The 57671-nt window shown below is 34.5% G+C and carries 43 protein-coding genes and 3 pseudogenes (1 of these 46 running past the window's edge); 11 read left to right on the top strand and 35 right to left on the bottom strand.

Annotated elements, in window-relative coordinates; genetic code table 11:
* The 3 genes from J3U57_RS10975 to J3U57_RS10965 form a co-directional block, all read right to left on the bottom strand.
* Nucleotides 1-118 carry the 5' end (the start) of an NCS1 family transporter gene (locus tag J3U57_RS10975; RefSeq protein ID WP_267334067.1) on the bottom strand. 1271 nt of this gene lie to the left of the window's left edge, so the window shows 118 of its 1389 coding nt (coding positions 1-118); the start codon lies at nucleotides 116-118; the stop codon falls past the left edge of the window.
* Between the two features lie 46 nt (nucleotides 119-164).
* Complete coding sequence (allB, locus tag J3U57_RS10970; RefSeq protein WP_267344725.1) at nucleotides 165-1532, bottom strand: allantoinase AllB; 1368 nt, start codon at nucleotides 1530-1532, stop codon at nucleotides 165-167.
* A 627-nt stretch (nucleotides 1533-2159) separates the two neighbouring features.
* On the bottom strand, nucleotides 2160-3071 hold the full coding sequence (locus J3U57_RS10965) for a ribokinase (protein WP_267344727.1): 912 nt from the start codon (nucleotides 3069-3071) through the stop codon (nucleotides 2160-2162).
* A gap of 277 nt (nucleotides 3072-3348) precedes the next feature.
* On the opposite strand from J3U57_RS10965, the gene J3U57_RS10960 reads away from it, so the two are divergent.
* Both J3U57_RS10960 and J3U57_RS10955 read left to right on the top strand, forming a co-directional pair.
* On the top strand, nucleotides 3349-4314 hold the full coding sequence (locus tag J3U57_RS10960) for a sugar phosphate isomerase/epimerase family protein (RefSeq protein ID WP_267344729.1): 966 nt from the start codon (nucleotides 3349-3351) through the stop codon (nucleotides 4312-4314).
* Nucleotides 4315-4565: 251 nt separating this feature from the next.
* A complete protein-coding gene (locus tag J3U57_RS10955; protein ID WP_267344730.1) occupies nucleotides 4566-5792 on the top strand; it encodes an MFS transporter in 1227 nt (408 codons plus the stop codon).
* Between the two features lie 121 nt (nucleotides 5793-5913).
* Here the strand turns inward: J3U57_RS10955 and J3U57_RS10950 are convergent, their stop codons facing one another.
* From J3U57_RS10950 to J3U57_RS10935, 4 genes are all read right to left on the bottom strand, one after another.
* Nucleotides 5914-6768: an SIS domain-containing protein gene (locus J3U57_RS10950; protein WP_267344731.1), complete on the bottom strand. Its 855-nt coding sequence runs from the start codon at nucleotides 6766-6768 to the stop codon at nucleotides 5914-5916.
* A gap of 591 nt (nucleotides 6769-7359) precedes the next feature.
* Nucleotides 7360-8532 carry a MalY/PatB family protein gene (locus J3U57_RS10945; RefSeq protein ID WP_267344762.1) on the bottom strand — a complete coding sequence of 391 codons (1173 nt, stop codon included), beginning with the start codon at nucleotides 8530-8532 and terminating at the stop codon, nucleotides 7360-7362.
* A gap of 77 nt (nucleotides 8533-8609) precedes the next feature.
* Complete coding sequence (gene malX, locus J3U57_RS10940) at nucleotides 8610-10202, bottom strand: maltose/glucose-specific PTS transporter subunit IIBC (protein ID WP_267334065.1); 1593 nt, start codon at nucleotides 10200-10202, stop codon at nucleotides 8610-8612.
* 614 nt (nucleotides 10203-10816) lie between these two features.
* On the bottom strand, nucleotides 10817-11452 hold the full coding sequence (locus tag J3U57_RS10935) for an NAD(P)-dependent oxidoreductase (protein ID WP_267344732.1): 636 nt from the start codon (nucleotides 11450-11452) through the stop codon (nucleotides 10817-10819).
* A 186-nt stretch (nucleotides 11453-11638) separates the two neighbouring features.
* On the opposite strand from J3U57_RS10935, the gene J3U57_RS10930 reads away from it, so the two are divergent.
* On the top strand, nucleotides 11639-11971 hold the full coding sequence (locus J3U57_RS10930; protein WP_267334063.1) for a winged helix-turn-helix transcriptional regulator: 333 nt from the start codon (nucleotides 11639-11641) through the stop codon (nucleotides 11969-11971).
* A 93-nt stretch (nucleotides 11972-12064) separates the two neighbouring features.
* Here J3U57_RS10930 and J3U57_RS10925 read toward each other — a convergent pair whose 3' ends face one another.
* Nucleotides 12065-12598 (bottom strand): hypothetical protein, encoded by a 534-nt coding sequence (locus J3U57_RS10925; RefSeq protein ID WP_267344733.1) that lies wholly within the window; start codon nucleotides 12596-12598, stop codon nucleotides 12065-12067.
* 265 nt (nucleotides 12599-12863) lie between these two features.
* Here J3U57_RS10925 and treR point away from each other — a divergent pair, with 265 nt between their 5' ends.
* The 3 genes from treR (at nucleotide 12864) to treC (ending at nucleotide 17173) form a co-directional block, all read left to right on the top strand.
* Nucleotides 12864-13829 (top strand): trehalose operon repressor TreR, encoded by a 966-nt coding sequence (treR, locus tag J3U57_RS10920; RefSeq protein WP_267334061.1) that lies wholly within the window; start codon nucleotides 12864-12866, stop codon nucleotides 13827-13829.
* Nucleotides 13830-13995: 166 nt separating this feature from the next.
* Complete coding sequence (gene treB, locus J3U57_RS10915; protein WP_267344734.1) at nucleotides 13996-15423, top strand: PTS trehalose transporter subunit IIBC; 1428 nt, start codon at nucleotides 13996-13998, stop codon at nucleotides 15421-15423.
* Nucleotides 15424-15499: 76 nt separating this feature from the next.
* Nucleotides 15500-17173 (top strand): alpha,alpha-phosphotrehalase, encoded by a 1674-nt coding sequence (gene treC / locus J3U57_RS10910; protein WP_267344735.1) that lies wholly within the window; start codon nucleotides 15500-15502, stop codon nucleotides 17171-17173.
* Nucleotides 17174-17231: 58 nt separating this feature from the next.
* Here the strand turns inward: treC and J3U57_RS10905 are convergent, their stop codons facing one another.
* The 3 genes from J3U57_RS10905 to J3U57_RS10895 all read right to left on the bottom strand — a co-directional run bounded on the left by J3U57_RS10905 (nucleotide 17232) and on the right by J3U57_RS10895 (nucleotide 20841).
* Nucleotides 17232-18041, bottom strand: coding sequence for an AraC family transcriptional regulator (locus J3U57_RS10905; RefSeq protein WP_267344736.1), 810 nt, complete (start codon nucleotides 18039-18041; stop codon nucleotides 17232-17234).
* 101 nt (nucleotides 18042-18142) lie between these two features.
* The gene (locus J3U57_RS10900) at nucleotides 18143-19672 is read right to left on the bottom strand and encodes a DHA2 family efflux MFS transporter permease subunit (protein WP_267334056.1); all 1530 of its coding nucleotides are present in this window, start codon (nucleotides 19670-19672) and stop codon (nucleotides 18143-18145) included.
* Nucleotides 19669-20841 (bottom strand): HlyD family efflux transporter periplasmic adaptor subunit, encoded by a 1173-nt coding sequence (locus J3U57_RS10895; RefSeq protein WP_267344737.1) that lies wholly within the window; start codon nucleotides 20839-20841, stop codon nucleotides 19669-19671. The genes J3U57_RS10900 and J3U57_RS10895 overlap by 4 nt, the downstream gene beginning before the upstream one ends.
* A gap of 148 nt (nucleotides 20842-20989) precedes the next feature.
* Here J3U57_RS10895 and J3U57_RS10890 point away from each other — a divergent pair, with 148 nt between their 5' ends.
* From J3U57_RS10890 to J3U57_RS10875, 4 genes are all read left to right on the top strand, one after another.
* Nucleotides 20990-21415, top strand: a complete 426-nt coding sequence (locus J3U57_RS10890) for a hypothetical protein (protein WP_267344738.1) — start codon at nucleotides 20990-20992, stop codon at nucleotides 21413-21415.
* A 323-nt stretch (nucleotides 21416-21738) separates the two neighbouring features.
* Nucleotides 21739-22431 (top strand): JAB domain-containing protein, encoded by a 693-nt coding sequence (locus J3U57_RS10885; RefSeq protein WP_267344739.1) that lies wholly within the window; start codon nucleotides 21739-21741, stop codon nucleotides 22429-22431.
* Nucleotides 22432-22448: 17 nt separating this feature from the next.
* Entirely contained in the window at nucleotides 22449-24293 is a 1845-nt protein-coding gene (locus J3U57_RS10880) for an AAA family ATPase (RefSeq protein WP_267344740.1), read from the top strand.
* Nucleotides 24294-24956 (top strand): hypothetical protein, encoded by a 663-nt coding sequence (locus J3U57_RS10875; protein WP_267344741.1) that lies wholly within the window; start codon nucleotides 24294-24296, stop codon nucleotides 24954-24956. It abuts the gene before it with no gap.
* A gap of 368 nt (nucleotides 24957-25324) precedes the next feature.
* On the opposite strand, the pseudogene J3U57_RS10870 reads toward J3U57_RS10875, so the two are convergent.
* From J3U57_RS10870 to J3U57_RS10860, 3 genes and pseudogenes are all read right to left on the bottom strand, one after another.
* Nucleotides 25325-25598 (bottom strand): annotated as a pseudogene (locus J3U57_RS10870) (RtcB family protein); the annotation flags it as partial.
* Between the two features lie 113 nt (nucleotides 25599-25711).
* Nucleotides 25712-26533, bottom strand: coding sequence for a hypothetical protein (locus tag J3U57_RS10865; protein WP_267344743.1), 822 nt, complete (start codon nucleotides 26531-26533; stop codon nucleotides 25712-25714).
* A 69-nt stretch (nucleotides 26534-26602) separates the two neighbouring features.
* Complete coding sequence (locus J3U57_RS10860) at nucleotides 26603-26755, bottom strand: hypothetical protein (RefSeq protein ID WP_267344744.1); 153 nt, start codon at nucleotides 26753-26755, stop codon at nucleotides 26603-26605.
* A gap of 335 nt (nucleotides 26756-27090) precedes the next feature.
* Between J3U57_RS10860 and J3U57_RS10855 the strand changes: the two genes are divergently transcribed.
* Nucleotides 27091-28488 (top strand): RtcB family protein, encoded by a 1398-nt coding sequence (locus J3U57_RS10855; RefSeq protein WP_267344745.1) that lies wholly within the window; start codon nucleotides 27091-27093, stop codon nucleotides 28486-28488.
* Nucleotides 28489-28626: 138 nt separating this feature from the next.
* Here the strand turns inward: J3U57_RS10855 and J3U57_RS10850 are convergent, their stop codons facing one another.
* From J3U57_RS10850 to J3U57_RS10750, 21 genes and pseudogenes are all read right to left on the bottom strand, one after another.
* Nucleotides 28627-30372: a hypothetical protein gene (locus tag J3U57_RS10850; protein ID WP_267344746.1), complete on the bottom strand. Its 1746-nt coding sequence runs from the start codon at nucleotides 30370-30372 to the stop codon at nucleotides 28627-28629.
* Nucleotides 30373-30375: 3 nt separating this feature from the next.
* A complete protein-coding gene (locus tag J3U57_RS10845) occupies nucleotides 30376-31665 on the bottom strand; it encodes a restriction endonuclease subunit S (protein ID WP_267344748.1) in 1290 nt (429 codons plus the stop codon).
* Entirely contained in the window at nucleotides 31665-33266 is a 1602-nt protein-coding gene (locus J3U57_RS10840) for an N-6 DNA methylase (RefSeq protein ID WP_267344750.1), read from the bottom strand. The genes J3U57_RS10845 and J3U57_RS10840 overlap by 1 nt, the downstream gene beginning before the upstream one ends.
* 111 nt (nucleotides 33267-33377) lie before the next feature.
* On the bottom strand, nucleotides 33378-36899 hold the full coding sequence (hsdR, locus tag J3U57_RS10835; RefSeq protein WP_267344751.1) for a type I restriction-modification system endonuclease: 3522 nt from the start codon (nucleotides 36897-36899) through the stop codon (nucleotides 33378-33380).
* 113 nt (nucleotides 36900-37012) lie between these two features.
* A complete protein-coding gene (locus J3U57_RS10830; RefSeq protein ID WP_267344752.1) occupies nucleotides 37013-37387 on the bottom strand; it encodes a gamma-glutamyltransferase in 375 nt (124 codons plus the stop codon).
* Between the two features lie 127 nt (nucleotides 37388-37514).
* The gene (pdxY, locus tag J3U57_RS10825; protein WP_267344753.1) at nucleotides 37515-38381 is read right to left on the bottom strand and encodes a pyridoxal kinase PdxY; all 867 of its coding nucleotides are present in this window, start codon (nucleotides 38379-38381) and stop codon (nucleotides 37515-37517) included.
* A 12-nt stretch (nucleotides 38382-38393) separates the two neighbouring features.
* Nucleotides 38394-39671: an MFS transporter gene (locus J3U57_RS10820; protein WP_267344755.1), complete on the bottom strand. Its 1278-nt coding sequence runs from the start codon at nucleotides 39669-39671 to the stop codon at nucleotides 38394-38396.
* A 274-nt stretch (nucleotides 39672-39945) separates the two neighbouring features.
* The gene (locus tag J3U57_RS10815; protein WP_267344756.1) at nucleotides 39946-40932 is read right to left on the bottom strand and encodes a peptide ABC transporter ATP-binding protein; all 987 of its coding nucleotides are present in this window, start codon (nucleotides 40930-40932) and stop codon (nucleotides 39946-39948) included.
* Complete coding sequence (gene dppD / locus J3U57_RS10810) at nucleotides 40922-41899, bottom strand: dipeptide ABC transporter ATP-binding protein (protein WP_267344757.1); 978 nt, start codon at nucleotides 41897-41899, stop codon at nucleotides 40922-40924. The genes J3U57_RS10815 and dppD overlap by 11 nt, the downstream gene beginning before the upstream one ends.
* A 13-nt stretch (nucleotides 41900-41912) precedes the next feature.
* On the bottom strand, nucleotides 41913-42836 hold the full coding sequence (gene dppC, locus J3U57_RS10805) for a dipeptide ABC transporter permease DppC (RefSeq protein ID WP_141671486.1): 924 nt from the start codon (nucleotides 42834-42836) through the stop codon (nucleotides 41913-41915).
* Between the two features lie 14 nt (nucleotides 42837-42850).
* Nucleotides 42851-43867: a dipeptide ABC transporter permease DppB gene (gene dppB / locus J3U57_RS10800; RefSeq protein WP_267344759.1), complete on the bottom strand. Its 1017-nt coding sequence runs from the start codon at nucleotides 43865-43867 to the stop codon at nucleotides 42851-42853.
* Between the two features lie 150 nt (nucleotides 43868-44017).
* Nucleotides 44018-45631: an ABC transporter substrate-binding protein gene (locus J3U57_RS10795; protein ID WP_323849468.1), complete on the bottom strand. Its 1614-nt coding sequence runs from the start codon at nucleotides 45629-45631 to the stop codon at nucleotides 44018-44020.
* A 1103-nt stretch (nucleotides 45632-46734) separates the two neighbouring features.
* Nucleotides 46735-48201: a hypothetical protein gene (locus J3U57_RS10790; RefSeq protein ID WP_267344760.1), complete on the bottom strand. Its 1467-nt coding sequence runs from the start codon at nucleotides 48199-48201 to the stop codon at nucleotides 46735-46737.
* Between the two features lie 794 nt (nucleotides 48202-48995).
* Nucleotides 48996-49466 carry a GNAT family N-acetyltransferase gene (locus J3U57_RS10785; RefSeq protein ID WP_370545641.1) on the bottom strand — a complete coding sequence of 157 codons (471 nt, stop codon included), beginning with the start codon at nucleotides 49464-49466 and terminating at the stop codon, nucleotides 48996-48998.
* Complete coding sequence (locus J3U57_RS10780) at nucleotides 49463-49738, bottom strand: DUF1778 domain-containing protein (protein WP_065561594.1); 276 nt, start codon at nucleotides 49736-49738, stop codon at nucleotides 49463-49465. Before J3U57_RS10780 ends, J3U57_RS10785 begins: the two co-directional genes overlap by 4 nt.
* A 111-nt stretch (nucleotides 49739-49849) precedes the next feature.
* Nucleotides 49850-50932 (bottom strand): annotated as a pseudogene (locus J3U57_RS10775) (IS3 family transposase).
* A gap of 302 nt (nucleotides 50933-51234) precedes the next feature.
* A complete protein-coding gene (locus J3U57_RS10770) occupies nucleotides 51235-53088 on the bottom strand; it encodes an HsdM family class I SAM-dependent methyltransferase (RefSeq protein ID WP_065613611.1) in 1854 nt (617 codons plus the stop codon).
* Nucleotides 53089-53099: 11 nt separating this feature from the next.
* Nucleotides 53100-53663, bottom strand: coding sequence for a hypothetical protein (locus J3U57_RS10765; protein WP_065613613.1), 564 nt, complete (start codon nucleotides 53661-53663; stop codon nucleotides 53100-53102).
* Nucleotides 53660-54319, bottom strand: coding sequence for a hypothetical protein (locus J3U57_RS10760; protein WP_065613796.1), 660 nt, complete (start codon nucleotides 54317-54319; stop codon nucleotides 53660-53662). Before J3U57_RS10760 ends, J3U57_RS10765 begins: the two co-directional genes overlap by 4 nt.
* Before the next feature lie 4 nt (nucleotides 54320-54323).
* The gene (locus tag J3U57_RS10755; protein WP_065613615.1) at nucleotides 54324-56960 is read right to left on the bottom strand and encodes an ATP-binding protein; all 2637 of its coding nucleotides are present in this window, start codon (nucleotides 56958-56960) and stop codon (nucleotides 54324-54326) included.
* A gap of 359 nt (nucleotides 56961-57319) precedes the next feature.
* Nucleotides 57320-57557, bottom strand: a pseudogene (locus J3U57_RS10750) (IS3 family transposase); the annotation flags it as partial.
* Nucleotides 57558-57671: the final 114 nt, after the last annotated feature.

Below are 57671 nucleotides of genomic sequence, written 5' to 3'. Positions count from 1 at the left end.
CAATCCACATAAAAGCATATGCCAAAGGATTAACCGTACGCTGTTGTGGTGTTTTGGGTAATAGTGATTTATCAATATTTAATTGGTTATTAGATAATTGAGGGCGATTATTATTCATTACCTATTCCTTTCGTACTTAACTTTTTAACGCCGCTATATTCAAACTAACGACGAATAAATGATCCTTTTGGTGTCGATTCAATACCCGTAGTCAAATTGTAAACTGTTTCGCCACGTAATAACGTACGTACCACTTGTGCGTTAATTTGTCGTCCAACATAAGGACTAAATTTATTACGATATTCAAGATCTTCTGCCCTTACCACATAACTTGATTGGGGTTTGATAAAGATAATATCCGCATCTTTGCCAATCTGAATTGAACCTTTAGTTGGTAAGTTATAACGCTCAGCAGGATTTTTAGCGATGATATCGGCAAACTGTTTTAATGACATACCGCGTTTTTGCACCGCTTCATCAAAGAAAATATCGACATTATTTTGTACACCCGAAATTCCACCCCATGCATCAAATGCATTAGTTTTATTTTTCATTTCATAAGTACAAGGAGAATGGTCAGATACGGCGGTAATAATGTGACCAGAAAATAGATATTTCCATAATCCATCTTGTGCTTGTTTATCACGAATAGGGGGTGAACATTTTGCTAAAGGTCCGATAGCATCAAGTTCATCGGTGGTAAAATAGAGATAATGAATACAGGTTTCGCAAGTGACATCAACCCCTTCTTGACGCGCTTTTATCACCTCTTCAACGCCTTCTGGGCACGCCACATGACAAATATGAATACGGCACCCCGTTTGTTTAGCAAAAAAGATTGCCCGGCGAATTGCTTCTACTTCTGTAAAAATAGGACGGGTTGCCACATACTGTGAAACGCGCGTTTCACCTCGATCTTTGGCTTGTTTACCTAACATGTCGGTAATGGCGGCATTCTCAGCATGAATAGCCAGTAACTTACCGGTTTTAGCAATTTGACGCATGCCCTCCCAAAGCGCATAGTCATTAACGTTTGCAAAATCGCCCTCTAAAGTAGGATCGCCACACGTTGCCATAAAACATTTAAATGCGGTAACACCTTCTTTAACTTGTGCTTCAATGCCACCATTAGTGAGGTTATAAGGAACTAAACCGCCAAATGAAGCAACATCAACATAGAGTTTGCCCTCACCGGCAGCGTATTTTTGTCGAAGTGTATCACCACAAGTGGTTGCTGGCAGTTGATTAAGTGGCATTTCAACAAAGGTTGTCACGCCACCTTTAGCGCAAGCTTTGGTACCAGTGACATAACCTTCCCACTCACAACGAATACCGCCAGGTTCGCTTATATGTACATGTACATCAACCATACCTGGGCTAACAATTAAACCTTGAGCATCAATAACTTCATGTGCACCATTTAGATCTGGAGCAATGGCTGCAATTTTGCCATTTTTAATGGCAACATCAGTACGGACTTCACCTGATTCTAAAATGACAATACCATTTTTTATAATTCGATCATACTGCATAATAATTTTCCAAAAATGATTAGTAAAAAATATACTTGTAATAACGCTTATTGTTCATCTTATTCATTATTACTGTTCATTACTACATTTTTGTGCAAAAAACATACCAAGGCAAAAACCACGTATCATTGCTACTTATTTGATCTTTACGCACCAAAATGATCCACTTTATAATTATTGCAGACTGTTTTTAAACATTATGGTGCATTAGGTTAAGCAACACCAAAACGTATGACATAACATTTATCAAATAATTCTGCTGTTGAAAGATTATTTGCTCGAATCTAGGTGGTTTGCGCTATGCTATCAAAGCTAATAATACTTAGCAGCGCATCAATTGTAGTGCTTAACAGCATTATTAATACCATTAATCACCAATGCTGTAGCTGTAGTGGCAGATAAGGCTTGGATATAGATTCAATCGTGATGGTAATAACTCAAAAATATATGATTTTCAATAAGCAATAACCTAACTAAAATAAACATTTTACCTAATAGACAAAAATTAACTTTATCTTATTAATTAAAGAAATTGATAAAACCACATAATTTTATCTTAATAATTAAATTGTAAACATATGCTATTTTCGATGATCTTTTCCAATAAAACCCCACAGTATTAACTTACTATTTCAATACATGTTGAACTTCAGACAACATCGGGAACGAACTTTGCCCACCATATTTTTGAATAGAATAAGTACTAATTGCAGCTGCAAACGGAATAGCTTCATTCATTGGCATATTTTGGATTATGCTCCAAGCAATTCCGCCAATAAAAGAGTCACCAGCACCAGTAGTATCAATCACTTGTGGGCAAAATACTGCTGGGTGATGAGTAACATTATTTGCATCAGCAAATACCGCTCCGTTTTCACCTAAAGTAATAATAACAGTACCTGATGGGTTATTTTTAAACAACTGTTCAGCGCAAATTTGAGCATCATTGATATCTTCAACATGTTTATTGGCCATAAATGTAGCCTCGGTTTCATTAATAATTAGATAATCAATTTGCGTTAATATTGCGGCTGGAATTGATCTAGCTGGAGCATTATTAACAATAATTTTACACCTATAAAATTTAGCTCGACTAATTGCATATTCAACAACTTCTGTAGGTATTTCTGATTGAAAAATTACTAATGGAGAATTTTCGAAAAATGTATCTTTAATATCTTCTTTGGTTAATAAATAATTGGCACCTTTAATGATGGTACTACAATAATCCCCGGATTGTAAAATTTGCACAATACCTATGCCGGAATTAGAACCTCTACGATATATATTATCGGTAGATATATTATTATTTTTAAGTGATTTTAACAGTTCATCACCATATATATCATTACCAATACAACCAATAAATTTTACTTTAAGCCCTAACTTTGCACACTGGACGGCCTGATTAGCGCCTTTGCCACCTGGCATCATTAATAATTCATTACCAATGAAAGTCTCACCAATATAAGGTAACCTATCTTGTTGAATTAAAATATCATAATTTAAACTTCCGATGACAACTACATCATATTTCATGGTAACTCCTTATTTAAACCGCTGTTACTTTAACGGTACTTTTAAAGCAACTTAATTTTTACCGCTTGTCCAGAAAAACCGAATTAGCATCATAATAAATAAAGTGTAAACCAATCTCAAAATGTAAAAGATTTTAATTAATTATTTTACTAAAAATAAAATATTTACATCATATTAGCTCAGTTAATTTTATTTTCAGTAACACCTAATTGCTTACATTTACCTCCATAAAAATATTCGTTATAACAAGAAAAAAACAAACAAGGATAAAATAATTATGAAATTTTCTTCACGTATAAATTCTTTTCGATCTCGTCCTGAACTTTATAAAGCTGGAATAAATATGACAACTTGTGATCTCATCGCTCGCATGGGTCAAGTACAAGGACTAACTCATATTGAACTTAACTATCCTGAACATTTTATAAACCAAGACAAACACGAGATTAAACAAGCCATTAAAAATAACAATCTAAATATGGGTGGTATTGCTCTTCGTTATAATAAAGAGTTTATTGATGGTGAATTTACCAATCCTAATGAATCGATCCGCGAAAAAGCAATTAAGACTACATTAGAAGCAGTAGAAATGTGCCGCTTTCTTGGTGGAAATACGGTGACATTGTGGTTTGGTTATGATGGCTATGATTATTGTTTCCAACAAGATTACTTTCGTGCTTATGAGTTACTAGTAGATGCATTACGTCGTGTAATTTTACCTAACCCAGATATTCAATTTAGCTTTGAATATAAACCATATGAGCCTAGAACTTTCTCATTTATTGGTGATTGTGCCTCAACGCTTTTATTAATCGAAAAAGTGGGAGCCCCTAATTTAGGTGTCACTCTAGATTTTTGCCATATGATAATGAAAAAAGAAAACCCTGCCTTTTCTCTATTCTTAACCTCAATGCAAAAACGTTTGGTTGGTTTTCATTTGAATGATGGTTACGGTCATACCGATGATGGTCTAATGCTTGGTTCCGTACATTTAATGCAAACGTTAGAGTATATCTACTACGCTAAACGAGTTAATTTTTCAGGTCTCATTTATTTCGATACATTCCCAACACGTGAAGATCCAGTGGCGGAATGTGCACAAAACATAAGAATGTATAAAAAGTTAGCATGTTTTATTGATAAAGTCGGTATGGATAATATGACAGATATCATCCGTAATCAAGATGCAATAAAAATACAAAAATTATTAATGTCTTTAATTAATGATAACAGTGATAAATAACTCTATACCAAATTATTATGAAGATGCCCAAAAGATATGAGGATGTGACTAAACACCTTAGATTAAATAGCCTACTTTAAATAAATTAATATTTAATTTACATAAATATTAGGCATTTTAAAAAAACTATAAACAATAATTTTCTTAATTTGTCGAAAACTGTTGAAGGAACAGCATCTTAATATAACTTGAGTATAAACATTTTATCTCGTTTTTTTTATTTTATGCAACCTGGTTGCTTGGAGATTACTATGTTTGATAAGTTAGGTTTACCCAAAAATTTACTATGGGGTTATATTGGGTTAACAATATTTATGATAGGAGATGGGCTAGAACAGGCTTGGATTTCAATATGGATGGTAGAACGTGGACTTTCTGTAGTCCAAGCCTCATACCTCATCACGGCTTATGGTGTCACAGTTACCCTTGCGGCATGGATCACTGGTGTATTAGTACAAACACTTGGTCCAAGAAAAGTAATGTTTTTTGGAGTTATCGCTTTTGTAATTGGCAGTGTTGGTTTTATCGGTATTGGCCTGCGCGATATGGAAATGATATGGATGTTGCCTTTTTATGCAATTAGGGGGATTGGTTACCCACTCTTTGCTTATTCATTCTTAGTGTGGATTAACTATAGTTCCCCTGTTGAGCGTAGATCAACGGCTGTAGGCTGGTTTTGGTTTACTTTTTCTCTTGGTTTAAGTGTTATTGGTCCTTGGTTTTCAGCAATGGCGTTGCCAATAATGGGGGAAATACATTTACTGTGGACTGGAATGATTTTCGTTATTGTTGGCGCTTTATTTGCAATTTTAGTGAATAAAGATAAAGTTCCGAATGAAGAGATCCACCCATTTAGTACTGCCGAGCTAGTCAAAGCAATAACTATTTTAAAACGCCCAGTCATGTCCATAGGTTTAATCGTCAAATCAATTAATGGCGTGGCTCAATATGGACTTGCAACTTTCCTACCACTTTATTTAATTAGCTTTGGTTATTCAAAAACCGAATGGCTCCATATGTGGTCAGCTGTCTTTTTAGTGGCAATTTTTGCAAATCTCTTCTTTGGCTTCTTTGGTGATCGCTTTGGTTGGAGAAATACCATCATGTGGGTTGGGGGAGTAAGCTATGCTATCGTATTAATCTTAGTTTGGTTGGTTCCACAGTTATTTGGGCATAACTTTTACGTCATGGAAGTAGTATTATGCTTATGTGGTGTAACTATGGCCGGTTATGTACCTTTATCCGCTTTATTCCCAATGTTAGCTCCCGACAATAAAGGGGCAGCAATGTCTATACTTAATTTAGGCGCGGGTTTAGGCGCATTTATAGCGCCCGCAATTACAGCCATTTTTTATACTTCACTTGGAGCTGGAGGCGTAATAGGTATTTATTCTGGACTATATGTTCTTAGTGCTGTATTGACACCATTACTAAAAACTCCGGATGAATTAGCAAATAAAAAACTAGCAATAAAATAGTGTTTCCAGCGTTACACGAATAATTCTAGATAATATGGTAATAAATAATTTTATTATCATATTATTCAAAATAATCAAAACAACCAGCATATTAATTAAATCATTTACTGTTGAATAATGGTTACAACCGTTTATTTTTTACTGAATTTTGAGTTTTTAATAAGTTATATTGGCTGCTAGATTTTTTTTGCATCGCCAGTATGGTAAAGATAGCATCTAAAATATTGAGTAATACAATTCTGGTGGTGGCATTTTCACCGGTAATTGGATGATTTTTAACTGAACAAATTAAAGGATGATGGGAAACGAAAGTAATTGGACTATTAACATAATTTGTCATACATATCGTTGTTGCACCATTATTTTTAGCTATTTTCAGCATATTAACAATATCTGCGGTTTTGCCTGAGTGAGAGATACCAATAACAATATCACCTTTTTCTAACAACGAGGCGCTCATTTGTTGTAAGTGCGAATCACGATATACACTGGAAAAAATACCTATTTTTAGCAATTTATGGCAAAAATCTTCGCAAATAGCACCTGAACCACCACACCCTGCCATGACTATTTTGTTATTATCTTTAATATTAACCAATAACGAAACCACCTGTTTAAACTGCTTCATATCAATCAAGGTTAATGATTCTTGTAATGCTAATATAGAACTTAAAAAAGTTTGTTCCAAAACATCTTCATAGCGAGTTATTAATTCAGCTTTTTGTTGTTCTTCCTCATTAACCGAAATAGCTTTTTTAAGATCGTAAAAACCACTACATTTCAGTTTTTTAGCAACTTTAGTTATGCAAGCAGTACTGACTTTTAATTGTTTTGATAATTCAATTATGCCAATGACATTGAGGTTTTCATAATTATTAATAATAAAGTTTGCCACTAAACGTTCTTTTTTTCCTAAAGTAGGAATTAGTATTTTAGCGAAAGAAATAATATCATTACCTTTAAGATTCTTAGCCATATAAATAAACCACATTGTTATTTGGTGCTGCAAAGATAATGATGTAGAAATTTACACTAATATAACTACACCTATTACATATATATTAATAAACAGCTTATTAATAAAATAAAAACTAATCTTTAATTTGAATTTAATTACTGACCCTAAAATCAATCAAAATACCAATAATTTATAATTCAAAAAAATTTGAAAAGAAATTACTTAACTAAAATATTACTAAAAGTTAAATTTAGAATACTCGTTCATAGCTTAAAATTTTATTCTTAGTAAATAGAATAAATATTTTGCTGAAACTGATATTAACGAGTAAAAAATAACCCTTTATATCAAGAAAGCTCAATCATAAAAATAAATAATACGTTCAGTACATACTTAAGCCTATACCATTTAAATCCGTTTAATTTATATTTTTTCAATTTAAATGGTGATGTATTTTAATTATTAATATCAGTATAAAACTAGGTTCTATTTGTTATTTATGTAAAGTGTTACTTACTTAAATAAGAACGACGTTTTGCTCTATCGAAAATACTTTTTTATAAAGTTTTAATATACTATATTTTTATATAGATTTTATCTTACAAAAAATCAATCTATTATATCTTTAATGGATTTTATTATGGCATTAACTCCAATTTCTACTTTACTGCGGGCACAACCTACATTTAATCTTAAAAAACCTAATCCGGCATCCCCATAGGTGGATCCAGGCATAATGGCAACTTTTTCTTTAAAGATAAGTTGATGTTGTAATTTCTCATCATTTAAATGAAACGATCTTAAATCAATCCAAGCTAAATAAGTTGAATCAGGAGGAGTACAATTTAATTGAGGAAAAGCTTTATTTAATTCATCAGCAACAAAATTTAAATTAGCTTGCAAATAAGTTTTTAACTGAGAAAGCCAAGGTAAACCCTCCTTATAGGCAGCAATTGTTGCAACTAATGACAAAACAGCGGGTGATGAGAGTCCATCACAAGATTTAAGCTGTTGTAGATAATCATTTCTAGTCTCTTCACTTTGGATGATACCGTAAGCACCGGTTAAAGCAGGAATGTTGAAGCTTTTAGAAGCAGAAGAAACTATAGCCCAGTTATTTTTACCATATTGGCTCCATGGAATATGCTTGCCAACCCATACCATATCCATATGAATTTCATCACTAATGACTTTCACATTATATTTATCACATAAACTCGATATAACCTTTAACTCTTCGTGATTCCAGACCTTACCGGTAGGGTTATGAGGATTGCATAACAATAGTATTTTGACATCTTTTTTAGATAAGATTGTTTCAAGATAATTGAGGTCACATTCCCAATTATTATTTTGTTTAATTAAAGGACATGATTGTACTTTTCTTTTATTACCTAAAATGGTTTTATAAAAAGCATCATATGCCGGAGTATGCAATACGACACTATCCCCTTCGTCACTCCATAAAGAAATTAATTTTGATATTATATAAATAACTGATGGGCCATAGACAATCATCTCAGGATCAATTGAGGTATCAAATTGAGATGAAAACCAATATTTAATAGCACCTAGATATTCTTCATTCTTCCAACGACTATAACCTAAAACCCCATGTTCAATTCTTTTTTCCAGTGCTTTTTTGATACAAGGTGCTATTTTAAAATCCATATCTGAAATGGTAAAAGGTGTTAAATTAGCTACGCCAAAACGATCTTGAACATAATCCCACTGTGTACACCATGTCCCTAATCGATTAACAGGTTGGTCAAAATCAAAAATGTCGTTTGATAACGTCATGTCCATATTCCTTGCAAACAAAAGGGAGAGTATAAGTACTCTTCCTTTAGGGTATATAATTAATTATTCAAATATTTTTGTAAATCATCTTTTACAACTTGAACTTGGGGGCCTATCACCACTTGTAAATTATGATCATTAAGTCTAACCACGCCAATAGCTTTGTTAGCTTTTAATTTAGCATCATCGACAAGATTAATATCTTTTACAGACAATCTTAATCTAGTAATGCAATTGTCCAAAGAGATGATATTGTCCACACCACCTAATGCTTCAAGAATTTCAATAGTGTTATAACCAGAATTAGTCGCTAAATTATTCTTAGCTTGAGGAGTACTATCGGTATCAAATTCGTTATCACTTTCTCTGCCTGGAGTTTTTATATTGAATTTCAGTATGAAAAATCTAAAAATAAAGAAGTAAATAACAAACCAAAAAGCAGCAACAACGGGTACTAAATACCATTTAGTGGCAGTACCATGTAAAATACCAAAGACCACAAGATCGATAATATTACCGTCAGTATTACCAATTGTTACACCGAGCAGTGACATTACCATAAAACCAAGTCCAGTTAAAACAGCATGGATAACATATAAAACTGGGGATACAAATAAGAACAAAAATTCTAATGGTTCAGTTATTCCACCAATAGTACAAGCTACAATACCTGAAATTAGCAATCCTTTTATTTTATGTCTATTTTCTGGCTTAGCGCAGACATACATAGCCAATGCCGCTCCAGGTAATCCCCCTAAAAATGATGGCATTTTACCTTGAGATAAAAATCGCGTTGCGCTTTCTGAGAATTCAGTCGTTGTAGGACAAGATAATTGTGCTTGGAATATGGTTAATGCCCCACTAACTGTTTCATTACAAACTTCCATTGTGCCACCAGCATCAGTAAAACGCACCAAAGCAACTAAAATATGGTGTAATCCAAAAGGTAATAACAGTCGTTCGCCAGTACCAAAAATAAATGGACCAAAATCACCAGTACTATTGACAATATAACCTAATCCACTAATACCTTTGGCAAAAAATGGCCAAATTAAAGGTACTAATAATCCCAAAATACCGAAAGTAACAGTTGTAATAATTGGCACAAAACGATTACCACCAAAAAAAGCTAATGCATTTGGCAAACGAATTGCTCGGAAGCGTTCATGTAATATGTAAACCAAAATACCAACAAAAATAGCACCTAAAATACCAGTATTAATTGATTGAATACCAAATATCGACTGAATATCATTAGCTCTTAAGACCGCTGGGTCAGTAGTCGGTAAAATACCAGAAATAGTCAAATAAAAGTTAATACTTAGGTTAAGTACGATGTAACCAACAAAACCAGAAAAAGCAGCAACGCCTTTATCTTCTCTAGCTAAACCTAAAGGAATAGCGATTGCAAACATTACCGGAAGAAAGCTAAATGCAAAAGAACCAACTTTACTCATCCATGTGAAAATGGTAATACAAAAGGCATTATCTAAGAAAGGAAGTAAATCCCGCACATCCTGGCTAGCTAATGAACTCCCAATTCCAAGCATAATCCCACAAAATGAGAGCAAAGCTACAGGTAGCATAAATGTCTTACCTAAACTCTGAAAAAATTCCCAAAATGTTACTTTATTTGTTGTTTTATTTTCCATAATTTCATCCATTTTTATAAAAACACATTTAATTTAGCTCAATACTCTATTTTTTACCATAGATGAAATGAGGGAATTATCTCAATAATAATAATAAAATATAATGTGTATGATAACTATATGAATAAAAATAACATTAATAGAATCTGACCAGATTAAGCAGCATGATTAGTTTGCCTATTTTTACCTAAAGTTTAATTTATAGCTGAATTTTGCCTATGCAAACAATAAATATGCTTACCGTGTTTATTGTTTGGCAATTTTAGATTATAAATTAACACTCGTTTAAGCGCTGATGGCCTTAATCAAAAACTTGCAACACTAGTTCGGCAAAAGTGAGCTGAATCGGCTAACCTCATATCATTAGCTAAAGTTGTTAATGTATGACACAACATTTATCATATAAATCATATAAAGTACTAAACGAATTTGCGTACTGACGTATCCTATTTTTTAAATTTATCTGTAAATGATTAATAAACAGCTACTCAACCAAATACGATAAAAATGGTTATTAATAGTTGATAAATAGAGTGGTTTATTGGGGGAAAGGTGATCGGTTTTAACTACCTTACATTAATCACAACGACTTAATGTAAGGTAATGTCTAAAGATTACTCAGTAACAATAGTAAAACGTTGTTTAATATGTTTAGCATGTTCAGCTTCGTCGATCATAGCAATTGCATAATCGGCATAGCTAACGTGGCTTTTACCGTTACTATTGAATAAAACTTGCTCACCGCCAGAAGTGTAATGACCGGTTCTTGGTCCATCAGCGATAAACTCAATAGCTGGGCTTAAATAGGTCCATTGTACGTCATCGCATTTTTTCAATTGATCAAGGCCTTTAGCCATATTATTGGCTAGCGGTTTAAACTCGTCAGGGAATTGCGGTGTATCAACTAAACGAACTGTTTGTTCTGGATTAACGTACAAGCTTCCCGCTCCACCAACAACTAACAAGCGATTAGGTTTACCACTTAAAATATCAGTTAAATGTTTTAAGCTAGTTTGATGTTGTGGAAGGGTGTCGGGCGTCCACGCCGCGAAAGCATCAATGATGACATCAAAAGGTTTCAAATCGTCATATGTAAGTTGAAAAAGATCTTTAACTAGCACGTTTGCTTTAGGATCAACTTTCGCATCAGCTTTACGTACAATGGCGGTAACATCATGTCCACGCGATAGCGCTTCTTTAACAATCAAACTACCTGATTTACCATTAGCACCAATAACTGCAATTTTCATTATCCACTCCTTTTGTCTTATCTAAATAAAATATTTTAAATTTTGGTTAATGCCTAATTTACTGAGCATCTACGACCCAAACACGATATTTAGATTAATATTCAAAGTTTCTATTGTAAAGTAGGTACTAAGTAGTAATATAGTATCCAATTTGGAACTATTGTTGAATTTAAAGGAATTATTGATATGTTAACCATTGACAACTTACCACCTTGCCCTGTTGAAACTACATTAATGCTAATGGGTGATAAATGGAAAGTTCTCATTATCCGAGACTTACTGACCGGCACTAAACGTTTTGGCGAATTAAAAAAATCACTAAATGGCATATCACAAAAAGTGTTAACTCAACATTTAAGAGCAATGGAAAAAAGTGGTCTTATTCATCGTAAAGTCTATGCTGAGGTTCCCCCTAAAGTTGAATATACTCTTACCGAAGTCGGGCAAAGTTTAAAACAAGTACATGATGCGATGTTAGATTGGGGACAAGCGTATAAATCAAGAAAGAATCAGCAATAATAATTACAAATCAATCATATAGATATAACTAAAAACGCATAATTAAAACCCAAAAGAGTGGTAAACAACTTACCATTCTTCAATCAAATACAGTTAGTTATCTACTTCCAGACAACCAAAATAAAATTCACCGGTTTTAGTATCTTGATCGCGACCAATAAGCACTGTCTTTGGATAAGGATTATCAGTAGTCACAGGGGCAGTATATTTATAATATTGATTGATATTCCCCCAAGAAAGCGTTTGTTTTAACTCATTAGGAATTGGTTTTGCGCCAATCGATTGAGCAAAATTATTCATATCCCCTTTAGCGATAGCAAAAAAATAAGACCCACTATCACCAAGATAACGCACAACAGATACTGTAACATTATCAATGTTAAACGGTGTGGCAAAATGAAATTCCTGATTAATCAGCCCGTCTTCTTCCAAATTTTTAACTTTAATATTGTGTTCACGTAGTCGCGCTACTGTTTTGGCATCGCGTGCATCAAAAGCCTCGGTTTGGCAGAATAAAGCAGCTTTAAATTCATCTTCAACGGTGGCTGCTTTTGGGTTAGCCAATGCCACCCCTTGTAAGCCCAATATAAGTACTATACCACCTAAAATCTTATAGCGTGTTTTCATATGTTCCTTATAAAATCCTAAACCATACATGTAAATATTCAGCTAATTAAATTTATTTAACCGACCAAACAACATATTGCTGGCTTTTGATAAAAGTCTTTTTTGTCTAAACATTGAAGTTTTTCATAAACGCTATTATGACTTTTTTTGTATCAAAAGATACTATTTTTTCTCAAAACAAAAGTGAGCCATGCAATATGAATATCGCAATTTCCCTTAAACTATATTACTATGATTTAACTGATTTTCATTCACTGAACTAACTATGCGCGAGTCTTCCAATAACTTAACCATTAAAGATATTGCCAAACTTTGTGGGGTAAGTAAGTCCACTGTTTCAAGGGTAATAAATCACGATCCTATGGTGAAGGAAGTGACGCGTAATAAAGTCATGGCGATAATTGAGCAGTATCAATTTACCCCATCAAAATCAGCCAGGGCAATGCGTGGTTATGGTAATAAAGTGATTGGTATTATTGTAACTCGCCTTGATTCGATGTCTGAAAATCAAGCAGTGCGCTCAATGTTACCTATTTTTTACCAGCGTGGTTACGATCCTATCATTATGGAAAGCCAATTTAACATTGATAAGGTGCAAGAACACCTAGCAATGCTAAAAGAGAAACAAGCAGATGCGGTAGTAATATTTGCGTTTACCGGGCTTGATAAATCTTTATTATCTGACTGGAAAAATAGGTGTGTGATATTGGCAAGATCGTTTTCCGAATATACTTGTGTTTGTTATGATGATGTTGGAGCGGTAACAAATTTATTTAACTATCTACACCAAAATAAAAAACATCAAAATATTGCTTATATTGGTGTAGATAAGCAAGATCAAACAACTGGCGCACTGCGATATCAAGCCTATCAAGATTGTTGCTTAGCACATCACACCATACCTAATGCTTACTTAGGCAAATTAAGTTACCGTTCTGGCTATAACCTTGCTCAATCAGTTTTAAAGCATTCACCTTCGGCTATCATTTGTGCTACCGATGCTATCGCATTAGGACTAAATAAATATTTAAGTGAAAAAAAACGCAATCATATCGTTGTGGCTAGCGTTGGTCATAGTGAACTGCTTACTTTTTTGTTTCCACAAACTGTCGTTATAGAACTAGGTTTTGATAGAGCCGGCATTTATGCTGCTCAAGAGTTACTTAATATGTTACAAGGTAAAATTACCGGTAAAACTATCACGGTTCCTTGCCAATTAACGAATCAATAATCAATCTGATTCGAATTATACGCTAAAAAATTGTGAATTGAATCACAATTTGGGAACGTTCCCATTTATTATTTATTGAATTCAATTTATGATAACTATTGATATAAAATAGCCAAATTATTGATGTAATAAAACAGCGAAAGTACTAATTGAAAGGAGACTTGCGATGGCTAAAGATTCGAAAATATCAACAGAATCGATCATGCAATTAATTGAATTTGTTGGCGGCAAACAAAACATTGCGAGTGTAAGCCACTGTTTGACTCGATTAAGGTTTGCTTTGGTTGATCCTAAAACCGCCAATATCCAAGCTATCGAAGCATTACCTTTTGTCAAAGGATGCTTTAACAATGCTGGGCAATTTCAAGTGATTATTGGCACGAATGTGGATGATTATTACAAAGTACTAATCCAGCAGTTAAATTTAACTGAAGCAACCAAAGAACAAACAAAAGCTGCATCTAAACAAAATATGTCTGTTTTTGAAAGATTAATTTCGAACTTAGCTGAAATTTTTGTACCCTTGCTGCCTGCTTTAATTGCAGGTGGTTTGTTATTGGGATTACGCAACATTATTGGTGATATGCCCACCATAGATGATAAGCCATTAATTGAAACTTATCATTGGTTAGCACCTATTTACAATATACTTTGGCTACCTTGTGAAGCAATTTTCCATTTTCTACCGGTGGCAATTTGCTGGTCTACAGTCAAAAAAATGGGCGGGTCGCCTGTGTTAGGTATCGTTTTAGGCATAACATTGGTTTCACCACAATTGATGAATGCTTACGATCTTGGCAGTAAAATACCTGAAGTGTGGGATTTTGGCTGGTTCACTATCCAAAAAGTCGGCTATCAAGCACAAGTGATTCCATCGATTTTTGCCGGTTTAGCACTAGGATGGATCGAAACGCGATTACGTAAAATTATCCCTGATTATCTTACTTTAGTGATTGTTCCGATTGTATCACTACTACTTGCTGTTTTTTTAGCGCATTTTTTATTAGGTCCTTTAGGGCGTATGTTAGGTAATGGTATTGCCTATGGGGTTAGATATTTGATGACGGGTGATTATGCCTTTATTGGTTCAGCCATTTTTGGTTTTTTATACTCACCGTTGGTGATCACCGGTATTCACCATACAACGTTGGCCATTGATATGCAGATGACCCAAAATATGGGGGGCACACCGATTTGGCCAATTATTGCCCTATCCAATATTGCTCAAGCCTCGGCGGTTGTTGGCATTATTTTAGTTAGTAAAAAACATAACGAACGTGAAGTGTCGGTTCCGGCTGCCATATCAGCTTATCTGGGCGTGACTGAACCAGCTATGTACGGAATCAATTTACGTTATAAATTCCCGATGCTATGTGCCATGATCGGTGCTGCGTTTGCTGGCTTAGTTTGTGGTCTATTTGGTGTGTTATCTAATGGTATTGGAGTCGGCGGATTACCAGGCATCTTATCGATTCAACCCGTTTATTGGGGAATTTATGCCTTAGCTATGTTGGTGGCAATAGTTGTGCCAATTGTTTTAACAGCAGCTGTTTATAAATTAAAATTGAAAAAAGGCACATTAGATATTCGCTAAACACGAATTAATATCCGTTAACCATTCGATTACTGAATGGTTAATTCATGTCAGATTAAAAAATAAAGAGTAAGCAATGAATAAAATAGATATCCCGTGGTGGCAAAATGGTACTATCTATCAAATCTATCCCAAAAGCTTTCAAGCCAGTGGCGCGGGTTCAACGGGGGATTTATTAGGCATTATTAGTCGATTAGATTATCTGAAAAATTTGGGCATTAGTGCGATTTGGTTAACGCCAATTTATCCCTCTCCGCAAGTTGATAATGGTTATGATGTATCGAATTATTATGATATTGATCCGGCTTATGGCACGATGGACGACTTTGAATTATTGGTTAAGCAGGCGCATGAACGTGATATCCGGATTATGATGGATATGGTATTTAACCATACTTCAACAGAGCATCCATGGTTTAAATCGGCCTTAGATAAAACCAGCCCTTTTCGATCGTTTTATATTTGGAAAGACGCCAAAGCTGACGGATCAGAACCCAACAATTGGCGATCTAAATTTGGCGGCAAAGCCTGGCAGTGGCATGAGCAATCAGGACAATACTATTTACACCTGTTTGCAAAGCAGCAAGCCGATCTCAATTGGGAAAATCCAACTGTCCGCCAAGAGATTAAAAACGTCTGTCAATTTTGGGCGGATAAAGGGGTTGATGCATTAAGGCTTGATGTGATTAATTTGGTCTCTAAACAGCAAGACTTTCCGGATGACGTGCGAGGTGACGGACGAAAATATTATACGGATGGCCCGAAAATACACGAATTTTTACAAGAGCTAAGCCGAGATGTTTTTCAACCTAATGACCTAAAAACAGTGGGCGAAATGTCGTCCACTACGCTTGAAAACTGTCAAAAATATGCCGCATTGGATGGCAAAGAGTTGACCATGACGTTTAATTTTCATCATTTAAAAATTGATTATCCAAATGGGGAAAAATGGACGCTGGCTAAGCCTGATTTACTTGAACTCAAAAAGATACTCGGCTATTGGCAAATGGGTATGCACGGTAAGGCATGGAATGCGATTTTCTGGTGTAATCACGATCAACCTCGCATTGTGTCACGTTTAGGTAATGAAGACCAATACCACAGCGAATCGGCCAAAATGCTGGCAATGATTCTTTATGGACTACAAGGCACGCCATATCTTTATCAAGGTGAAGAGATCGGGATGACCAATCCCCATTTTACTCATATTTCGCAATATAAAGATGTGGAAAGTCTTAACATCTACCAAGAAAAAATTGCCGAAGGTGTGTCAGAGTCTGATATGTTAGCGATTCTTGCCAGTAAATCGCGCGACAATAGCCGAACGCCAATGCAATGGGACAACACCGCCAATGCTGGATTCAGCCAAGGTAAACCTTGGATTGAGGTGGCAAACAATTACCCGAAAATTAATGTGATGGCAGCGCTTGATGATCCCAATTCAATCTTTTATTGCTATCAAACCTTAATCAAATTACGCAAAACATATCCGATCTTTATTTTCGGTGACTATCAAGATCTAACGCCTGATGTTGCTAATTGCTGGTGCTATGTCAGACATTGGAATAATCAAACATTACTTGTGATAGCCAATCTGACCGAAAATACGGTTAAATGGCAATTGCCTAAAGCATTAGAAAATAGTTCTTGGCAAAAATTGTTAAGTAATTACTCAAATCAAACAGTGCTCGAAGGTGAAATGGTATTACAGCCTTATGAAGCAACGTATTTGTTGCACGAAAATAATTAGCAATTTTTAACATACTAAAATTAACGCAGAATTGAATGGCTCAGCTGGGTCTGGTGAGTTACTTTTCTGCTGGCTTATGCAAACAATAAATATGTTTACCATGTTTATTGTTTGGCAATTTTTGATTATAAATTAACGCTCGTTTCAGCTCTGAGGGCCTTAATCCGAAACTTGCAACACAAGTTCGGCTAAAGTGAGCTGAATCGGCAAAGCCCATATCATTAGCTAAAGTTGTTAAAGTTGCCGATGCGTCAAGCGTGTTAATAACATCACGCAATCTTTTCCATAACAGGTAGCCTCGGAAATTGATACCTAGATTTTCTCGAAATAGATGTAAAAAACGACTTTCGGATAAATAAATTTTATCAGCAATTTCTTTTGAGGATATCTGTTTAACCGGCAATAATGAAATTATTGAGGTCGCTTTAACTATTCGACTATCTTGCCGACAAAGACAACTGGTATTAGGGCGATATAATAGATTAACAATATGCCGGATATCGAATACCTGTTTATTTTCAATAGTATGTATAAAATATTGTGCCAGTATTGAGGCTTCTTCACGCGATAAACGATAAATAGGATCGTTTTCGGTAAAATGTGACAATAAATGAAAATAAGGCGCGTCGGGTTCGAGTAAAAAATTGATAGCGCAAGCTGTATTTAATTTATGTGACAGATTTGAACGAATAATAAAACCAAATTCACGATACTTTTTATCTTCTGTTTCTAAACTTAAAAAAATATCGTTTAGTGATATCGTTAATTGTAAACAAGGATGGCGATGAAAATCGGTATTAACGTTATGGAGAAAGTACAAAGTTGCTGAGTCTTGTTCATCTAATTGAATCACTGAATCAATATGCAAAATGCGCTCTCCTGCTTATTTTATATCTGAATACTATACCAATGATTGATACTTAACTCCTGCCACAAAATAAAAATCACATTGACTTGATTAGCCAAGTATCAATTAACCTTCACTGAAGATTTTGCTAACCATACTATACCAATTAAACCTAAAAATATCATACCATATAGCCAAAATATTTCATTAATGCCAATTAATAAACCTTGATTGGTAATCTGTTGTGCCAGCATAGCTGATACTTGCATGTTAGATAAATCTAGTTGATTGAACTGTTGATAAGTGTAATTTAATGCTTGGGAATTTTGATAAATTATATCAGTCAATTGACTATGATGAATCACTTCACGACGCTCCCATAAAGTAGCGGTTAACGAGGTACCAACTGATGTCGACAACGTTCTAAAAAAGTTAAAGATACTGCCGGCAATTGCTAATTTATGAATGGGAATATCAGATAAAATAATAATATTTAAGGGCATAATAAAACATGCTATCGCAAAGCCTTGATAAAACTGCGGCCATGCTGCATCAGCAAAAGTCATGTTTGATTCAAATGTATATGCTCGCCAAAAAAAACAGAGTGCAAACACAATAAAGCTAAACGTCACCACTTTTCGCATATCAACATTTGAAGCAAATCGGCCAATTATTGGCGCAAGAAAAATAGGAACCAAACCAATTGGCGCCAACACTAAACCGGCGTAAGTTGCAGTATAACCAAACACACGTTGTAATAATTGTGGTTGAATAACCAGCGTGCCAATATGGAGTAAAAATGCCAAACTGATACAAATTGTGCCAATGGTAAAATTTCGGGATTTAAAAACGGATAAATCAATAATTGGATAATCTGTTGTTTGTTCCCAAATAATAAAATAACTAATAAAAACAACAGCTAATACAGAAAGAATAATAATCTGATTAGAATTAAACCAATCAAGCTCTTTTCCTCTATCTAATACCAGTTGTAAACACCCCACGCCAGCTATAAATAAAACTAATCCAATTCTATCAATGGGTAATTTGCTGGTAGCCGTTTCACGATCTTTTAATAAAAGGTGAACACCAAACCAAATGATGATCCCGAAAGGAATATTGATTAAAAAGATCCATCCCCAAAAATAATTATCACTAATCCAACCACCTAGAATTGGACCACAGATTGGCGCAATAATAATTGTCATTGACCATATGGCTAATGACATATTTTTTTTGGCCGGCGGGCAATACGCTAATAGCAAGCTTTGCGATAGAGGGATGATTGGTCCAGAAACCATACCTTGCAATAATCTTGAAAAAATCAGCATGGCTAAACTATTTGAAATACCACAAAGCCAAGAAGTGACTACGAAAAATAAGATAGAATAAGTAAATAATTTCACTTCACCAAAACGCTGAGCTAACCATCCCGTTAAGGGGATCGAAATAGCATTAGCAACGGCAAAAGAGGTGATAACCCACGTTCCTTGCGAGTTTGAAGCACCAAGATTACCCGTAATGGTTGATAACGCCACATTAGTAATTGTTAAATCCAAAATCTGTAAAAACGCGATTACCGCTAATAAAATAATTAGTAAGATAAATCTGATGCCAGTTAAAGGCAATGAGGACGCTTTACTTTGATTCATTGAATAATCTGCGTAGCGTAGAAATTGGTTTTTACAATATCCTCAACGAGCTGCTCAAATTCACTTTCATCAAAAGAAAGTGAATCCGTTTGATATTTTATCGTCTTCGCTGGAATATCGGTTAAAAGCTTACCTGACGTATCATGCGTATCCACATTCACATTCATTGATAAGCCTATACGTAATGGAAATTGTTTAAGTTGCGCTTTGTCTAATTCAATCCGTACCGGTAAACGTTGAATCACTTTGATCCAATTTCCTGTCGCATTTTGTGCAGGTAGCAAAGAAAAAGCACCGCCAGTACCCATCGCAATACCACTTATCTTTCCTTTATACTCAACTTTTTCACCATAGTAATCACTTTCTAAGGTAACTGGCTGACCGATACGAATATCGTTTAACTGTACCTCTTTAAAATTTGCTTCTACCCATACTTGATCTAACGGAACAATAACCATTAAACGCTCACCTTTAGTCACTTGTGTACCAACTTGGACACTTCGCCTCGCGACATACCCAGTTACAGGCGCGGTGATTTTGGTTCGCTTTAAGTTAAGCCAAGCTTGTTTTAATTTAAAAATTGCTTGCTGAATACTTGGTTGTTCTAATAATGGCGTTTTCATTAGTAGCGCATTATTAATGGCTAATTCATGCTTAGATATCTTTAAATCATTAATAGCAAAATCGACATCTTGCCTTGCATGAATAATCTCTTCTTTTGAAATGACCTTTCGTGACCAAAGATTCTCCCGGCGTTCAAGATCTTGCTTAAGTTTGTCTAAGGTGACTTGTTTTAACTGAATGCTGGCTAAAAGTTTTTCATTTGTGATCTGAATTTGATGCAACTCTCTAATCGCTTTGATTAACGCATTTTTGGCATAACCAAATTCATTTTCTGCATCAACTGCATCAATCGTTGCTATCACATCATTTTGTTGAATAAAATCGTTATTATCGACATTAATCTCTACTATTCCACCATTTACTTGCGCATCAACCGGGACCTGATTACCCATAACATAGGCATTATCCGTTGATTGATTAAATCGACTAAACATAAACCAATAAACGCCATAAGCCAAAGCAAAAAAAAGAAATAATAGCGTTAATATAATCAGCTTCTTTTTACGTTTAATTGGGGGCGGTGGCGAATCTATCTCTTTATCCATACTTTTGTCCGTCTAACTACCTTGAGATTGATTAAAAAAAAATTTATAAGTAGTATTCAAAAGAAAAATGATTTTGTCTTGAATAAAGTAGCTAACTTGCTTTTAATTGAAGTGATGAAAAGATTGAAAACAACAAAAGGACGGCCTAATGAAATTAATTAATTTATTAATTATCATCTTATTTAATTTTATCGGCGCCTATCTAAGTTACCAATGGTGTTATCGAATAATTATCGCAAAACATCGCACACCAGAATTATATTATTTAATATTTTATGGTTTGTGTTATTTCTGTTTTATTCTGATTTCAATCTTTCTTTTAAATAAAATAAAACGACCACTTGGATTAGTCATTTTAGGCGTGCCAATTGGTATTATAATTCCCGCAATGCCGCCTATTGTCCCAATGTTAGTAATGGAAGATACTGATAAATTGGCTTTTAATCTAGATTTTATTATGGGGATGTTAGGTATCACATCAATGATAACCCTTAATTTTATAATCTATCCGGCAATTTTATTATGCTGTCATTATTCGATTATTGGGTTGCAAAAAGTAAGAAGTAAGAAGTAAGAAGTAAGAAGTAAGCTTGCATTGAAGCAATAATCAATTGCAATAACTAGCCAAAAAATTGTCCAACTATTTTATACTGTCGAACTTATTAGATTGGATTGTTGATATTGAATTATCTGCTGTTATTTTAGGCGTTTTATAATAAAAATTAGGAGAATTATAATCCAATCTAAATACTAAATGAATGTTATTGCAGTTTACGATGAACCTATCAGGTAAACATAAAATATGCCAGCACAGGTATAACAAAGATTAATTAACTTCTGCTAAGCCTAAGAAAAATATGCTATATTATTTTTTAATTGATTTTACAAGGTGATACGATGGATATTAAACTGACTAAGCATGATAAACGCTATATTGAAAGCACGGATGATGTGTACAGCATTATGCAACGTGTGTTATTGCGTGATAACCAAATCGACCAAGAAAAAGAACATCTTTGGATGATTGGCATGAATCAAGCTGGTTATATCCTGTATATCGAACTGATTGCGCTTGGCAGTTATAAATCGGTCGACGTTGAACCGATGAATGTATTTCGTGTTGCAGTGATGAAAAACGCCTCACGGGTGATACTAGTTCATAATCACCCGTCAGGATCACTGACGCCGTCGGATGCCGATAAAGATATCACCGATCGCCTAATTCAAGTCGGCCGTATTTTAAATATCGACCTAATCGACCACCTAATCATCACCCCTAAATCCTATATCAGCTTCCGCAGTACTAAACTTATGGACGAGTTAGAACAAAGCCTAAAATACGTCCCGACTTATCAAGTAGTTGAACGCATCCGTAAGGAAGAAAAGTTGATTGCTAAAGAGAAGTTGGCGGTTGAAAAGGATAAGACAAAAACAGCTCAACAAAAAGCAAAAGAAATAAAAGAAAAAGCTGAGACTGAAAAGAAAATATTGATTAATGCATTGTTGGAAAAAGGTGTTTCGGTTGATGATATCGCTAAAATTTTGGGGATAACGGTGAAGGCGGTTGAAAAAATAATAGATAAAAAATAAATAACAGGATAAGCGAGATGATTGATTTAAAAGCAGAATTACCTAAATTAAATAATTTAGCCAAGCGCCATAAAAATAATTCATTACTGTTTAATTTTTTCTTTAATGAACTCAAAATTAAATGTATCTTTTTTTCACAACCACAAACGTTAATGATTGGAGTTACAGATAAAAATGTAGCGTGGCAAAGTGAAATATCAAATGGAATGTTAAGTGAAAAAATTCCCAATGAAGCCTATCAAGTAATTCGTGACTTTTTAAAATTTGATGATCAATATTCAAATAGGGCTTTTTTTGAAAAATTAAAACAGCAACTCAATCTTCTCAATGAAAATACAAATTCCCCAAAAAGTGATGAGATAAACCAATTAATAAGGCAGTGTATAACAGCCGACAAAAAATATGATTCAGAAGGTGATCGCCCGTTTTTTGACCACTGGAGACGCTCAAGACCAAGTCCCGATTCATTAAATAAAATTCAACGTTATTTTGGTAAAGAGATCAAAGACTATTGCAGTGAACAAAGCATTACCGCTGTTTGGTCAGAGACACCGAAAAGAGATAGTTTAACCTTTGCTGATCCTAAAGATAAAATCATTCAGTCAATGCCAACAAATATTAATAAAAAAGGTTATATACAAAGGATTCAAACGGTAATCCCAAATTCAAAAAAAGAAGTCGACATTAATTTAGAGGGCAAAAATTTAATTCTAACTGGTAAAAATGGTTGCGGAAAAACTCAGCTCATCAATCTACTCCATGAGTATCTTGTAAAACGGATTGTTGAAAAGAATAATCCAGATATAGAAACGTTAATCAAAACTCAAGAGAATCTTAAAGATTGGTTTTCGAAAACTAAAAAATCAGACTCAATGTATGATATTCGTCTTGGTCAAATCAAATTAAATGACATGCAAATTAAAGAAGCATTGAATCAGATCATAAACCCAACAGAACTTGAGCAATTAACCGCTAATTATACCGATGGCAAAGTGGTGTGTTTAAAATTTGAGGCAACTCGCCAAGCTAAAATAGCAAAAACAGAATCCGTTGTAAGTGTTGAAAGCTTAAAACATAAAGAAATTAAAAATAATAGGGGATCAGCTGCTGATTACTTTGAACAATATTTAGTAAGTTATAAAACTCAACAAGCTTTTGCTGATTCAAAAAATATTGGTAATAATCCGCAAGAAGCCCAAAATATTCAACATTGGTTTAACAAACTGGAAGATGATTTTAGAGAGTTATTTGAAGATAATCAGCTATCAATAAATTTTGATCACCAAAATCACCGATTTTTGATTCAACAAGTAGATAAAGAACCTTATGGTTTTCAGCAATTATCTTCAGGATTTTCATCTATTTTAGCGGTTTATGCTGACTTGTTAATGAAAGTGAGATTAAGAGATCTTACACCCGATGAGCTAGAAGGAATTGTTTTAATCGATGAAATTGATGCACATTTACATGTATCCTTACAACGAAAAATCTTTTCGTTTTTAACCAATGCTTTCCCTAATATTCAATTTATTATCACGACTCATTCACCCTTTGTTGTCTCTTCGGTAAACGATGCAGTCATTTATGATTTATCGGCTCTTCAAGCTGTTAATGAAAATTTAGCTATGTACTCCTATGAAGCGATCCTTGAAGGCTTATTTGGCGTGTTGCCTATTTCAGATATGTTAAGCGACAAGATTGAGCAATTAGGAAAGTATATCAGTAATAATAATTGCGAAATTAATGAACTAAAAAACTTAGTCAACGAAATTGAACCGCATCAAGCAAAGCTAGATCCTGAATCTCTTTCCTTTCTAAAAAGAGCGCAGTTATTGATTAACAAATGTAGTAGGAATAGCTAAATGTTTAATGTTGATAGAACAAAAGTTGATGTGCCAGTTTCTTTGCAGAATGGAAAAAAATACGATGAAGAAGATGTGTATGAAGCATTAAAAACGATTTTTTTCGAAAAATGTTACTTGTGCGAGACTAAAAAACCGCTATCAATAAATATTGAGCATTTGGATGCTCATCAAGGAGATCAAGATAAAAAATTTGATTGGAATAATCTTTATTATGTTTGCGGACGGTGTAATAACGTTAAACTTGCAAAGTATAATGATATTTTAGATTGTTGTGACGAAAAAACAGATGTATTTAGAGCTATTAAACTGAGTGTTCCTACGTCACCAAAAGCCAAAAGAGTTGATATCCAAGCGATGAATGCTGATCCGAAAACAATTAAGACAGTAGAGCTATTAAAAGAAATATTTAACAATAATAATACCATCAATAAACACATAACAGCTGCCTATCTACGAGAATTAGTTTTTAAACGGTACAATGATTTATTAACCCAACTAAATAGATATTACGATCAAGATTCCAATGAAGAAGAAAGACAAGACTCATTAGAAAAAATGAAAGAGATAATCAAACGCAATAAACCTTATTCTGCATTTGTTAGATGGTGCATTTTAGAGGATGAGGAATTAGCACCACTGCTTGAACCATTGATGGATTGATTCATACTTTTTTAAGATATCTCACAAAAATTTATCTTACTTGAGCTTTATGTATAGCGATATCATTAATTAGCTTATAAAACAACTAATCGCCCATTAATTTTTCAAATATCCGCCATTACACCCCACGCTAGTGGAACGGGGAGCCGGAGGGTTTCGTTGGAAACCTTCGTTCGCCTGAACACCTGAACTTCAATATTGCACGGCGGCTTTCAAGGCGAACCCCATTGCAATAACCTAAAGGGAGGATCTGTAAGAATCTTATTGAAGAGAAAACTAATGCAATTACGACGCTTAGTAAGTTTGGCAATTTAATGTTGATAGTAGTAAAGATTAAATAAATATTGAGGATCGCGCCTCGATAATTTTTACCTCTTCACACACACCAGTACCTTAATTGATTGCACTATCTCAACTAATTCATTTTGTGCGGTCATCACTGCATCAATATCTTTGTTTGCCATTGGGATTTCATTAATCACATTAGCATCTTTTCGACATTCAACATGTGCCGTTGCTTTGATTTGATATTTAATGGTAAATCTGTTTCTCGTCGCTGTTGGTCTTATCACTCACTACACAATGTGAACAGGAGCAGAAACAATCTGCTTTGACCAGCCCTTGTAAAATAGAGCTTTTTGCGATTTCGAGAACCAAAAAACAGAAGAGTAATGATGCCGACAGGCTAAAAAAATATTTGGTGGGCTGAGTTGGGATGAGATTAACAGCCCCTAGAGCAAATTAGAGATCATGCATTAAAGACCAAATAATTGCTTCACCATTTGTTGATTGTATTTATCCTGACCACGCCAATAAGTGGCATATACCCAATCGTGTTTTCCCCTTGTTGGGCGCTCATAAGAAGCGGGTTGTAAAATCCCCACACAAGCCAAAATCTCAATAATGGTGTTACGTTCATCCTGATTGGATTTAAAGTTAGGTACATCCGTCAGTTTATCACTCAGTGAACCCGGGTAATCATCTTGCTGACAGGATGCAATAATGGCTAATATCCCTTTTAAAATAGCTATATCATCTTTGGTCGGTTCAGAGATTGCCTGTTTAGTGAATTGCATGAGATCAAAGTAGGTATAAAGTAAATCACCATGACGCACTCCTCCCCACTTTATTCGTTCAAAGTTTAAGATATTTAAATCTGCTTTGACGTAGTTTTCATTACCAATCATGCCATATTTGAGATCACGGCAGATTTGACACGTATAGGATGAATGACTCATTTGGCCATCTTGATAAGATTGACCAGACACGACTGGCGTATATTGATGCGCTGTCATTAATTTGGCGATAAAGTATGACGCAATACCTGAGCGCCAATCAAGTCGCCGCGTTGATAAGCTGCTCAAAAAGGCCTTGGCAACGTGTTCAAGTGTGATTGTGGAGACGATGTTTATGATTTTATTGACACAATCATCGTGTGATATGGTAATGGGATCAAACATTAATCCTTTTTCTTTCGCATACGCGAAGTCGTTCGGCTCTGTTTTTATCTCTTTTCTGTCCTTCCAGCCATTTTTCCAATAGGTTTGAAACAGAATCTTTTTTGCTTTTTTGTCCATTTAATCACCGTATATTATCTATTTTATATTGAATTAGCACGAGTAAGCCCTCTAGCCATTGAGTTTAACTCATTGCGATAAATGATCAGATTCAGCAGTGATGTGATGTTTTTCTTTTACTGCAATTAGCTTCGATCCGTCATTCAAAGTCACGTGATAATCTTTAGCAAGCAAATAGTGTGTTAACACTTGCCTAAGCCCAAAACAAAGTTTCGGAAGCATAGGAAAACCTTCCCAATATTTGGATTGAAAAATACAAATCATCACCCAAAATGATCGGCTGTTTTTGCATATCAATCTGCCAAGGTTGACCATCAATAACACCTTTTAAGATTTAAATAAACTTCATCAATTTATCGGTGAGTTTGCTATTTTAAAGCAAATGAGCAAGTCATAAAAATAAATTTATCAGACTTACTATATCAATTTTATCCTTTACAAATAAATAATCAGCGTATAAAATTCACCCGCTTTCCTGAATAGTGCTGCTGCAGGAAAACAGTAATTATCTTCTCAATTTGAGGAGACGCTTTTTTATTGTTTTCTAGGTGGCTATTATGTCTACATTTTCCCGTTTACAAAAACGTTTGTCCCGTCTTGGGATTGAAAGTCATTTTAATAATGATATTTATACTTTAAATAAAGAAAATACTTCTGCTCAGATTTTGTTACCGAGTCCATTGCCATTAGAGCAAAAAGCGGTAGAACAGCTACTGAACTTTGCATCTGTGAGCGTTCCTAATAGTGTAGGGAAAGTTTGCATGGCTCGTGCTACACCTGATTTTCATCCGGGTGCGGTTGCGCCTGTTGGTAGTATTGTTGCAACTACACAGGATTTAGTTATTCCGGCAGCAATTGGTACCGATATTAATTGCGGTATGCGGCTTTTTACCACCGGTTTAAGCTTTAATCAGGTGTGTGAACAAAAATCGACAATTATTGCACAATTAAAACGTGTGTTATTGCAAGATGAGCGTGATGTACCTGTTACGCCGCAATCTTTTGAAGCATTATTCGATCAAGGTCTTTCAGCATGGTTATCGGCGTTACCGCAGCAAGGTTTGTGGAATTCAGTTAATTATGAACGGTTACACGCAGAGCTTAATAAAATATCGGGTAATCACTTAATTAAGGCAGATAGTCAGTATGCGCCTGAAGCCTTTTTTGAAAAGCGCGATATTATTCGCCCAGCGAGTTTAGGTACAGTCGGATCTGGCAACCATTTTGTCGAGTTACAAATTGTTGATGATATTATCGATCGGCATTTAGCTTATCAATTAGGTCTTGAAAAAAATAGTATCGTCGTCATGATTCACACCGGATCGCGTGATGTTGGTTTTTACATTGGTCAGCGTTGGCAAGATAGAGCAAAAGCTTTATGGCCGACTAATGAAAAACAACCAAAATCAGGATTGTTTGGTTTAACAGATAGTCATGCACAAGCCTATTTACACGCTATGGGCGTTGCCGCGAGTTATGCTTGGATTAATCGAATTGTGATTACCGAATTGATACGTAAATCACTTGCAACTATTTTTCATCAAGATAATAGTCAACTCGTGGTCGACATTTCGCACAATATCATTTTGCCTGAACATGAGATGAATATTCATCGTAAAGGGGCGACGCCTGCTTATGCTGGTCAGATAGCTTTAATCCCTGGCTCAATGGGTGATCACTCTTATGTGGCAGTAGGAAAAGGTAATGCTGATTGGTTATGGTCTTGCTCACACGGTGCAGGTCGAGCAGAAAGACGACAAGCTATGCGTAGCAAAAAAGTTGAATATGATAAGGTTAATTTGCCATGGCAATGTATTACCTTAAAAGAAGAACGCCTACGTGAAGAGGCTCCTACAGCCTATAAACCGATCACACCTGTAATTGAAGCACAACAAAACGCCGGTTTGATTCAAACAGTGGTTAAACTTAAACCGTGGGTTACGTTTAAGGTATAGCCATAAAGTCAAAACTACACCGACTTAGGTTGGTGTGGTTTAATTTTGCTGTTTTGACGTTGATTTTCCTTCAGCAAGGAAGGACTTTTTAGATACCTGCTTGAAATATAAAATATCTAATCATAAATTTATTGATAACTAATTAAAATAAGGGGCTATACAATCTAATTTTATATTATTTTTAATTATTTTGTTGAAAATGACGGTTTGTGAATGGCTATATATTGATAACTCTAGGTATTCTTTACTAATTTTGAAACTCGAATTAATATTATTATTCATATGACTATGTTCTTTTACCGCATTCAGATCGGCCAAATCAATCGGCAATTCTTTTATTTTTTCACCACGATAATAGTGATCTTTATCTATTTTTGTATATACGCTACTCCCTTTCAGTAGGTTACGCAAGGTGTTCCATTCATACAAGGTTATGCTATTTTTTGTACAAAGATCGAAATCTTGCATATTATGAATTAATATAAAACGACTATTTTTAGAGAAATCATTTTTTCTTATATAAGATTTTGTTAATGGAGTATTTTGAAATGCGGTGATAAGTTGCTGCTTGATTAAATCATCATTGATAATTTCTCTCAGAGCTATTAACTGATTAACGCCTTTTTCAAGGATTTCACTACTATATGCGTTTAGTTCATTTCTAAAGCTAGTTGTTAGAAAATTTACTGTGTGTTTTAATTGACAAAAATAAATAAGATCAGTTTTTTTATCATATATAACAACATCGACATCATAATTATCGATCCTATTTTGATATTTGTTAGTTCGTTTAAAACCTTGACCAATGATAAATCTTTCTTGATCAAGCTCTTTGTGCAAATAAGGATTTAAATAGTTAATTTCAAACCATTTTTGATGTGCTCTTAACGATTTATCTAACAATGATTTGGCGTGAATATTGAACATGTAGTAAAGATTGAAATTTTTAAAGTTAAGCCAATCATTCACCTCCGTTCTTTCTAATACTGTATTATAAAATCCTGTTCTATTGTCAATATCGGCAATCAAGTTGTCAATTTCATTTTGATTAAACCCAGCTTTGAGAATTTCCGCATTATGAATTTTGACTGGTTTTAATTCGATTTTATTTGGTGTTGAACAATGATGAACTAAAAAGCAAGTTAAAAAAGTTAACAGTTGGGCTCGATTAAAAAGTTGTTGGAAGGAATAAGAAATCGGCGTATCAAGATATTTGATATTTATGGATAAGGTTTTATCGATTAAATAGTTAGTAATATTTTTCAGTGGTTCACTATTTTTTTGTAATTGAGATAGTCCTAAATTCGTGGTTAAATGATAGAGAGTTAAATAATCTGATATACAACTATATTGATTGCAAAAAGTTCTAAACTGTTTTATTAAATAAGCATCTAAATAACATTCTTTAATTTTGAGATGAAAATGTTTTGAATTATCGATAGGTTGTATAATTCCCGCCACCTCATATACTGCGATGGTCGCATAAATATACAAACCGACTAATCTATCTTGCCCTTGTGATGATAATTCATCAAAGTTAAGGTTAGCTTTTTCGAGATCTTCCGAAATTATTTCTTTGTACAAATTTAATTGCGCTAAGAAATTTGCTTCTTCACCTGTGTTGCTATCATTAAGCTCTAAATAAATTCCACAAATATAAGTTTGGTAGTAATTAAATTTAGTTGTATTAAAAACAAAATGTAACACAGACTGTTTATATCGTTTTACTATTTTTGCTAATGATTTACTAACATATTTATCGATTAATTTATTCGAGCATTGCCAAGGTGAATATAATAACCCTTTAAACAATGTGTTGATTTCAGGGTTACTATTTTGCTTATTGGTGATTATTTCTAGCAAATCAATTTGTTCTTGACGCATTTATTATTTTTTCTTTTTATTGTGTTGTGCGCGTTCAATCTGAATTTTTTCAAGTAAGGATGCAGCTGAATTTTCACCTGTAATTAAATCAGGATTTTTAGCGCGCCATTGGGCGGTTAATTCACCACGAAACGCTTTGGCTAAAATTGATTGCGGTAAATGATTCACTTTTTCTAAAGCTGTATTAACCTGTTGTTCAATTTTATCAGCATAGGCAAATAATTGTTCTACACGACGGACGATTTCGTTTTGTTCTTGGATTGAGGGTAAATTAATTTTAAGTTTATATGCATCTTCACGATTTAAGCCTGGTATAGCGGTAGACCTATTTAATTGATTTAATCCCAAAGTTTGTAATAAATAAAAAATAAATTTAAGATTACTTTTTATTTTTAATACAACATAATATGTAGTATCGATTGGCCATCCTGAACTATCAGACCAAGTAATTTCACCATAGCTTCCTTTACGACCAACAATTATAAATGGTCCGTTTACTAATTTTTGTTTATGTTTACCTATTTCACCATTTGATCCATATACAGGGTAACCGTCACCACTTCGAGATTTCGCTGGTAATGATTTGCCGTATGCTAATTCTAAAACATTACCTAATATAATGTTATTAGAACGGGAATGATAAGTACAATCTTCCGTTAATTTACCACTCACTGCATCCGATAACACTGACTGCCGAAACTGTTTTAGAAGTTCGGGAATTTGTTCAAGGCGTGATTTTGTTTCTTGTACTTGGGCTAGTAATAAATCAAGTTTTTCAGCTATGATTTTTTGTTCTGACATAGGAGGTAAAGGAATAACAAATTGTTCTAATTTTTTCCGAGTAATTCTTTTACGTGTAGTTCCAGATGAATTTACTTCAATTTCATTTCTCATAAAAGGTGAATTTAACCAATAAGTCAAAACACTATTAGTGATAGCTGAATTATTACTTGTTCTAATTATACAAATATCAACTACAGTAACAGATTTTTGCCCTATTTCAGGGAAAATACACGTACGCCCTAAAGGAGCGGGCATTCTCGCTATTAATAAGTCCCCTTGTTTTAAAAAAGTACAATTTAATGCTTTTGCTTTTTCTATTGACATGAACCTATTAGACTTATTTTGGAAATACCCATCACCAATATCAGCTAACTGAATAAGTCGTACAAAACCGTTAATATCCTGATCTTTTGATTCAACCCAATCGCCATCTGAAATCAATCCGTCAATAGAAATTAGTTGTGCAATAGGAGCCTGAACCCAACCTTTAGGTAACAAAATATCGCTCATTATTCAGTTTCTCCCAAAGCACTCAACAAACTCTCCAACTTATCCAAAGCAACTATTAACTCATCTTTAGCTTGCTTGGCGAGTATGGCTGGTTCTGGGAGTTTGGTTGTATCCACACTATTTTTATCTTTTAACCAACTGATATCGAGTGAATCCTGTTTTGTGTCAGCAATCCAATCGCGGCTAAAACAGCGCCATCTTGATTGTGCTAGTTGATCATTAATGTCTAAGTTTTCTTGACTGGCTGACGAGTCTACTTCGATATCATCTGAACTGAATGACCATTCACCTTCCTGTCTTGGGCTGGTGCCGTCGGGATTGATACCATAAACGGTTTCAAATGGTTGTAAATATTGCTCAGTAAATGGTGTGCGTTTACCAAAGTTTGGCATATTGGTACGCAAATCATAAACCCAAACATTTTGCGTACAATTTTCTTGTTGCAGTTTGTCTGTTACTGAGCCTTTAGTGAAAAATAGCACATTGGTTTTTACACCTTGGGCATAAAAAATCCCGGTCGGTAAGCGTAGTATTGTATGTAAATTACATTTATTCATTAAATCGCGACGAATATCAGTCCCTTTACCCGCTTCAAACAATACATTATCAGGCAATACCACGGCAGCGCGACCACCGGGTTTTAAATTACGGTAAATATGTTGTAAAAAAGCTAATTGCTTGTTGGTGGTCTCATAAGTTAAATCTTTACGAGTAATACTGGCATCGCCACCTTTACTGGTACCAAATGGTGGATTAGCGAGAATAATATCCGCAGGTTTTAGGTCTTGCCCAACTTGACCAAGTGAATTGCCTAATAAAATTGCACCATCATTACCGCCTTCTATACCGTGTAATAAACAATTCATTAAGGCAAGTCGACGAGTATTTGGTACTAATTCAACACCAATAAACGCTTCGTTTTTTTGAAAATCAGCATCTTTAGCATCAAGATCATAATAATCGTTGGTTTGTTGCCGTAAATACTGATCTGCTGCGACAAGAAATCCTGCCGTTCCGACAGCAGGATCTTGGATGATATGTTTTATTTGTGGTTTAATACACCGCACCATACAATTAATCAGTGGTCTTGGCGTAAAATACTGACCAGCACCGGATTTTGTTTCATTGGCATTTTTTTCTAATAATCCTTCATAAAGATCGCCCAGCCCATCCTTTTGAATACTAAACCAATCAATTTGATCTAATGTTTTAATCAATTGCTCTAAATGCCGTGGTTCTCGTAATCGAGTTTGTGCATCGTCATAAATGGCGCTTATTAATGGGTCATTATGTACTGTCACTTCAATGTATTTTTCTGGATTTTTAGGATCGATTTCTTGACGCTTACCTGTTGATAAGGCTAATAGCATAGCTTTATAATCATTTAACAGGGTAATACCTGATTTATCATTGAGATTAGTCCAACGACACCCAACAGGTAAAGGATGTTTTTGCAAAATCCCTGCTTTAGTATTTTCGTGTACCATTTTAATAAATAATAAAAGTACTAATTCAGTTACATAATCTGAATAGTTAATACCATCATCACGCAATACATCACATAAATTCCACAGTTTTTGTACAATATTGTTATTAGTCATTTTTTATCCCAAGTTTATACTCGTATACTTAATAGGCAAGACCAGTATTTTCATCGCCATTATGAATTAGAGTAAATGTATATTTTAGCAACTTCAAGTGACTTTGCTATATTATGCGGTAAGTGCTGACCAAATAGCCTCGCTTAATTCATCTAATACCGTATCAAGTTGATTGCCCAATATTTTATCAAGCTGCTTAGCACCACCACTATCAGTAAAGCGTTGATTAATAAATTCTTTATCAATAACGATCTCAAAGATAATTTGTTTGGCTAAACGATCTAACCAATTGCGTTGAGCCGGTGTCCAACTATGGCTTTGGTAGATTTGTTGCATGGCTTGTTTAACACGTTGTTCAAAAGGAATTAATGGTTCGCCCAAGGCAGCACGTCGGATATAACCAATAATACTCGCTGCAATATCTTGATTAGTTTGATTGCGTACGGCAGTGCGTAAATTAGCTTCCGAATAACCTGCACCATCCAATAACAGTTTAACTTCTTTCAATTGCGCACGGGTTAAATCACGTGGGCGGTTAACAACCACAGACAACGCAGCACTTTCATTTAATTGATTATGAATGAAATGATTAAAACTGTCTAAATAATCCTCGGGTCTTTGGTGAGAGCCATAACTTTGCGAGCGTTCTCGAAGATGATCTTCATGTTGAGAAATGAGTGGTAAACGTTCACTACCTAGCAATCGATTGACTTCATTTAATTGATTAATTAACCCATGATGTTGTTTGATAAAATTCGCAGCAGATTCAGGACCAATTTCATGTAAATAATTATGTAGTTTTTTCGGTTCAACATCCCATAAGGTTTGTAATTCATCTAACTTTTGTCTTAATTCAGGTTTATTTTCTGCTTTTTGCTCTGCCTTACGCAAGATTCGCATTAATTTTTGATTTAATTGATTTAAAATTACATCAGCATAAGTTTCACCCGCCATATCGCCAGGTGTTTGTAATGCTTTAGCTAATAATTTAGGATCACTTAGTTCCTCAATTAATTGTTCAAGGGGGATATTAGGATCTTTAACTAACGGTTGCATAGTATTAACGTCTTTTAGTGCGGCATAAATATCAACCGGATCATATATTCGAAATACCGTTTTACCTATACTATCACATCGTCTTGTTGCGCGACCAATCATTTGTTCATATAAGATACGGGATTTGACTCGGCGCATAAAGACTAAATTACAAATCTTAGGCACATCAATACCCGTTGTTAATAAATCAACAGTGATAGCTATATTTGGATAGCGTTCATTTTTAAATTGTTTGATTAATTGATTAACTTTATCACTCTGCCCGGTAATTTTAGCGACAGCTGCTTGATTATATTCACCATTATAGAGATTCTTAAATGCATCATCTAATAAGCGTTTAACCATATCTGCATGCAGATCGGTAGCACAGAAGATTAATGTTTTTTCTTCACCAAACGGATCGAGTTCATTCACCAATTGTTCGCAAATTACTCGGTTAAAGTTTTCATTTATAACCCGACGATTAAACGCGTCGACTTCAAAATTAAGCTCATCTTCTAATTCAGCGGTTTCAACTTCACCGGTTTGCGTATTGATGGCACTGACTTTTTCACCTTTGGTGAACGTAATACCATTTTGTGTTAATAAAGTTTGGTAACGTATTGGCGGTTCATGATCAATTAACCAGTCATCGGCAACAGCTTCTCGATATGAATAAATATAAACAGGCTTACCAAAAATATCGCTAGTATGTTTTGCGGGTGTTGCCGTTAGCGCAATTTTTACCGCATCAAAATAATCTAATACTCGACGATAACTTGATAAATATTGCGTGGCGTCACGTATTGCCATTTCACCTTCTGTCATCTCTTGATCTAATGTATAACCACGGTGCGCCTCGTCAATTATAATACAATCAAACTGATCGATTAAAGGTGGATTATCGCTCATAAAAATGCGTTTGACCATTGCTTGCACGGTTGCCACTTGTATTCGTGTTTCAGCTTCAGTAGCCATAGAACCAAGCTCGGCTAAGTTATAAATTTTAGATAAAGTAAGGTTTTGTTCTAACGGGGCTTCATTAAAAGAATCTATTGCTTGATTTCCTAAAGCGGTACGATCAACTAAAAATAGAATTCGTTTAAATCGTTCAGTTTTTAAAAAGCGGTATATCAAACCTATAATTGTTCGAGTTTTACCTGTTCCTGTTGCCATAGCAAGTAAAGCGGTTCGTATCCCCTTGGAAAGGGTATTTTCTGTCGCAACAATTGCTTTTTCTTGATAATCCCTTAATTGCAAATAGGCAAATGGTTCTTGTTTTAGTTGTTGTTCAGCGTTTTCTCGACTACGATTAAGTAGATCTAAGAGTCCTTGTGGTGAATGAAAGGATAATAAAGGACGCTTTAAATTGGCGCCATCACGAACATCACGAAACCATGTTCCTGACTGTTCAGCTAATTGTTGAATGTATGGACGACCATTACAAGAATAAACAAAAGGAATTTTGTAGTGGCAATCTGATTCATCAGGCCAAGCAATCGTTCTTTTTTCAAGTTCCCAGGCACCAATCAATGGTGGTAATACTTGGAAGCCTTTACTATAACGTTCAGCTTGACCAATTTTTCCAGAAACATTTTTATTCTTTTTCTTAGCTTCAACAACTGCAATTGGTGTTAATCCCGCAAATAAAACATAATCAGCCCATCCTTTTTCGCCTTTATGTTCTGTCGGCCATTCGGCAATGGCTAAATATTTATTTTTTTCTGGGCGAGTACCCTTTTTATAATTTAACTGTTCGGTGTCAGCTTGCCAACCCGCTTCAATAAGCTGCATATCAATTAAAATTCGAGTGAGTTCTTCGCTTAATTCTATTTGTTGACTTGCTTTCTTAGCTTTCTTACTTATTGTATTACGAGATACTTTTTGAGCTTTTACATCTTGTAGAGCAAGTGCTTGTTGTAAATCCTTAATCTTTAATTCATATTCTTTCTGTTGTTTGAGTAAAATTGCCTCATTTTCTTGGGCCTGTTGAAATAGGGATCGCGCCTCTTCATCCATTTTTAAAGCTAAGGTTTCAAATTCAGTCTTTTCTTTAGCGAGTAATTCATTAAATTGTTGACTGGAATTGAGTTCAATATTGGCTTGTTCTAGTTCTATTTTAAGTTTACTGATTTCTGACTGTAAACTGCGCAAGTGCTCGCTAGGATCAGCAAGTGGTTTGAAAGGTCCTGGTTTAAATTGCACACCAGCTTGACTAAAAGATTGGTGAAACCATATCGCTAATTTGTAAGCAACTAAGAGTCCATCTTTTGCTTCTTTGTGCTTGGTTTTAAATTGATGAGTAGCTTTATTCCCTTCAATACGTAAAGTATGAAAAAGATTACGGATAATGGGGTCTAATTTGAGTTCATTACTAATCTTATACAACAAATCAGACTGCGAAGTGCGTTCATTAAATTCAATACCAGCCTTGGCAGCAATATGTTGTGCCATTGCTTCAGCCAATTGCCGTAATTTCATTAATGTGGTATTAGGATCACTACTAAATGCTCGCTCTGCTGTACACGCTAATTCGACAAATAGTGGATCGTGTTCAGCGAGAAAACCAAAATTCGATTGCTCTTTAATTATTATCATCAAGCACTATCTCCATTGACGTTATATCCCTTTCTCTTTTTTATTATCGCAAATTTTGTCTAATTTTATAGCTATTTTTATTTTTTGACGTACAAAATAATCTTTCGGAATATCTAATCAATATCGATTAGACCGATTGTTGCAAACCGACGCACAGTATTTAGTCCTTTTAGTTCTTTGGTTTTAGCGTTGTAAATTAACCAAAAGTTATCGCCACCAATGGTATTCATTTGAGGATAAACAACAGCAAGTGTTGAGGATACGGCAATCGTTGCATCAACCGCATTGCCTCCTTTGCGTAATACATCAATTCCAGCTTGAGTCGCTAAATAATTGGGGGACGTTACCATAACATTGGTCGCTATCGGGTTAAGACAACGGGAAGGGGTATCACAGTACTTTCCTGTATTGGATAGCGGTATATCAGCAGCGCGAGATAATTGGCTAATAAGCAATAAACTTAATAATATTGGGTATCTTTTCCACATTTTAAATGTTCCTCAATTGTTAACAGTAACATTTTGAGGAAAGCATTTTCTATGCCAATAATAAGTTATTTAAATTTTGCAGCTAAAATGATTATGGCCAATGACAATAATACCGATCTGAATTGCCTTATAATGCTAGCGGTGTCCCACGATACTTCAAATCCGGCTGTTTAATCCACTGCTGAGCATCGATAATCGCCAGCTCTTGGACATTTTTTTGTTTGGTGATGTCGAGAACGTGATTGGCGGCATTGGCGGCCAGTTCAAAGGCGGTTAATTGGGATTGTCCATTGACTAAATGGGCTGTAAATAGGCTACAGATTAAATCCCCAACGCCTAATGGACGGTGTGGAAAATCATATAATGGTCGAGCCAGATGATAGCTTTGCGATGGTGTGGCTAAAATCATTTCAAATAATTCCGTCGTTTTACCGGCATGTAGCAGATTTTTAACCAATATGGCTTGAATCGGCTTATTTTGCAGTGTTTTTATTGCGTTAAGCACATCGTTAAAGGTTTTGATTTCCAGATTCGATAATATCTGTAATTCTAATAAATTAGGTGTAATAAAGTCAGCGTATTTGATTGCTTGCTTAGTGAAGAAATCAATAATATTTTGTGGCAAGGAACTGCCTTTATTGATATCGCCCCCCATCACCGGATCGCAAACATAAATCGCATTAGGATTATAAAATTTTATCTTTTTTACGGCCTCAAGGATCTCTTCACCTTGTTCGGCAAGCCCAATATAGCCCGAAATAATGGCGTCAATGGATGACAATACGCCAATTTTTTCCAAACTATTGACGATTCGAGTGATTTGCTGAGCGCCCAGCACAATGCCGTCATAATGTGGATAAACCGTATTACTCGATAACTGAACGGTGTGTATTGGCATCACTTCGACACCTTGTAATTGCATCGCTAGCGTCGCCACTTTATTACCGGCATAACCATAAACAACATTGGACTGAATTGATAAAACGGTTTTCATATATTGACCTTATTATTCATCATAATAACGATATTTGCTTATCAAGTAGATGCAGATAATGGATATCAGTGCTAAACCGCAATAAAACAAGGCTAAGGGTAACCAAAAACTTTTGAAGGTATAAATAACATAACCACCTATCATCGGAATTAAGCTACCAAAAATAGCCGCACACCCTTGATAACTCATTGAGAGCCCAGTATAACGCATTCTGGCAGGGAAAATGCGACTTAAGTACCCTGCTATTACACCATAAAAGCCGCTGTAACAAATCACATTTAACGAAATCCCAATAATAAAACTGGTTTTTGTGCCTGAATTTATAATCGGGAATAACAAGAATACCGATGCCATTGCCAACATTGCTGTACAAATCAAAAAGCGTGTTGCCGAGAATTTTTCTGACCAATAAGAGATAAACGGTTGAGCAACAAAATGGACAATAGCGATCCAAAACAGTGCATCAACTATCACTGATTTTTCGACACCAAGTACCAAAGTAGTATAACCAATCATTAAGGTATTGGAAAAGATGCCACTAAATGACAGCACATTAGCACCAATCGCTAATAGTAATAATGGCAATGCTTTTTTAAATACTTCAATAATCGGTGCTGACTCTTGCTTTAAGTCTGCTTGTTTTTTAGATGCTTCAACAAAAACTGGCGATTCGGTTAACGTCACTCTGGCAATAATGCCAATAATTAACAAAATAGCACTGGCTAAAAAAGGAATACGCCAATAACCACTATCAATCAGTTCATTAACAGGTAAACGAATAATATAAGAAAAAACCAGTAATGCTAAAATATTGCCTGCTGGGCTTCCCCACTGAGCAAAGGATGAAAAGAAGTTTTTCAACCCTTTCGGCGCATGTTCATTCGTCATCAATACGGCACCACCCCACTCACCACCAACAGCAACACCTTGTAAAATTCGCAACGCAACCAATAACGTTGGTGCCAAAATACCTGCTTGTTGATAAGACGGTAATAACCCAACAAAAGTGGTCGCCGTCCCCATTAAAAGCAAAGTGATAATAAGTGATTTTTTACGCCCTAAACGGTCACCAATATGGCCAAATAACATAGCACCTAAAGGACGGGATAAAAAACCTACTGCAAAGGTAGCAAACGCCCCTAAAATTTGTACAAACTCGTTATCAGATGGAAAAAATAGCTGACCAAAAATCAATACCGATGCTAACGCATAGATATAAAAATCATACCATTCAATAGTAGTACCAATAAAAGCAGCAAAAGCCACTTTTTTTGCAGATGAATTTGACATAAGTAAACCTTGGATAAACCAATACCTATTTTTATGTGAGTGATGAGTATGAAACTAACACAAAACCATAAATATCACAATTTGTTATCAGGAAAGAGGTGAAAATTATACAAAATATTGGGATATGCTGCTGCTTTCTAATGTATTAAATTGCTAGTTCGCTGATTATTAGCTGTTAATTTATGACTTTTACCAACAACATGTTTATATCATTAAACAATACAATAAATAGATTTATTACAGTATACGGTGACAGAATTCACTGTCACCTTTATTATCTTTTTTCTGTACAGAAACACGCAATTTTATGACCGTTATAATTGATAAGTTGCGGTTGTTCAATTGTGCAGCGTGAAAACGCTAAACGGCATCGAGCATTGAAAGCACAACCTAAAGGAGGATTAAGTGGGCTTGGTAATTCTCCTTCTAATTTAATCCTTTCACGTCTAAGATCGGGATTTAATCTAGGTGTTGCTGATAATAATGCCTGCGTGTATGGATGTTCAGGATTACCATAGATTTCATCTTTTTGTCCTTGTTCAACACAGCGACCTAAATACATCACCATTACCTCATCAGCAATATGTTCAACGACAGAAAGATCATGAGAGATAAAAATATAAGATAAACCGAGTTCTTGTTGTAGATCCATCATCAAATTTAGCACTTGTGCGCGCACAGAAACATCTAATGCAGAAACAGGTTCGTCAGCAACCACGATTTCAGGATCAAGCATTAATCCCCTTGCGATAGCAATACGTTGTCGCTGTCCGCCTGAAAACATATGTGGATAACGGTTATAAAACTCTTCCTTTAATCCAACTTTTTGCATCATTGCTAACACTTTTGCTTTACGATCACTTGCAGTTAAATCCGTATTGATAATGAGTGGCTCTTCTAGAATAGAGCCAATTTTTTTGCGTGGATTCAATGATGAATATGGATTTTGGAAAACAATTTGAATCTTTTGGCGATGCAATTTTTGCGCTTTTAAATCATTATCTAAAAGATTCTGATCTTTAAAATAAAGTTCTCCCGATGTGGGTTTTTCAATCATTGTCAATAATCTTGCTAATGAGGATTTGCCACAGCCTGATTCACCAACAATTGCAAGTGTTTTGGCTTTACCTAACGTAAAAGATACACCATCAACAGCCTTAACTTGTTTAGGTTCAGAAAAAAAACCAGTTTTAACATGATAATATTTTGTCAAGTTTCGGGCATCAAGCAATAATTCGTTATTTTCCATATTATTGTTCATATTGTGGTATTCCTTCGCTCGATAGTGGATAATGACATTTTACTTGCCTGGTTTGAGAGTAACTTATCAATGCTGGCTCCTCAGTATAACAACGTTCGGTAGCATAAGGACATCGAGGATTAAGTAAACAGCCCATTGGCCGATCATATTTCCCCGGAACAACACCCGCTAACGATGCTAACCGCTGTTTATCTTGAGTAAATTCAGGAAGCGAGCGTAATAGTGCTTGTGTGTAAGGGTGTAGTGGAACTTTAAAAATGATCTCCGCATCACCTATTTCAACTACCTGTCCAGCATACATGACAATAATTTTTTGCGCAGCCTCTGAAACTAAGGCCAAATCATGAGTAATGAGAACTAATGCCATATTATTTTTGCGTTGCAAATCAAGCAATAACTCAATAATTTGTCCTTGAATTGTTACATCCAGTGCTGTGGTTGGTTCATCAGCAATTAACAGTTTGGGATTACATGCAATCGCTATTGCAATCATTACTCGCTGACTCATCCCGCCAGATAACTGATGAGGATAAACATTGAGTCGATTTTCAGCATCAGGAATACCGACTAATTTAAGTAACTCAATTGCTCTTGCTTTGAGTGCTTTTTTCCTACCACCTTGATGGATTTTTAGTGTTTCAATGATTTGATAACCTATGGTAAAACATGGATTTAAACTTGTCATTGGATCTTGAAAGATCATCGCCACATCTGCACCCACAATATTACGACGCATTTTAGCTGAGATCTGTTGAAGATCTTTACCGTCAAAATGTAATGCATTTGCATTAACTTTACCCGGATAATCAATTAATCCCATTATGGCTAGTGAACTCACTGATTTTCCTGATCCTGATTCTCCTACAATGCCAACCACTTGTCCTTGTTCAACATCATAACTAATGTGATCTACTGCTTTAAATCCACCAAATTGAACAGATAATTCTTTTACTTCTAATAGTGCCATGACTGAATCTCCATTACTGTTTCAATTTGGGATCAAGCGCATCTCGCAAACCGTCGCCCATTAAGTTAAAAGCTAACACTGTCATTAAAATGACTAAACCTGGGAAGGTAACAACCCACCATGCAGATTGTGCAAATTGCAATACATCAGCAAGCATTGTTCCCCATTCAGGTGTCGGTGGCTGTGCTCCCATTCCCAAAAAGCCTAATGCTGCCATATCTAAAATTGCATTTGAAAATCCTAATGAAGCTTGAACAATTAATGGCGCTAAACAGTTTGGTAAAATATTTATAAACATCTGCCGTAAGGCGCCAGCGCCGGCAACACGGGAAGCAATAACATAATCTTTATTAATTTCAGCTAACGCCGCTCCGCGCGTTAAGCGGACATAATGTGGTAACGCGACAAATGCTAATGCCATAGAAGCATTAACAATAGAGGGACCAAATATTGCAACTAAAACAAGTGCAAGTAATAAGCTAGGTAAGGCAAGCATGATATCGACAGCACGCATAATTATATTATCGACAAAGCCACCAACATAACCCGCAATCAATCCCAATGTAATTCCTAAAATCAGCGAAATAATAACAACCAAACAGCCGACTAGCAGCGATAAACGTGCACCATAAATAAGTCTAGATAAGATATCTCGACCCACATCATCAGTGCCTAAAATAAATTGCCAACTCCCGCCATCCATCCAAACTGGGGGCGCTAATAATGCATCTCTAAATTGTTCAGAAGGTGAATGCGGCGCAATAAAATTAGCCAAAATAGCAAGTAATATAACAATCGCAATAAAGATCAAACCAACTAAAGCTCCTTTATTTTGTGAAAAATAAAACCAAAATTCACGTAAAGGGGTTAATGGTTGAGGTACCACCAAACTTGTGTCTTGCTCATTAGTGGCTTCAGTAATAACCTGTTTATTCATCTGTAAACACACTCTTATTTATGTCTTATACGGGGATTGATAACACCGTACAACATATCAACCAATAAATTCACCAAAATAATCATGCCTGCAACAATCAAAACACCACTTTGCACAACTGGGTAATCTCGACGTTGTAGTGCTTCAATTAACCAACGACCAATTCCTGGCCATGAAAAGACAGTTTCGGTCAATATTGCGCCAGCAAGCATAGAACCAACTTGTAAACCGATAACGGTAATTACAGGAATCATCGCATTACGTAACGCATGGATAAGAATGATTCGCAGTCGGCTAACTCCTTTCGCTCGTGCTGTTCGGATATAGTCTTCACTCAACACTTCTAACATAGAAGAACGGGTCATACGCACAATTACTGCTAATGGGATAGTACCTAATACAATGGATGGTAAAATTAAGTGAGTAACAGCATCAATAAAATCTTCCTTTTCTCCCCATAAAAAAGTATCAATTAACATAAATCCGGTTAAAGGTTGACTTTCATCTAAAAAAAGCATATCGCTGACACGACCTGATACTGGGGTTAAATTTAAGTGTACAGAGACCAACATAATAAGCATCATTCCCCACCAAAAAATCGGCATGGAATATCCCGTTAAAGACAAACCTATAGCGGTGTGATCAAATATTGATCCACGTTTCACTGCCGCAAGCACGCCAATTGGAATCCCAAAACTAATCGCAAACACCATCGCACAAAATCCAAGCTCAAAAGTTGCTTTAAATCGAGGAACAAATTCCTCCCAAACTGGAATTTGGCTTTTAAACGAGATCCCTAAATCACCATGCAGCATTCCAATAATGTATTGAAAATATTGCTCATATAGCGGTTTATCTAAACCTAATTGAGTCATTAATTCGGCATGACGTTCTGGCGATAAACCTCGCTCTCCGGCAAGAACGGTAATGGGATCACCAGGAATAAGGTGAACGAAAATAAAAGTCAGCAGTGTAATACTGATAAAAGTCGGAATAAGTATACCTAACCGCTTTAAAAGAAATCGAAACATGTAGTGGCTCTTAAGTAGTATTGCTTCTAAATTATTGTCTATCAAATAGATAAACTTTTTATTGTTATAAAATAATATATTGATAATATTAAATTAGGTAAAACCCAACGCAGCGATTAACCGCATAATAGAGGTTAATCGCTAGGAATGCTATTTTTCAAGAGCAACTTGGTTGAAGTTATGTAATGCTAAAGGATCCATTATATAGCCTTTAACCTCTTTACGTATCGGCATATAAACCATTGAGTGAGCAATCATTAATGCTGGTGCTTGATCATGCATCTCAACTTGTGCTTGTTTATAGAGTTCAACCCGTTTTTCATGATTTGGTTCAATTCGAGCTTGTTGTAATAAATCATCGAATGGTTTATAACACCAATGTGAATAATTCGAACCAGATTTAACCGCATCGCAACTCATCAAAACTGAATAAAAGTTATCTGGATCACCGTTATCTCCCGACCATCCCATTAATACTGCATCATGTTCACCATCACGAATTCGGGATAGATACTCTCCCCATTCATAACTAACAATTTTAGCAGTTACCCCAATTTTAGCCCAATCCGCTTGAATCATTTCAGCCATACGGCGCGCATTAGGATTATATGGTCGTTGTACTGGCATTGCCCATAAATTAATAGTAAACCCGTTCTCTAATCCGGCTGATTTTAATAATTCTTTTGCTTGTGCAGGATCATAAGGATAATCTTTTACAGCATCGTTATAACCCCACATTGATGGTGGAATAAAGTTTTTAGCTGGTTCAGCTGCCCCCTGAAATACAGCTTTAATGATCGCATCCTTGTTGACAGCCATATTTAGAGCTTGACGAACTTTTAAATTATCTAGTGGTGGTTTATCCATATTGTAAGCTAAATAGCCAATATTAGTCCCTGCCATTTCTTTAACAACAATGTTATTATCTGATTTCATTCGTTCAACATCCGCTACATTTGGAAATGGCATTGCATGACACTCTCCTTTTTGTAACTTAGCATAACGCATTGCAGCATCAGGTGTAATTGAAAAAACTAAACGATCAAGTTTAGCTTTAGGACCAAAATAATCTGGGTTCGCTTTATAAAGGATTCGTGAATCTTTTTGATATTGAACAAAAGTAAATGGGCCGGTTCCAATAGGTAGTAAATCGACTTTTTCTGGTGTGCCATTTTTAAGCATAGCATCGGCATATTCTGCTGATAAAATTGAAGCGAAGGACATCGCTAAATCGGCTAAGAAAGGCGCTTCTGGCTGACTTAACTCAAATACGACAGTATGATCATCAACCTTTCTAACCTCTTTAATTAAATTAGGTAATCCCATACTTTCAAAATATTCATATTGGCCACCAGAAACTTTGTTATAAGGATGATTTTTATCCTTTTGTCGCATAAATGTAAAAACAACATCATCAGCATTTAAATTTCGGGTTGGTTTAAATTCTTTACTGTTATGCCATTTAACATCATCACGTAAATGAAAAGTATAAGTTAGACCATCTTGGCTAATATCCCAAGATTTAGCTAAAGAAGGTTCAATTTCGGTAGTGCCTAATTTAAATTCCACCAAACGATTATAAACAGGAACTGCACCCGCATCCATCGAAATACCGCTTGTCACAAGCTGTGGATTAAATGTTTCAGGTGAAGCTTCTGCACAATAAACTAACGTTCCATCAGCATACGATTGTGCACTGGTGAGCAACGTTATTAGTGCAGCACTCAATAAAAATTTTCGTTTATATTTACTTATATTTCTCATAAAATCATCCTAATTATCAACTATATTAAACCTATTTTGTCACACGTAAACAAAGTTAAGAGCATTGTATTTTTGATATCTTTAATATACAAATTTGATAAAATATCTTAATTTTAGTTCTTACAACAAAAAAATTTAATCTTGATTAAATCCATATTTTTACCATCTTCCGCACAGATATAGTGCAAAAAGCACCATAATTAAAATCAACGTGTGACATAGGCATTTACATTAACACACCATTTTTAATTGAAATGACTGCTAACATTAACGCAACAAAAGTTAGATACCGCCAAACAAATAAAAATATGCAAAATTAGTGCCAGTTTCAATTTGCAAATCTATATCAAAAATATGTTTTAGTTGTGATCAATTTAAGTATCACCCTTAACTTTTTATATAAATAATCACTTACTAATTGATTTTTATTAAATGTATTATAGTTAGTGTAAATAAAATAATCACCAAATTAATAATATAAAATTAAATTTTCAACTTGATTTCATGCAACTAAAATATAGTTGAAGCGTGGTTTTAGGAGGTTTTATAATTTTAGGATTGGTGCCTGATGGGAAATGAAGATATAGCTTAAAATATGAGGAGTTGGGATAAGGAATTTTAGGTAGAAAAAAGTATTTGTGTTTGTATTCTTAAAATTAATCTTTTTTTAAAGGCATTTTTACTCCGTTAACATCTTTCATGTTTTAACCAAACTTCTATCAAAAAAATTTAGTGTTTTATTAAAATTCGGTCTACAATACAAAATTTAAATACTTTGTAAAAAGCTAGTTTAGTAATACTAGTTACAAAATGACAGATTAAAAAATACTAATTCAAATCTCTTTAGTTAGATCAACTTTATCAAATACTGACATATCAATACTTATTTTCTTCAATTTTATTTCGACAATGCCTGATTACTCTTTTTTCGAGCCGCCAACACCACCGTTGGCGTTGTCGGTCGTAAGCGGTTGTCGCTAAAGCAACTACCGCTCTTTTCTCGCCAACTCTTTCGGCTCGGATTGCCCATGCCGCTGCGACTTTACATTGGCAGTTTATCCTTTATTACCTCTTATATACTCCCACAACTTAAGGACTAAGCACTAAGGATAGGCGCAAAGCGCGTTATGTGTGTTAAAGTTGTTGACAAAGCGCGCAGTACCTATGTCTACGTTCACTATAGCCAGGTCACCATCAGCATTACTCGGTTCACTAGTCCAGTACCATTGGCCTTTGAGACCAATGGCTGGATAATAAGCCATAGAGCCCCACTCCGCGAAAAAGCCCGCACCTATATAACGCATGTAATAATCACCAGGTGAGGAAGGAGAAGCGCCGACTAAACCGCTACAGAAGGTTAATGGAAAATCAGACGTACAAGATGCATTTGTCAAATCCTTTACCTTAGGTAATCGATAACCAATACTATTACACCAAGATAAGGTTTTAGAATGACTGTAATCTTTAGATCGGTTGACGAACCACTGCTTCAAAGTAAAACCATATTTAACGACAGCATTACCTCGACTGTCACGACCGACCAACTCGAATGTCTGGGGCAAAGTAGGTTTAGAAATAAGACCAGGATTGTCCGAATTTTGCTGGGATTCGGTAGCGAAAGGACCAGTTAAAGTAACGCGTACGCTTGTAGCAGTAGAATTACTCATTGTAGCTGTGATACCTCCCTGAGAGACCGGAGACCAAGACAAAAGCTGTTTACTACCGGTAATGAGTAAATCAAAGTACAATCCATTAGAACCAGTAGTAGGAAAGTTTTGACCATAACGTGATGGGTCAGTTGACTGAGAAAGAAAACCATTAGTAGGGTCCAACATCGAAGCCGGACCTGCAAATCGATCTGAAGCGTAAGTCAAATCAGGCCGAGAAAAACAAACCTCAGGCGTAGCCTTAGGATTGACGAAATAAGTCACACTACTTGCATTGAAATTACTACTATTAGGAACTCCGTAACGGGTAGTTAATGTGCCATTAGTACTGGATAACGTAACCTTATAAGGTGCCTTACAAATCTCTGGCACAGTACTACGTGATACCCATTGACCTCTTTTATCAACGATAGATAAACTTAGAGAACCGGTAGCTATAACGTCAGTATCTCCATCATCATCCCCCCAATAATTGTAAGGCTCGCCAATTAAGGTGTTCAAAGCGATAGCATCAGCAGCGGGTGGCACCAACATAGCAATATCAATAAAGCTTTCGTTTTCTTTAGGTAACACTATTGGATTATCTAAGGTTGAGGTATTATTTTGAGGAGTAATGCGGGTACCATCGGATAACGTAATACCTAACAGCCCCTCAGTCGTGGTAATTTTAGTTATCCCATTATCAGAGGTTAAATAGGGCTGACTACCATGAATGACTTGCGCCGTAGTCACCGACAACGCTCGAGTCGTAGTGGCATAAGGTAATAATAACAAAGGTATTAAAGCTAAATAGCGCTTTATATTGAAAACAATATATGGCGGACGATTAACCAATAATAGCTGTCGTCGACAATGATGTTGGGAGCTGGGTTGGCGAACGTGCGATACTAAACCAGATAGCAACCTCTGCCCTAAATTAGATACGCAATCACACTTTAATTTGAGCAAAAAACGAGAGACTAAATCGAATACTAAACTAAGTTTTAAATTAAGCTTTAGGTGTAATAAATCAGCTAAAGTGTGTTGATATAGATTTTTGACGTAAGGCTGCCTGTGTCTTGTGTCTTGTGTCTTGTGTCTTGTGTCTTTATATTATAAAGCATAATGCGCAATCCTTCAAGCAAATTTATGTTTTATTTACACTTTTCCATTTTAGTGCGCAAAAAACTAAACGATTAATTTACCGGTCAAAGTATAGCACCTTAGTAAAATTTAACTACCGATTAACGACGATTATTTGTAAAGAATGGTAAATGAATAGGGAATGTTATTAATTTCTACTTATACGTTATTTAGCTAAAATTGCGAGAAAGTGGAAAAATAGACTTAAGTCAGTAACGTTCTTGTCATGCTTATTAACCTTAATATATAAAGGCATTAAAGCCATATTACCGATACATGCCATTATTGAAGCCAATCTACCTGTCTGTGTATTCGATATTGTACTTGACTTGATTTAACACTGGTGAAAGTTGATTGATAAGAAAATACGTTGCAAGGCTTATGGGAAAAGGCTAAGACACAAAAAAACCAGCTTTCGCTGGTGTTCTTTTTGGAATTGGTGCCCGGACGCGGAATCGAAGATGTGGGTTGAATTCTTGTGGTTACTGGATTTGAAAAATTTAGATGAAAAATGTACCCGTATTTGTATCCCTAAATTTAGCTGCTTTAAAAATGTACAATTAAGCTCAATTTTATTACCATAAAGAGATTAGCATTGTTCTTTCCTGAATCCCTGAATCAACAAAGCCAAATTTAATATAAAACGCATTGGCTTCATCTGTTAAGCTATGTACCAATAGTGCTCTAGAACCAACTTGTTTAGAGACTTCTTTCGAGCGTAATATAGCATCTTTTAATAATGCCGCACCTAATCCTTTTGCTTTGTAATTTTTATCAATAGCTAAACGGCCTAAGATAATAACCGGAATAGGATCGGGCATATTGCGCTTAAATCTACTCAATGTTAGTTGTCGATGTTGGATACTTCCAGTTGATAAACAATAAAAGCCGATTACTTTGTTATTGTCACAAATCACAAATGTACGGGAAGCACCACTTTTTTGATTTTTTAAGAATTTTTTCTTCAACCATTCATTCAAAGACAACTCTTCACAATTAAATGACGTAAAATCATGATGTTCATTCAATAAATGTGGCGCTTCTATTTTTCCCATGGTGACTTCCGTGACAACAAAGCTTGAATTTTTTCATTACTATCAAAAGAGGCTTCGATTGCATGATTGAAGGCATTTATCTGTTCATCGTCGATTAAAAAAAGACGCTGATCAAGCAAAACATCTTCAGCCTTTGAGCAGGCCGCTTCTAAAATAAAATCAGTGCGTGATTTAGATAGTAAATGCGCTGCAATATCAATCAATTCTTTTTGGGATGCCTTAGCTCTAATATTAATAGGCGATTCTTTGGTTTCAGTTCTCATTTTAATTGCCGTTTTTTAATTTAGTATGAATATGCATTGTATAGCAAATTGATATACAGGTGAAGTGGTGTTGTAAATACCCCAAACTTAGTACAAGATTCAAGTAGAAAATCATGCTGTTTGTTTTAGTGTTTTATACTCAATCGGTGTCATGTTATTTAATGCCTCATGCGGTCTTTCGGTATTATAAATCGTTAACCATTCTTCGGTTATTCTCCTTGCTTGTGCTAAGTTGTTAAAAAGATATAAATCGAGTACTTCAGTACGATAGGTACGATTAAATCGTTCAATATAGCCATTTTGATAAGGACTACTGGGCTGGATATAATCAATGGCTATATCATGGGATTTAGCCTAGTTTATAAAGGTTTTTCCTGTAAATTCTAGTCCATTATCGACTCGTATTTTTAATGGATACCCATGATATTCGGCCAGTTTATCTAAATAACGGGTAATTCTCCCTGCCGGTAAGCTTACTGCAATATCAATGCCTAGCGCCTCACGATTAAAGTCATCGATGACATTGAAGGTCCTAAAGCGACGTTGATTACGACTACTGTCACTCATAAATTCCATTGACCAGCTTTCACCTTGTTTATTAGGAACCAATAGCTTTTCTGGTGTTCGTGGGGGGACACGTTTTTTACGCTTTACCCTGAGATTAAGCTTTAATTCACAATACACCCGATACACCCGTTTATGATTCCATTTATAGCCGAGCTTTCTGATACGATTAAAGCATTTAGGAAAGCCCCAGCCGTAAATGCCGGTCTGTGATAGCATTCAACACCGAAACAATCACCGTATCATCCAGTAACTTAGGTTGATAATAGTAAGCACAACGGCTTAAGCCAACAATGGCACAACTCATACCAATAGTAATAGAATGATTTTGTTGTAGTTGCTGTGCCCACGTTTTACGTGCCTTTGTGGGCACTAAAGCTTTTTTATGATTTCTTCCTGAAGCTGGGATTTTAAGCTCAGTTCGGCAAACATCTGTTTAAGCTTACGGTTTTCAGCCTCCAGCTCCTTTAAGCGTTTGATGTCCGAAGTTTCCATTCCGCCGTATTTTTCTCGCCATTTATAGAAAGTTGAACTACCCATGCCATATTTACGACAGAGCTCCTTGACAGGAATACCGGCTTCAGCTTCTTTTAAAATAGCTACTATTTGATGTTCAGTCATTTTTTTCATAATTAAATCCCCTTTACTTTTATCATAGAGAATTTTCTACTTTTTTGCTGTACTATTTTAGGTGATAGTTACAGTGTTTAAATATCGAAGAAATAAATAGCATAAACGTTATTGAATATAAATTATTAAAATAGGATGGGGAACCTTCTACGTTAGTTGTGTACTGAGTTTGGGGTATTTACAATATTTGTCTCCTATGATTTTTGTTTATATCATAGAGGCGACTTTTGTCCACTTTTTTGGCGAGGATCCCCCTCAATTGACTTAGCATGAGAGCAGATATATAAAATAACTTATTTAGACTATAAATCATTTAAATTGATATCATATTTTTTTGCTATGAACTCATTCAAAATGGTATTAGTTTCTTGTTTTAAAATGAAGTTTTCTTCTTTTTCAGTTAAAGTGCAAATCCCAAAATTTTTTATATATGTACCATTCAATGAATAATAATTTGAAGAATATGGTTTGCTTGTATTCTGTATATAAAACCAAAAAACTTTCGATTCAAGTATTTTTTTCAAAATAGCTAATTCTCTGATTGATTTTCCGAAAAAAGCTAATCCGTTATAAAAATAAAGCCGCTTATCAGAGTTAATTAGAAAATGAGGTGTAATATCTGAATATTTAGGAAAAAACATTTTATAAGCTACTTGCTCTAATCCTTGAGATCGGCCATAAGCATACCACGTTGGATATTCTCCTTTACCTTTATCTCTTTCAGATAAAACAATTTTGTTAGCCTCTAAATAAGCATAGGCTTTAGGGAAATTTTTTTTAAAATCATTTTCACTGATCAGCTTAGGCTTTTTTTCGTTTGTATACGGAAATATAAGCAGTTCTTTTAATTGGTTTAGTGAAACGGTTCTACTTAACTTATTCGAATTAATAACTTCACAACAAATTGTTTTTTCGATGGGGTAGATTGTTTTGTCCATTTCTAAGTAAAAAAAATCGCTATCTTCTTTGATAGACTTAAATATATAAATATTATTCCTTAAAGTAGCCAATCCGTGACTTGTTCTAAATAACTCGCCTAATGGCCTACCTGTTTTTTCAATTTTTTCAATTAACTTATGACTTTTTAGATTCCAACCTTTATATGAGTCTAATTTATTATATTCAATACTAGATAACGCTATATTCTTGCAGCTAAGAAGAGTCGGGCTAAGTCTTGTATATCTAATTTTCTTGTGAATTTTATTCTTAATAATACAAATACAAGTATATGTATTTCGAGATTTAAAAACTTGTTCAGCTCCGAAATCGTATATCTTTAAATCTAGTAATTTCTCAGTAAAAAATTGCCTTATTCCTCTAGCATTTAAACTCTTAAAGAAACTATTCATCGTAATAAACCCTAATACACCAGAAGGTGAGAGGCTTTCAATACCGATCTGAAAAAAAGGTATATATAAGTCAGGATTACCCGCTTGACAGGTTTTAAACTTTGATAAAAGATTTTTAGTTGTCTGACTTAGGTGTCGAGCAGCAACATAAGGAGGATTTCCTAAGATAAAATCAAATCCTTGAAAATCACATAAGTTTACATGCCAATTAAATGAGAGGGTATTACCAATAAAAAGATTAAAAGAAAAATTATCATCTTCGCCCTGTGTCAATGCCAATAACGATAATAATAGTTTTGCTCTAATGATTGCATAATCTTCTACATCAATACCATATATATTTCTAAAGTATATTTCTTTATAAGTTAATTGAAAGCTGCGCTTCATATGTTGAGCGACGTCAATTAAAAACGCTCCACATCCACATGCAATATCTGCAGTTTTAGTTTGAGTATTTAGTTTATTATTCTTTTTTGCAAGTGTTTCTTTGATAATAAACTGTCTAATTAATTGTGGCGTATAAACTGCCCCGTTTGTGATACGATTAACAGGAGAAATAACGAATTCAAATAATTGGATAAGATCCTCAAGATCAAAATGCTTTTGGTGGGACGAAATTATATCTAACAAGCCTTTTAATAGCTCATTTTTTTGTGGAACTTGATGATGAATACATTGTATTAGTAGTTGATTAAATTTGACTGTTAAATTATTGTAAATTAAAAAAGATGATACAATTAAACTATTAACATCGTCAGGAGCAAACAATTTATTTTTTTTAAAGAATGCTAGAATATCTTTTTTCACTATCGCTGAGCTCAAAAATTATTATTTAAATATTGTTTATACTCAAAGAATGAGGATGATAAGTCAGCGATTACAGAATTAATTTCATCTATATTTTCTTTTTTTTTGATATTTTCTTTTAAAGAGAATAATTTTTGTAATTTCAACTCAAGTTGTTCAAGAATCCAGATAATAGAGTATCTAGCTAAGTATAATTTCAGTTTTTTATACATATAAATAGCTTGCTCACATTCTTGCTGTGGATAAATACATCCCATATTATCTCTATAAAAATAGAGATTAAAGTCTTCATTACATGGATCTAGATAATTTCCGTCATCATCTGATTTTAATATATTAACATATGAGCAAGCATAAACTAGATTACTATACTCAGTTTCTAAGTGCGGATACTTTTTCTTGGGTAAGAAATGATCAATATGAAAATTACGTTTACCTCCAAACCAAGAGTCAACACAATCTGTATAACCGCAACGACCATGGAAATCATCCGCCAAATATGGCTTATAATCTCTATAATTATTATGTTTTTTCTGATAAGTTCGTATAGGGGTTATTGTCCTAAATTTAATCATTTATCACCCTCGAGCCTACTGATTAATAAATCGGCTTTTTCTAATATTTTCTGCAAATAATCTTTATTTCGAGCATTTTTAAGTTGTTGTGGTATAGCATACTTTTTATTAATAGAGTGCTCAAGAAAACTATCCAAGGCAATAATCTCTTCCTCTTCTTTTAGTGTAGTCTTTTCTTGTTTCCGTAAATTAAATAGCTCTTCTAGACGCTGTTCTGATTTTTTAATTCTAGACTTATAGTGTTGAATTTGTTTTTCAACTCGATCTAGAAAATTAGCTTTTGATTGTTCCTTTTCATGTAATATCTTTTTAATATAAATTTTATTAACATCTTTAGAAATTAAAATAGCATCATCATCAAAAGATGTTATAACAAAACAAGGAAAATCCTCTCTAATATCTAAAAATGTTTCTATAAGATTAACACCATTGTAAGGAACATTGTATGTTACATCTATTTTTTTATCGTTTAATTGAAAATCCGTAATGACTACATCTGGAGAAATATCAATAATTTTTGCAATCATTTCATCTATACTTTCTAAAGGATATTCTGTTAGTACTTGAAATTTTTTGTCACTATCAGTTTCCTCAACATAGTCCAGAAAGTTATCAAAAACTTCTTTTTCTTCATCTATAAATAGTATCTTATACATAATTTTATCTTTTATATTTAACAGGAAGTTTAACTTCCAAAGAAAAACCTTCATTAGGATATAGAAGCTTAACAGAACCATCATTTTCTTCAATTACTGATTTAATGATCCACATTCCTAGTCCCGTACCTATTTCCTCTCCTGAGTCAGGATTTCTTTTTGTTGTAAATAAAGGTTTAAAGATATCTTCATGTTTGAAGATATCTTTTGATAATCCCGGTCCATTGTCTTGATATACTATACATATTTCTTTTAATGTTTCTTTTGCTTTTATAATTATAACTCTATCCCTTGACTTTTTGGATTTAGTAAAAGCATCAATGCTATTAACAACTAAATTATTAAAAATACTATCCATATCAATTTCAAACATTCTCAAATTAATATTTGCGATATCTTTAATATCAAGATCAATAGAGCGTTCATTTAAAACGGTTGCCCAATCATTTTTAAACTCTTGGAAATATCTAGATAAATACAGTTGATTCCGTTTTCTTTTATCTTTACGCGCAGCTCCTAACGAAAAATTAAGCCAGTTATGCATTTTCAAATCTTGGCTTTTCATTCGTTCAAGTAAAATATAAGGATTTTTTCTTTCTTCCTCATTTTTATAATCATTTTCAGGAATTTTATCTAGTAATAATTTCTTAATTTTATTAACTCTTGATTCCAATTGATTACTAAGATGGCTTAATTCATGTGTAAATGCAGCTAGAACAATTCCTCCACTTGCCATACCACGAAGTAATTTTTGTTCTTCACGCAAACGCTCAATCTCATCATCTTTTTTTGCATTTAACTCAGCTAAAATGAATTTCTCTTTTTGATCAGGGCTATCATCTGCCATGTTCGGATTATCATTTTTTTGAGATTTTTTAGACTCTTCATATATACGCTGTGCTATTTTTTCAGCTTCTTCCCTTGTCCTTTGCTCTGAATATTTTTCATTATTATAGTCAACCATTTCCCTGGCGATATATGCTCTATCTTCTTCAAAAATATTAATTAGAGAAATAATTAACTGTTTAAAAATGAGAAAAGTTTTATTTTCTTGTAACCCTTCTCGACTCGATTTATCCTCAAAGTCAATATTCGCTAAACGTGAAATACTAATGGCACCAGTAATATTATCTGGCTCAACACGGTACCCACCGTTTTTTTTCCCTATACCGGCAGGACTTGCGGCCTTTCTCATTCCTAATCCTAGCCAATCGAAAGCAACATCTTTAACTTCTCCATATGGCCTCACCCTAAAATTATCACGAAATAATTTTATTCCACCAAATTTAGCTAACCAATTTTTTCTAAACCCGAGTGAACTTTCTTTATGGAAAAATTTTTCAGCATCTGGACTTTTTTGTTTTTTTAGAAAATAAAAACTAAACTCAAATTGTCCTATTAATTTAAAAATACCATCTTTATCAACATCTTCATATCCTGGCATTAATTGAGAGAATGTTTTTTGTAATTCCCATTCTCCTTTTTGGAAATCTTCGAGTCTATATGGATATTTAGTTAAGTTTTTTCGATTAAAAAAATCAGGCGGTATTCTATCAACATCATATTCATTACGAATAATTTTAATTTTTATATTCTGACTATTATCAGCTTTAGCAATTATTTTGTAATCAAAATCATCGCAAAGAACACTTGGTATTAAACCATATTTATCCGGAGTTAATGAACTGAATAAATAAATTTGAAAACCACCTGTCTCTTCTGGAGGAACTAACGCTTCTAAGTCAGCATAAACTTGATCTACATAATAATCATTCCACGTTTCCCTTAAATTACTTATTTTTAAGATAGTTCCAAACTGTAAATTTATATTTTTGTCTAATTGCTCAATAACGCTTTTAGGTAATAGCTGCTCGATATATTCTTTAAGATTAGCGTCTCTTAGTGCAAATATTTCTGCATTGACATTATCAATTGTTTTCGATGATCCCTCAAAATCCTCCCAATTCACACGCCATATATAACCGGCCTCATTCTCATTAATTAAATCTTTATGATATGAAGGATTATAAACAGTAATCATTTCACAATGGTTCCCTAATCTATCTAAAGCAAAACGACCTATTCCTTTTGCTCCTGCTTTTATCCTCCCCGATTTTGTTACATAATTTTCATGCTTATTATCTGTGCCAATTACCATCCAATTTTTTTCAATAATATCTAATGTCATGCCTTCGCCACTATCTATAAGATATAAAGTAGCAAGTATAGATAAATATTGCTTTAATTTTTTTATGGAATCTTCATTGGCTGTATTATTTAATACATAATTTCCCATTTCATTTTGAATATATGACTGAGAAAAAAGCTGTTCAAACTCAAATTTTTCTTGCTTCAATCTTTCACTATGAGCATTAATAGAAATGCTATTAATTAATTTTGTGTAATGATTCTCAATTTGATTTTTCAGCTCTTCATAATAAAATGGTGAAATTTCACTGTGTAATACAGAAAATTTATTATCAAAGTAGACAATACTAATTTTACTATCAGCATCATAACCATTTTTAACTAGCTCTATGATCGCGCCTTTAGATGTTGCTATATTTTCCCTACCAATTAATCTTGCCGTTCTAGCTGAGACTTTGAAAGGTATTTGCTTTTTGCTAGTAATATTAATCATATTTATAACCAGTTAAATTATCCACATTAGTAGTTTTTTTTAAATATCACTATATTTAACCTACTTTCAATAATATCGGTAATGCTTCGGATATCTCTTAAGAAGATATAGTCATAATCAATATTTCTTCTACTTTACAAAGCTTTTTGACCTTTTCTCGAGTTTTACTTTGTTTACGAGTACTCTGGTATTTTATTAATATAGCATAACTGCCTAAAATAAAAAGTATGGATTGTGAGTGATTTTTAGTTGTATGCACTTAGATTTGTACGTAAATTAATAATAAAATAATTGTATTTCATTCTTTACTTATTTAATATGTATATATTTCTTATATCGGAGTGATCCTCGCCAAAATATTAGACATTGCCCGCCTCTATTATTTTATCGTGTTGTTCATATTGTTCAGGTGATATCCAGCCATTACCTGAATGACGGCGTATCCGATTATAATAGATTTCAATATATTCAAATAGTGCTTTATTAGCAGTTTCCTCGTTTTGTAGTAAAAGTCATGAATAATATGTGTTTTGAGTGTATGGAAAAAACTCTCAACAACCGCATTATCAAAGCAGTTCCTCTTCGACTCATGCTTTGCCCTGATGAATCCCCTAATGATTTTGGTAAAAATCATTAAGTTAAGGTAGATACACATCTTGTCATATGATCAAATGGTTTCGCCAAAAATCAATAATCAGACAACAAAATGTG

The sequence above is a fragment of the Gilliamella sp. B3464 genome (genome assembly GCF_026536145.1).
Classification (GTDB): Bacteria; Pseudomonadota; Gammaproteobacteria; order Enterobacterales; family Orbaceae; genus Gilliamella.
This window is presented reverse-complemented; position numbering and strand designations above follow the sequence as displayed.

Bases quoted from the DNA above. Each gene is read 5' to 3' on its own strand.
- allB (WP_267344725.1), bottom strand. From the start codon at position 1,532: ATGCAGTATGATCGAATTATAAAAAATGGTATTGTCATTTTAGAATCA.
- J3U57_RS10965 (WP_267344727.1), bottom strand. From the start codon at position 3,071: ATGAAATATGATGTAGTTGTCATCGGAAGTTTAAATTATGATATTTTA.
- J3U57_RS10960 (WP_267344729.1), top strand. From the start codon at position 3,349: ATGAAATTTTCTTCACGTATAAATTCTTTTCGATCTCGTCCTGAACTT.
- J3U57_RS10955 (WP_267344730.1), top strand. From the start codon at position 4,566: ATGTTTGATAAGTTAGGTTTACCCAAAAATTTACTATGGGGTTATATT.
- J3U57_RS10950 (WP_267344731.1), bottom strand. From the start codon at position 6,768: ATGGCTAAGAATCTTAAAGGTAATGATATTATTTCTTTCGCTAAAATA.
- malX (WP_267334065.1), bottom strand. From the start codon at position 10,202: ATGGAAAATAAAACAACAAATAAAGTAACATTTTGGGAATTTTTTCAG.
- J3U57_RS10935 (WP_267344732.1), bottom strand. From the start codon at position 11,452: ATGAAAATTGCAGTTATTGGTGCTAATGGTAAATCAGGTAGTTTGATT.
- J3U57_RS10930 (WP_267334063.1), top strand. From the start codon at position 11,639: ATGTTAACCATTGACAACTTACCACCTTGCCCTGTTGAAACTACATTA.
- J3U57_RS10925 (WP_267344733.1), bottom strand. From the start codon at position 12,598: ATGAAAACACGCTATAAGATTTTAGGTGGTATAGTACTTATATTGGGC.
- treR (WP_267334061.1), top strand. From the start codon at position 12,864: ATGCGCGAGTCTTCCAATAACTTAACCATTAAAGATATTGCCAAACTT.
- treB (WP_267344734.1), top strand. From the start codon at position 13,996: ATGGCTAAAGATTCGAAAATATCAACAGAATCGATCATGCAATTAATT.
- treC (WP_267344735.1), top strand. From the start codon at position 15,500: ATGAATAAAATAGATATCCCGTGGTGGCAAAATGGTACTATCTATCAA.
- J3U57_RS10900 (WP_267334056.1), bottom strand. From the start codon at position 19,672: ATGAATCAAAGTAAAGCGTCCTCATTGCCTTTAACTGGCATCAGATTT.
- J3U57_RS10895 (WP_267344737.1), bottom strand. From the start codon at position 20,841: ATGGATAAAGAGATAGATTCGCCACCGCCCCCAATTAAACGTAAAAAG.
- J3U57_RS10890 (WP_267344738.1), top strand. From the start codon at position 20,990: ATGAAATTAATTAATTTATTAATTATCATCTTATTTAATTTTATCGGC.
- J3U57_RS10885 (WP_267344739.1), top strand. From the start codon at position 21,739: ATGGATATTAAACTGACTAAGCATGATAAACGCTATATTGAAAGCACG.
- J3U57_RS10880 (WP_267344740.1), top strand. From the start codon at position 22,449: ATGATTGATTTAAAAGCAGAATTACCTAAATTAAATAATTTAGCCAAG.
- J3U57_RS10875 (WP_267344741.1), top strand. From the start codon at position 24,294: ATGTTTAATGTTGATAGAACAAAAGTTGATGTGCCAGTTTCTTTGCAG.
- J3U57_RS10865 (WP_267344743.1), bottom strand. From the start codon at position 26,533: ATGGACAAAAAAGCAAAAAAGATTCTGTTTCAAACCTATTGGAAAAAT.
- J3U57_RS10860 (WP_267344744.1), bottom strand. From the start codon at position 26,755: ATGCTTCCGAAACTTTGTTTTGGGCTTAGGCAAGTGTTAACACACTAT.
- J3U57_RS10855 (WP_267344745.1), top strand. From the start codon at position 27,091: ATGTCTACATTTTCCCGTTTACAAAAACGTTTGTCCCGTCTTGGGATT.
- J3U57_RS10850 (WP_267344746.1), bottom strand. From the start codon at position 30,372: ATGCGTCAAGAACAAATTGATTTGCTAGAAATAATCACCAATAAGCAA.
- J3U57_RS10845 (WP_267344748.1), bottom strand. From the start codon at position 31,665: ATGAGCGATATTTTGTTACCTAAAGGTTGGGTTCAGGCTCCTATTGCA.
- J3U57_RS10840 (WP_267344750.1), bottom strand. From the start codon at position 33,266: ATGACTAATAACAATATTGTACAAAAACTGTGGAATTTATGTGATGTA.
- hsdR (WP_267344751.1), bottom strand. From the start codon at position 36,899: ATGATAATAATTAAAGAGCAATCGAATTTTGGTTTTCTCGCTGAACAC.
- J3U57_RS10830 (WP_267344752.1), bottom strand. From the start codon at position 37,387: ATGTGGAAAAGATACCCAATATTATTAAGTTTATTGCTTATTAGCCAA.
- pdxY (WP_267344753.1), bottom strand. From the start codon at position 38,381: ATGAAAACCGTTTTATCAATTCAGTCCAATGTTGTTTATGGTTATGCC.
- J3U57_RS10820 (WP_267344755.1), bottom strand. From the start codon at position 39,671: ATGTCAAATTCATCTGCAAAAAAAGTGGCTTTTGCTGCTTTTATTGGT.
- J3U57_RS10815 (WP_267344756.1), bottom strand. From the start codon at position 40,932: ATGAACAATAATATGGAAAATAACGAATTATTGCTTGATGCCCGAAAC.
- dppD (WP_267344757.1), bottom strand. From the start codon at position 41,899: ATGGCACTATTAGAAGTAAAAGAATTATCTGTTCAATTTGGTGGATTT.
- dppC (WP_141671486.1), bottom strand. From the start codon at position 42,836: ATGAATAAACAGGTTATTACTGAAGCCACTAATGAGCAAGACACAAGT.
- dppB (WP_267344759.1), bottom strand. From the start codon at position 43,867: ATGTTTCGATTTCTTTTAAAGCGGTTAGGTATACTTATTCCGACTTTT.
- J3U57_RS10795 (WP_323849468.1), bottom strand. From the start codon at position 45,631: ATGAGAAATATAAGTAAATATAAACGAAAATTTTTATTGAGTGCTGCA.
- J3U57_RS10780 (WP_065561594.1), bottom strand. From the start codon at position 49,738: ATGAGAACTGAAACCAAAGAATCGCCTATTAATATTAGAGCTAAGGCA.
- J3U57_RS10765 (WP_065613613.1), bottom strand. From the start codon at position 53,663: ATGATTAAATTTAGGACAATAACCCCTATACGAACTTATCAGAAAAAA.
- J3U57_RS10760 (WP_065613796.1), bottom strand. From the start codon at position 54,319: ATGTATAAGATACTATTTATAGATGAAGAAAAAGAAGTTTTTGATAAC.
- J3U57_RS10755 (WP_065613615.1), bottom strand. From the start codon at position 56,960: ATGATTAATATTACTAGCAAAAAGCAAATACCTTTCAAAGTCTCAGCT.